Source organism: Paenibacillus terrae (assembly GCF_000943545.1).
Lineage (GTDB): Bacteria > Bacillota > Bacilli > Paenibacillales > Paenibacillaceae > Paenibacillus > Paenibacillus terrae_A.
This window is the reverse complement of sequence record NZ_JTHP01000044.1, coordinates 1-55,204: the sequence shown is the minus strand read 5'-3', so window position 1 is coordinate 55,204 and position 55,204 is coordinate 1. Positions and strand designations below refer to the sequence as shown.

The following is a 55,204-nucleotide window of genomic DNA, read 5'->3' as shown; positions in this document are numbered from 1 at the left end:
TTCCTCATTTTTTTGAGGAGTCTGTCTCTTTTTTTCGGTATAATTGAAGTATCTTATCCAAGGTTGGTGATCCCTGTGCTCCCGAAACAGCAGAGCTTTTTGTTGAGTCCGTATACAGAACTTTACGATGTACTCATCCCCAAAGATCATATGTTGCGGAGAATGGACGAACTGGTGGACTTTAGCTTTGTGTATGAGGAACTGCATGACAACTATTGTCATGACAACGGACGTACAGCTGTAGATCCGGTTCGGATGTTTAAATATTTGCTACTCAAGTCCATCTTTGACTTGTCTGACATCGACCTGGTTGAGCGCTCAAAAACGGATTTGTCATTCAAGTTTTTTCTGCATATGGCTCCAGAAGAAGCTGTCATTGATCCCAGTCTACTCACCAAGTTTCGCAAATTACGGCTCAAAGGTATGAAGTTGTTAGATTTGCTCATCGGCAAAACGGTGGAAATCGCCATCGAAAAAGGCGTTATTCACAGTAAATCTATTATTGTGGACGCAACTCATACCCAAGCCCGCTACACTCAAAAAACACCGCAAGCCGTGCTACGGGAACGTTCCAAGCGTCTCAGAAAGGCCATCTACACGCTGGATGAATCCATGAAAAGTAAGTTTCCCGCCAAACCCGCCACGGATGTCCTAGAAGATGAAATCCAGTATAGCCAGCAACTGGTCGCTGTGATTGAACAGGATGGGCGATTTACCGGACTGCCGAAGGTTACAGAACCGTTGAATTTATTGAAAGAAACCGTCACCGACGATGTGGAGCATCTGCAAACGTCTGCGGATCCCGATGCCAAAATGGGTCACAAAAGTGTGGACTTCTCGTTTTTTGGTTACAAAACCCACATCGCTATGAGTGAAGAGTGAATCATAACAGCGGCAACAATTACCACCGGGGAAAAACACGACGGCAAGCAACTCCAAACCTTGATTGAAAAAAGTAAGGCGGTAGGAATGAAAGTGGAAACGGTGATTGGAGATGCAGCCTATTCAGAAAAAGATAACCTCGCCTACAGTGCACAAGAAAACATCCAACTGGTCGCAAAACTACATCCTTTGATTACTCAGGGAAACCGAAAGAAGGAAGACGAATTTGAGTTCAAGATGCAGGGATGTATGTGTGCAAGGCTGGTGATCTGGCAACTCGCCGGGCGCGGCAGGGGAAAAAAGGCCGAGGAGAAAACCAAACCGACACCTATTACTTTGACGTAGAAACATGCAAGCGATGCCTTCTTCGGGAAGGCTGCTACAAGGACGGGGCAAAAAGCAAGACGTATTCTGTAAGTATAAAAAGCGACGAACATCTGGCTCAAGCCGTATTTCAGGAGAGTGAGGTCTTTAAGACCAAGGCCAAAGAGCGATACAAAATTGAAGCCAAGAACAGTGAACTCAAGCACAGACACGGGTATGATGTGGCATCCTCCTCGGGTCTGATTGGCATGGAAATGCAAGGAGCGATGGCGATTTTCGCGGTGAATCTGAAGCGGATCTTGAAGTTGATGAGCTAAAAAGAGGAGCACTCGTAGACATGAGGAAGCAAAAAAAGACGACATCTCATTCAAAAACAAAGGAATGAATGTCGTCTTTTTAATGGATTCTCTTTCAGCTATCTGTAAGAACCATGTTTTTCAGTGGCCTCTCCGTAGAGGAGGGCCTTTTTTTTGCAAGTTATCATTCACTGATAATCTTATACATTCAACCTTCAAGCCTAAAAAAGATCCAATTTAATCAGTCTGTGTTAGCTATATATATTTTGCTTCCTCCCTCACAATTGAATCGAAAAAAACCCGTAACATCAAGGTTTTGAGCCTCCATCAATACATATCAGGAAGATATAAAAGAGACTCAAATAAAGCATTAAGACGTTTAAGGTGTATGAAAAAATCGTAACCGTCAACCTATATAATATTGTCTGCTTTTCCTATTTGTTGGTTTACATTTTAGTTAGTGCCATTAATTCTCAGTAGATCCCAGTAATTCTTATGGACCTGGCATTGTGAAATACAAAAGATTTTTCTTCTTAATCCTCCCAGTTTTACAATAGTTAATCTTATAAGAATGATGGGTCTTAGACGCCTATTCACTGAGAATACGCGTCATGAATTAGTTTAGCTCTTCCAGATAGATAATCGTCCTAAAAGCCTTACATATCAAGGGTTTTGACCTCCCTCTTAATTAAAAGGGGAGAACTCAAAAGGAATGTTTTGAATCAACACGACGTTTTAGTGTATGATAAAAAGCGTTAACGTCCAACAGTCGAAGAGGGGAAGTTTAATGTCATTAATTGATAATTCACAACAGAAAATAATCATGCTAAATCAGAAGAAAGAAGAGATACTCGCTTTAAAACATGAATTGCCTGATGCCCCGTATCATATATTCAGTATCAACGCGATGATTCGCGATGCAGAATTACGTTATGAGAAGCTCAAGACCAGCTATTCGCCATTAAAATGTACCCAATGTCTAGGACCAATTAAGGAGAGCGACCATTCTGTGACCTTTGGACATCACAACATATGTTACCGGTGTCTCAAAACAATCTCCCAAGTGATGAATACTAAAGAAATGGAAGAGCGCAGATCCATGAAAGTTGGAACAGTAAAGACCGATTGCAACAAAATACTTCATTCTCTAAAAGACACCTCACTCATACGCAAGTCAGGTAAATGTTGGCTTGTTCATGAAGTACTGCTAGAACTCTTTTATGATGCCGGCCGCAGTAAAAACCATTTTGAATTAACATGGATCGAAGAGATGGAGAAACATCTGCAATTACTTCAAACACAGCATAGAATAATTAGTGATATAAAGGATTCTCTAGTTGGCGCTACTTGGCAGATGTTTAGCTTAGATGCACAAATAAGAGACTATGAGAACCGATTAAGTATAATTAAAGGCGGTACACATCCGTTTCGATGCAGTCAATGCAATGGATGGATTAAAGAGCCGGGGCTCCCTATATTATTGGGACACTTTACGTTATGCAAGAGATGTAAACATACAATTGAACAAGTAATCACAACTAGTGAAGCTGAGACTCGTCACGCCCTTACACCCGGTCAAATCAGGAAAGACATCCACCGAGATCAATTAGGTAGATATATGGAGATGGGCCTCCTGAGGCAATCAGGATCGATCTGGTTACTACATGAATCCGTCATTCAACATCACTACTTCAAAGAGGAAAAAACACCTCCTGTTGTGACAGCTATACCTCAATCATTACTTGATCGATCTGCCGCTGTATTCCATCAGAGTCAAGAAGAAAGAAAATAGTAGCTTTTTTCATATCATAGATTCATGTCATAAACGATTCCTATACTTAACCCTTAACTAGGTACCGTGTTTAACTTGAAGAACAAATACCTTCATACATGAGGGATGAAATATAGGCATTTATGTTACGACGTTCGCGGATACAAACTCTCATCTAATCATGAGAACTATAATCGATACCGGGTTCCAGCTCCTAAGATCCAAGTTGAATAGCGTAGGAATATTTGCGATGACAACCTAAGTCATAAAAGCAGCTCCCCCTTTATACCTGCAGGAGGAGCTGCTTTTATTTCCATCCATCCGTTAAAAAGTGAGTATTAGCTCAATAAGGGGTATGTTATAATTTATTTATCACCATTTTACTTAATCCATTATTCTGAAGCTCTTTTATTTCATCACCGTTTGTAAATTTCCTTGACTTGTGAAGAATGAACTGCCGCTGTTGTCGATTAATTTCAATTTCAATACGATGGTTGTAAATGACTGTTTTGTACACTTCACCTTCACGATTCCATTTAGTTAGGTCAAGTAGTCCATTAATGGCGCAGATCATAAGACCTGTGAACCCCTTACATACATCCTCGTCATCAAACAAACTAAATATCCGCCTAGTCCGAATAATACAATCAAAGTTTGTCTTTTCTTTAATAGCTGTAGTGAACTCATTTTGATATTGGCCAATCGTTTTTTTCTCCGTAAGCATAAGCTGATCAGTAAAATAATTATGAAGTGCATACATGGTAGCTAAATGAGGAACTCTTGTAATTATTTTTATGATCTGATTAATTTGTTCTCCAATCTCTACTGAGAGCAAATATAGATCAAGTCTTCCCTTAAGAGCATACATTCGTCTTTCGATTTTCGTCACCCAAAGAACTTCATAAATTTCTTCCTCAACATTTCTTTCTACGTCAAAGTTTTTAAGAGCAGATGATAAGGTTCGGACTGTTTGTTTAGACTTATAATATTTATATACATAAGACGTTTCAGAATCGCCTTCATCAGAACATTCTGAAAGAATGATCTCCTGTAATGCAGCAATTAAGAAGGTCATGGTTAGCGAATGAGAATAGGCACTAACTCGCTGCTTATTAAAAATCGTTAGCAATGTTTCAACTCTCTCTAGTTTCCGCTTAATAAAGATCAGCTCTGATTTTGTAATCTCTTTTCTACCATATGCCAACTGTGTAATCCTCTCCAGATTAACCTCGGCATATCCCTTCAAATCATCAATTAAGCCATCCTCATAAGGAAGTGGTTTCGTACCATTACCAATTAGGAGTTTTTGAGTGTGAGAAGAGTGGCAAATATGTGATATAGCCTTTCGCATATCTTCTAATCTCGTCGTTTTGTCCAATTGATGAACTTTCAGATAGAACGCATCCATCAAGTTGGACTCATACTCTATAGAACTGTCATCCACTCTAACCATATCAAGCACCTCTCGAAGGTGTTTCAATATATTTTCGAGTTCACTTCTACTATCCGATGTAGAAATATCCCGATTGACCAGATGAATAACATTGAAGTGTCCATAGTTCCAGCTATTAATGATATTGCTCGTATTTTTTGCCACTTCAATAGCAAAAGAATCATCTACTTCTTTTCGTACTTCAAACTTTAATTCCGTCAGGATTCTGCCGTAAGGAGTTTCTCTACCCTCTAGCCGCTGATCTTGGTTGACCATGGAAGGCACGGAGAGAACCGCTAGGAGATTTACCTTCTCTGGATTCTTTGGAGACTTCTCGTACCAATAAAGCAGATTCAAAAGCTTCAGTTTCTCATAATCTTGTTCTGGTCCAAACCTATCCAGATTAAAGTTCAAAGCCTCTTTCAGTTTTGATTTGATACTGCTTTTTTCACCAACGATTTTCTGCCTTACAACTTCATCATCTGCTAATTCCTCATTAGCTATCTCCTTATACAACATAGAATGGGTTAGTATTTGAGGCTTATCGCTTACCCCCATGTCAAATATGCTTCGCTTATGCTTGTTTCTCTGTTCTTCAGACAACCATTTTTTCCAGATGTAGTAGTCCACAGTGGTAAGCCCCAAATCTGTCACGAGCATATATGTGTGTTTGAAAGGTGCATACGCTGGATCATGTATGAAGCTAGGACTGTCTGGATCAAGCCCCGCTTCCTTCAGAAGTTCTTTTATCATTTTGTTTAGATGTCGCTCCATAGATTCTAACCCCGCTTCCTTTCATTTTGAGTTATAATTGCTTTCCTAAGTACCTATTATAGAGTCCAAATATAGCTCAGCTTGTGAGAAAATAATCTATAATTTCAAGCAGATCCGCAATAGGCAATCTAGTCGCCATTACCTAAATAGAGAGAATAATGGGTTTCATCCATCATTCTTATACATTTAAGTGACTTTCCTATGTATTATGGTCGTATTTTCGATCATAACCCATGGATTTATATGATTTATCATTTCTCGACAAGCTATCAGGCCTATAAACTCAATATCTAAGAGAGGAATCCCTCTCTACGTTCACCATTACCGTATAGGAGAGGGGAAGATGCGCCTCTTCATGATCCTGCTTTAAGGTAGGCAAAATGCAGAGAGTCACTCTTTAAGATGACTTTCTCAATTTAATACACGTGTGCTTTACTCGGAAAATATAACATTGCAACCATCCCTATCTAGGAGTGATTAATGTGATCACCACAAAGGGCCAAAAAATAGATGTTACAAAAGGGAGGATTTTGAGGAAATCGCGATTGGACTCACTTGGAAAACTATATCTCCGGATATAGATATCAATGCATCTGCTTTCCTTTTAAATTCTTTGGGCATTTGTAACACGAGACGAGGATATGATCTTTTATAACCAGCAAATAAGCAGGGAACATGCTGTAAGCCATTCTGGTCCCGCAGATGGATCTCTTGAGGTCATTCGGATTTCAGTAAAAAAGATCCCTTTCGATATTGAGAAGATCGCCTTCACACTTACCATTCATGAAGGTGAAACTACAGGACAATCCTTCTCCAATGTCAGTGATGCCTTATGTCGTATATATAATCCTGTGAGCGGAGATGAAGTTGCAAGTTTTAACTTTAGTGAAGAGCTCAATAAAGAGACGGCCATTGTCATAGGGGAACTTTACCTACATAAAGGAGAATGGAAATTTAACGCAGTGGGTAGTGGGTTCAACGGTGGTCTTACTGCACTAGTAAAAAATTTTGGTCTTGAAGTATCTGAAACGACACAAAACGAAATACCTGCTGAAGTCGATAGAGCCCCACTCACAATTCCTGAGGTGGTAACACCAATGAAACTTGAGCTTAAGAAAAAAGAGAGTATCAACATACATAAATCAGAGAAAGTTACAGCCACTCTAGAGTGGGAGACCATGAAGGATTTAGATCTGTATTGTTTTTATGTGACGAAAGACAATGAAGTAGGAAAAATTTATTACCGCAATCTCGGTTCCCCCCATAGTGCTCCGTATATTCAACTTGATGGTGATGCTTTGGCTCATGGCAAAGAAACAATCATTATTCATCAACCAGCAGCCTTACGTTTTGTTATATTTACCGCCTATAGTGCAGTCAGTAATGGTTTCGGCAGCTTTAAATCCATGAAAGTTCGTGCTGTTGTTGATAATCATCAAGGGCAGGTTATCGCAACTCCTCTTCATAAGAGAAACAGCTTTTCGTATTGGGTAGCTATTGCCCATATCGATTTTACTGGACCCAATGAGATGATAGTCAGCCACGTAGAGAAATATTCTCGCAGTATGGTAGAGCACAGTCCACTTCTCTATGATGATGGATCGTTCAAAATGGATGTCGGTTCGAAAGAATTTAAGTAAAACCTTAAGAGCTTGCACCTGTCAGATGTTCGAACGATAATCATTAAAGGAAATTTGATTAGCTTGCCGGATAAATGGCAGGCTTTTTAGTTTAATGTTTTAAGAATGAGCTGGTTTCTCCAAAGAAAGCATCCACCCTCTAAGCGCATTCCCCGATAATTTCTATTTCTTGATAAGATACTTTCTATTATGATAGGATAATTATATTATAATCCGACATCCAGACTCTGGCATGCGCCTGATGAGTCATATTTACTAAAGAAGCGCTATGACAAGCGATTGATCTACCTTAAGGCTAGAAATTTGCCTACAGTACGGTCACTCGTTCCAGAGGCGCTTCTTTTTTTGTTGGTGCTTGTAACTCCACTCAAAGAACAAAAAAGTGTTATAATAGGAGGTAAGTATTACATTATGAATCTTGAAAAAATCATTAAACCTAAGGATGTTTCACAATCTGTAGACGTTATTATTGATGAATTGACTCCTTGTTTAATTCATCGTGAATCTGGGGAAGAATATAAGACGACCTTTGAGCCGTTGCTGAAATCAGATTTGAAAATGCTAACCAAAAAAATGGGTTGGGTGAATTTTGACTGGAAACAGGAGTTTTCTGTTTCAGACCGACAAGTTTATAAACTTTTAATTAAGGGATCAACTGATATCCAAGGCTTAATTAGTTTCCAAATCGCAGAAGGATATATCGACGTTTTCCTTGTCGAAAGTGCACCTTGGAATGTGGGTTCCTCCGATAAAGTCTTTATTGGAGTAGGAGCACATTTATTTGCGATTGCTTGTAAATTTTCTTTTGACTATGGTTTTGATGGGGTGGTTTCCTTCACTTCCAAAACGAAACTAATCGAACATTATCAAGATAAGCTTGGAGCAATCATTATTGGTGGTCACCTTATGGCGATTGAAACTCCCAAAGCCAAAGAGTTAGTTGATATTTATTTCAATGAGGAGGAGTTTTCATGAACAAGAGTAAAAATGATATTGTCCATGTCTTTGAAGAATTATCTGAGGCCGGAAACGGTGTTCTTGCCATCCCTCCACAAAATGCTGAGGAGCGAGAAGAACGAGATCGTCTCATGCAGGAGTACCTGCGTAAAAAGAAAACAACTGTAGGGTTCAACGCTGGAACGATAAAGTAAATTAAATTGAATTAATTTAACAACTTCAGCAAAATTAAAGATAGTGAAAACGATAAAAGTTGCTATGGACGAATAGAGGAACAAAATGAAGGAGTTCATGTAATGGATGCGCGAATAGCCTATCGAATGATGGTTGAACTGAACGGGGTTAAGTATTTGTATGAATCAACCCTGAATGGTTGCTTCCTGTCAGTCTGTGAAAAAGTCGGACTTAATCCAGAAGGCCAAAATCGGATTGAAGTAATTGAAAAGGTTAAGTCTGCTTTACAAGTAACATTACAGGGGTAATATTCTAAATAAAGGTTTGGAAATTTTATTGCCAAACCTTTTTATCCTAATGATAAAGCCATCCCCCGAGAAAATAAAATGTTTTATTTTCATAAATCCTACGATCTACTCATTCATTAATTTTACTCCACTGCAAACGCTTAATGGAAATCATGTATAACGCATTTATTTCAAATGATTAATCAGTTGACACTGAATTCGCCTCATGGCAATTAATCGTTAGAAAAGAATGCGTTTTTTTGTGTTCTTAAATTTTAGGCTATTCGAATTAATGTGTTTAGTTTATCAAAACTAAGTTCCAATGGTGAATTATAAAAAAAGAGGATGGTATCAATGAAGAGGATTTTATTTTTCGTAAAAGATTGGTATGTATTCGGGAAAGACCAAGGGTTCATATTTGCAATTAAATATAAATTAGGAATTGCCAAAGAAGGTAAAGACTTTTATTGATGTTCAGTATGAAAGGAAATTTTCAACATGAAAATCCTAATACTCTTTTTAAGAAACTTTGTGGGGATAGAGGGGATACATAAACCTCTATCCAAATTAATGAAAACATAATTTAATAGGTTAATTGCATCTTGATAACCAAGTAAAGGAAGGATCATATGAACGTAGCTCTAGTCATTGAATCATCTAACCGAACTGGCACTGCCCCTGCTTATCAATTTTACGCAGGAAATAAGAATCGCTGGGTAAAAGCAGCTCTTGAGTACATGAAGGTGATCGAATTCCCTACAGAACATATTTATTTTTTAAGTTTTCATGAACTAAGAATTATTCCTCACGATACAGTCATACAAAATTATCCTATAAACGCTGCTCCTGAAAAAAAAGTTCAAAAACAATTTGCAGAGCGGATCATGGGATTTTTGAAAATTCAATACCCAACAGCAGAAGTCCATATCCATGCAGGGAAATCAATAACCGATTCTCTCACCCCTCTCCTAAAAAATGAAGGTATCCCTTATTCGATTTTTGCAGAAGGAAAACAACTTCTAAAAAAATCTGAATACTATAATGATTTAATTCTACAGGAATGTGCAATGAAGCGAATGCGTGAACTACAAAAGGAGAAAGCAAAGCTCATCGCAATTCCAGAATACTTTACTCCCCAAGAAGCTGAGCATATTGTTACAGAGTATGCAGCTGTCGCTCATAAATATGGAGTAGAGAAGCTTTTTTCAGAGATCCGATCGCTCCTGCGTCAATATAAGCAACAATTCAGGCATGCACAGGCAGTTAAGGAAAATTTCGAACAATCTATTAGTGAAGAAGAACGAAAGGATTTGCAAAGATATTGGGATAATTTGCGTAGTCTATCGGATCTATTTAATTCTCAGATGTCCGAGTTCCATTCTAAAAATGGTCGAGTAATGGCAAGTTTAACTACTTTGCTAATAAAGCAGGGTTACGTCAAAAATACATCAAACCGAATCAGCGAGACAATGTTTCGATTACAAATTGCCTTGATAAAGTCGTAATTATTAAGAGGCTTGCATATTTAAGGGAAAGGTATCTCTCATATAAGAAGTATAGAAGAAATAAAGCGCAACGAAAGGGTGATGCAAAATGCATCAATCCATAATAATAGGGTTTCTCCGATAAAGGTGCGAAGATCACAGGTGGTTAAATACCGACTTAGTACGTCCAATGTGGCGCGTGATCTGCTGACAACCCGTTCGGGAAGAGTAGCATCTAAAGAGATCCTTCTTTAGATAGGACAACAACAGAGTTCCGCCTTGTCCAAGTCAGTTGTTTGATTTGGAAGGTGGAATCCTATGAATACTTTTAACATTGTGAAGCAAATGGATTGTTTAGTAGGTATGAATGCCATGCAAGCAGAGTCAGTCGATCTGATAATAACCTCTCCTCCTTACAATTTGAATAAGTCATATGAGAAAAAGACGGCACTAGAGGCTTATCTATTCTGGCAGCGTGAAATCATACAGGCTTGCGAAAGAGTATTGAAACCCGGGGGAAGTATCGCTTATCAAGTAGGTAGCTATGTAGATGATGGGAAAGTATATCCTCTCGATTGCCTTCTATTCGCTACTTTTATTGAATTTGGATTCACCCCTAGAAACCGAATTGTATGGCACTTTGAAAGTGGCCTGCACTGCAAAAATCGACTGTCTGGCCGTCACGAGACTGTGCTTTGGTTTACCAAAGGTGATAACTACACATTCAACCTTGATTCAATACGTGTGCCCCAAAAATACCCTGGTAAAAAACATTACAAAGGGGACAAAAAGGGGGAACTTTCTGGTAATCCACTCGGTAAGAATCCAGGAGACGTATGGATCATTCCAAATGTAAAACATAATCATCCGGAAAAAACAAACCACGAATGTCAGTTTCCTCTCGACTTGATCCGCCCCATAATAAAGGCTCTAAGTCATCCAAATAACTTAGTACTGGACCCCTTTATGGGATCTGGAACAGTTGCAGTCGCAGCGACCCAGCTAAATCGAAAATATATAGGGTTTGAATTGCTTGAATCCTATATCAAGATCATTTATGAACGCCTCTCTCATGTTAGCAATTGAAAAAGTTCCTTTGTACTCATGATGAAATAGACCACATTATTCCTTCCATAAGACAGTGACCGTTGTCGTATCATGCAAGTGGTACGACAACGGTTTTTCCACTCTTGCCTTGTGCCCACCACGATGATAGGATAATAATACATCTTTAGATTAAAACGACGACTCCGGCATGCGCCATACGAGTCATTGATTCTTGTAAGAAGCACTCTTCTGAGTGAATGATCAGCCTTAGGCTCGAAATCCGCCTATATGTGATCTTTCATTGAGAAGGGTGCTTCTTTTTTTGCACCTTTCACAACCCAAAACCTGCAAAGGAGTGAAGTAATCAGCTCAGGTGTTATTTAATTTAATCAAAAGGAGATAGAATCGAATGAACGTGGAAGTAAAGCGAAAGCTTGTATGGGAGAAAAATATGTCCCAGAGTAATCTTACTTTTAAGGAGCTTATGGAAGGGTTAAATTTATCAGAACTCAACGAAATCGGTCTTTATAAAACCTTAGGAAATGATAGCTCGTACTTGTACATTCCTTACAATAATAATCCCGTCGATAAATGGCTTGGATACATGCTAGTTCACTTAGTCGATGGGATTGCATTTATACCTGTGAGTGAACAGATATCGCCCACAGGTTGTAATGAGTTTGAGCCATCTCTAATTCATCTTCTAACCTCTGAAATTGAGTCCATTCTACTTGACACGCTAAGTTATCTCAAGCACACGTTAAAACAAAACGAGTGAATCACAAAAAAGATTTTTTCAATTATAGGTAATTAATTAAATAACAACACTTACTAAACCAAACAACAATAATAGTTAAAAGGGAGGTCACCCTAAGGGATAGACTTCGCTTTTTTTATGGAGGCCCCAAAAAATGATTGATAACAGTCAATTAAATTTGAACACAACTTCTTGGATAGTTGAAACTCCTATAGGTAAAATCGAGGCACAGCCCGCATCTGATCACAATTATCCTGGTATCTATGTATCCGTTAATGGAACACAACTAGTATTAATAGAATATGATTCCATACATGAACAGCATGCTGTACGTGTATGGAATCACAACGATCCTGACATCGACCCAGAATATACCCAAACAATACCGAAGTTAGTTTGGATAAAAACCGATGATTTTCAGTTTGTAAGGAAAGATTCTGATACCTGCTTCACTGTCATCGATATTAGCGTACTTGATGAAGATGATTATTTCTTACGCTACGTACATGTAGATATTGAAGCACTATCAATAGATGAAATCCTTTCAACCATTCAAACCTATGGCTGGGACTTTACAAATGGTAAACTTGTTGTAATAGGTACAACTACTCCGGCATGTAATGCGGATATCCAAAATCAGCTAATTGCAGAATGTATCGCAGAGCAAACACTTCCAATAGATGCAGATGATACTGCTCGATTTAATTCCCTTAGGGAATTGAATACGTATCTTATTTCACATGGTATTCAGCAACCTATTGAGTAGTATCTTTCGTGAATAAATTTATTTTCCATATATATAATCAGAGACCAGTTCCATTTGAGCCGGTCTCTTTCTTTTCTTACCATATAAGGGGAGATCTCTAGCCCATTAAAAGAATGATCGTGATTGCAGCTACCCTTTATATAATTAAAATTTAATTACGAGGAGAAAACAGATGAAAATAATCAAGGAACTATACGAGACTGAGCTCTGCTTAGATTGTGGGGATCTTGTAATCAAGTTCGCCAAGACACATGGGCAAAATATAATGGAATCGCAAGAAAAATGTCGAAGAAAAACAAATGACGGGAATGATAGCCTTTCCTGCATGTGCTGTGACGATGAAATCGAAGTTTATGACTCTTATTATAAGCTAACTGTGAATGACGATGTTTTAGAATTGATCGCAGACCAAATGGAAAGGAACTTTAGTGGATGTTTATGGTGTCACGAAGTAAGTGATAAATATCTCCCACAAGAAATGTATCATTTAATGTTCCCTCACCTTCAGTGTCAGTGTGGACATGGTCGAGAAGACGATCGTGATAATATGAACCATGGCCGGTTCAATTTATATGATGATATATATACGAAGCGAGAAGTTGCGTGGGGTCATGATTATGAGGAATTCTGTACATTTAGCAAAAAATATGGAGAAACGATTGAAGTTGAGGCGATTAAGGATTTTAAGGCATATCTCAGCCAATACCCAATGCTTGCCTTAAAACATGATGTTGGACAAGCCATATATCGAACCTTGGATAAGCATTTTCAGGCGAAAGACTACTCGGTTATCACCCGTGGAATCGGTAGTTTATATCGCGGCCGCACTCGTAAGCGAGATACAAGTAAACCTCTATCCAAGGCCGATATGTGGGCTCCACCTGTAGGTTTGCCACAACATGGTCGGTATAACTGCATAGGCGTACCAGTACTTTATGCTTGCAACAAGCAGGATGCCATCCCATATGAAATACATCCTACACATGAAGACATCTTGGACATTGGTGTATTCCAGATTCTCAAAGATGAGCTCAAGCTGTTTAAAATCGGTTCATTTGATCCAACCTTCCAAGGATTCTTCAACGAAGAGAACGAAGAGACGAAAGCTCTCAAAGAAGCGTATTTTCTTCCAAATTTTATTGGAACGTGTTGCAGTTTAATTGGGTTTCATGGCGTACAATATGAGGGGGTTCACAGCAACATATATGGGAACGAAAGTGAAGTTGACGATAATACTTACACCAATTTCGCTTTATTTAATATTACCCCTGAAAAAGATATTGAAATAAACAACATACTGAGCTTCACTCCTCAAATTACAACCTCCCTAAAAGAGATTCCTAAAACGATTACGAGAAGTCCAAAATTGTACTTTTAATATGAGACTTATAGCCCTCGCGTTGCTTTTGAAAGAAAGCAGGGGGCTATCTAGGACATTATTTTTTTTATCCTTACCTGTCACTATTTCAAGTATTTACTGAGAATGTAGCGTTTTAGTGCATTAGTAGGTAAAATGAAAAAGTAAACAGTAATAATTTACTATAATTTAAGAGGTGAACTACCACGCATGGCAAAACTAAAAAGCATTAGACATATGCTCAGAAATGAAGTTCATTGGAATCCGTTCAGTGATAATTATGATAGAGAAAAGATAAAGCAAGATTTGAACAAGTACAAAGAAGCTGTGAAGACTAGTGATGGGGAGAGTGACCTAGACGATCAATATGCTTTAACTATCGCGGCAAAAGGCCCGCTATTTCATTCCATCTTCAAGCAGGTATACGACTATATGAGAGATGCCATCGAGGAAACGAAGGCTCACCCAGAGCATATCATGAAGTTTCTTGTCGCAATCGGGAATTCCGATACGATTCGATTAAATAAAGACATGGCTGAGTGTTTAAGCCAATCTGATCCTATTCGATTGGAAGATATGGAGAATATTCAAATTGACTCAGGGGAAGGCAGACCTAAACTCAATGCTGTAGGTGCTTTCGAAATGCAGGTGGATCTTCTTAACACCTTATTGAATTACTTACGATACTTTATGGATAAGAAAGGGCTTCACGATCACTACGACATGAACCAATTAGTGAATATCTCAAGTTATTTATACGCTTCTTCCAACATGTTTTTCACTGTAAAGGATTCGTATGACAGAATTACTTGGGAAGATGGGAGAATTAAAGAGTTTTCTGAAGACGAGCTTCATCTGATGTTCAAAAACGAGCAATATCTAAAGCTACAAAAGGTCGGACAATTTCGCGTTGAGAAGAATGTATTTGCGGCCACTGTGGAATCCTTTCGATTTACGGACAATTCTGTGCTACGAGGAACGCTGAATTCTATGAGAAAGAAAGCATATCTTAAAGAAGTATCTGTGGATCACCGAGGGTTCGTCTCGATACAAATTTCTAAGACTGATGATTTTCCACTAAACGAAGAAATGTTAATTGGTTTATCCGCAATTGTTTCCTTTTATCCACATATTGATTTAGAACCATTGAAAGGGTTGCAAAGACTGACAATCCGAGATGTGATCCTTCTATATAGTGCCTTGCTGACTTTGGCCAAGGCATTGAGAGATCATTTAAGCCAAATAGAGAAAGTTGACTATACGGAACTCAAAAGATTATTTATAAGAATCAAGAAAAAAGAGCTACTTTCCTATTTACAAAAGGTTACCACTTTTTCAAAATCACAAATCGAGTCGTTTCTTTCAATTATCGAAAACGATCTGTACAACATGAACAAAAAAAAGAGAATCAATCTTTGGGCAAGACCATTGGTAAAATCTAGGGAGGTTTATTTTCTACTTTTAGCTAGCCTTCAGGCACCCAATTACTTGCAACTCATAGACGAATGGTTGGAGTCGGCAAATTATTCACTGGATGCGAGGGGATTTGCGCTGGAAAAATTCTTGAAAGAAGAATTACAAAGTTATCTTAAGGACAAGGGTAAGTACGCAGTGATTCCTAATAAACAGAAATTCTATGCAAGTAAGAGAGAATTCGAAGAAATAGATCTTATTGTCTCAATGGAAAAAATGATTCTTATCGCGGAAGTTAAGAACATAAAATATCCAATGGAAGCGAGAGATTATCATAACGGCTATAAACGTTTAAAGCAAGGCGCAGAGCAAATTAAGCGGAAACGTGATTATTTGCTGCGGCATAGCTCGGTTTTCGATTCTGAACTCCGCGGCATCGAAGGGAAGAGCATTCACGCTGTGGTGATCTGCAACTATCCGCATTTTACCGGGATGGAGATTGATGGTGTATCGGTAATCGATTATATGGCGCTTCAGAGTTACTTTGATAAGGGAGAAATTAAAAAGATGAAAGTATTCTTCGAGGGTGAAAATCAGCAATCGAAAGTCTTGGAAAAGAATAGTATGTGGAATAATATGAATGAATTTTACGAACGATTCGAATCGTATTTAAAACTGCCCACCGTAGTCAAGAACCTTCTGGAATTGATCAGAATAAAGGAGAGTCGAATTACGCTCGAGGAGGCAACTGTTCAGATGTCAATGCAAGTTGCAGTAATTAATAACGCGCAATCTATAGACTAACAATAATCCACAAACCGGATATGATACGTCTAAAACAACGGTAGTCTAGGACTAAGTTTCGCGTCCAAGACTGCCGCTGTTTCTATTATTGGAATCAGTCTATTTTTTACTGGTTGTTACATGGATCGACCGCTTCATTGTTTATTAGGCATGAGTTCAAGACCTGGGTTATCTTCCCCCTATCATGACTATTGCATTTCTCTTTGCCATACCTCATTTTTTCAATAATCCAGCAAGCGACCCAACAGGTTAACCTTTCAAACCGTACACCAATGTCTGAGTCCTTGTGGATTGCTGATGGTCATACGCTCCTTCTTCGTGTTCCCAACCGTTCGACTTCGGCTAAATAGACTTTTCCTGCCGATGTTGATGGCGAGCTACCCGGTCCAGATAAGGGGATGCCTACATCCCAATAAAAGCACCGGCAGACCAAAACTCATGAAGTCCTGCCACCGCTGTTTAAAAATCAGAATTTGGTGGCGGTAAATGCTATAATCTTATTTATTGGTACAGATACAACGTGACTGAAAGGAGAAATTACCACGATGAGTGAAAAGAGATCATTGCAGGAAGCCTTTAACGCGACTTCTGTTCAGTTGGCTGGCCACGGCAAAAGACATATCGAAGTTTTGAAAAAGCTTTTGCCGAATTAGAGGGGACTCTTGGCAGCGACATGTATGGAGAGTACAAGGTGATCGGGAATTTCGAGACCGAAATGGCGGAAGTGCTGGGCAAGGAAGCAGCAGTATTTTTCCCAAGCGGCACGATGGCAATGCAAATTGCCCTCAGAATCTGGTGCGACCGCAAAGAAATGAAGACAGTAGCTTATCAGCCTTTGTGCCATCTGGAGATTCATGAGAAGGCGGACTTAAAGAGCTGCACCATATTGTCCCTGTAATGCTTACCGACAAAGACCGCTTAATTACATTAGATGATGTGAAAAATATGGGAACGGAAATAGTCTGCCTCTTGCTAGAATTGCCGCAGCGCGAAATCGGCGGCCAACTGCCAGAGTATTCGGAACTTGAAGCCATTTCAGCCTATTGCCAGGAGCATGGAATCATCATGCATCTAGACGGGGCGAGATTGTTCGAGGTATTACCTTATTACGGCAAAACAGCCGGTGAGATATGTGGATTGTTCGACAGTGTGTATATATCTTTCTATAAGGGCATTGGGGGGATTGTAGGCGCGATACTAGCATAGGGTATTACATTACCGTTAGAGCCGGTCTCGAGCATGTTCCAGGAGCAAGTTAAACAGGTTTTGATCGCAGTTTATGAGCAAGGGGAGCAAAGAAGTTTGTGGCCGAACATGGACGTCTATTACGAAAAAAAACCGATGATGTACTGTTTCTTTATGATGGTGACCAAGCAGGTAATGATGGTGCTCTATCCGCAGGACGGATACTGACTGAAAAGGGTATCAATACGTTAGTTGGAGAATTGCCAAGTGGACAAGATCCTGCTGAGATCATTCATTCTCAAGGGATAGATGCTTTCAAGAAATCTATCAAAATAAGTACATATAAACGATTGGAAATGCGAGATATTCTCTAAAATTATTTACTGGATGAGATAGAGGAATATATTCAGGAAATAAAAAATTTAGATAGTACGTCTATAGGTGATGGATCAGTTCTATGAAAGGTGTGAATCGCAATGGCAGCAGAAAAAAAGAATCCATCCAAAACTTATTCTGTTTCATCGCAGAATACAGTAGCCGAGTCAACTATCGCTCTCCGAAATGTAATCAAGCAAGAACACGACCTTGATGTGGATGTAAAGGTCAGGATTCATGGTTGGCCTATTACACTTCATCTTGCAAAACTGGCCATGAAGGACATGGTGGCGGGTACTGAAGGATGGAAAAGAAACTGTAGAGAGATTCCAGACTATCTGGATAACGGTAAAAATAAAGGGATTCTGAATGTTATTGGTGCAAAAGGAACAGGAGTGAACAAAGGACTGGAGCTGATTATCTTCAAATCAGAAGGGGAAAAGATCCAGCGCCCGCGTGCAATTCCTATGAATCTTGAAAAGTATAGTAAAGAAGCCTATGCGATCATGTCTATTCGTTCGATTATTCGGGAACTTTATGGTGTTGATGCTTCCATAGAGGTGCAGGCTAAAGTGAAAATACCGGAATACTACATGAGACCTTCAAGTAATCCGAACGTCACTATAGAAACTGCAAGGGAGATTTTGTCTTCGGTGGCAATTGGAACAAAGTGGGTGAAACACGAACTGACACGGCAACACACATCCTCCTGGGGTACTTATGATTTAGGTATATCAGGGAACAACGTGAATTTTAGTATTTCTATTGATCTACCGAATAAATCACAGGACTAGGCTTACACTTCCCATAGACATGAGCTGCTGATGGGTATATGGGATACCAAGTAATAAAAAATAAATAATCATGTGCATGGGGGCGGTAAGATATGACCCAATTCTCAGTAGGACTATTTGATCGCTTGTTCGGAAAGAAAACTACGCTTGAATTATCTGATGGTAATGGGGGTATTGTTAAGCGTACCGTAACGGAAAAGTGGTTAGAAACAATGCAGGAACAAGGAAAAATATCGGTTGTTAGAGAATCTGCTTTAGATTCAATAAGTACCGAAATGGCAGTGGGATTCGTCTTTAAGGCGGCTATGGATGATCTTCCTTTGAAGTGGGAAAATATCAAAAGCGAAATAATAGGATACGATGTAATTTTTAAGGATGTCCCTGAAGAATGGGCTCAGTTTGAGTTCATACTTGCTTCGATTGGGCTAGACTTATTAGCAGTATACAACCTTTATTCTAAAGAGCAAGCAATTGAAATACATGAGCAGGTATTAACGATGGTCGGTCAGATGGACGAGATCGGGGAGAACTCGTCAACAGCCGTACATGATTATTATTTAGTGGCATCGGATGCGGTGAGTAACGCAGAAAGCCCTTTGGAATATGTAGCTTCTTTTTTATGTCATAGACTTGATCTTGCAGAAGATATTGGACCAATCGCCTTAACAGGTATTATGGCTGGTATTACACAACTCGCGGGAAAATGGAGATGGATTAAACAAAACTTCACCGTGTCCGCTTAACTATAGGAGGAAGTCAAAATGAACGAGGAATTTAATAAAAAGATGGCTGAGTTACTGATTACTCCAAGAAAATTTGAACTAGGTCCTCCGATGTTCTGGTGCGACATTTGTAAAAAATTCAGACCCATTAATAGTCAACTTAAAATTGGAATACAAGTCTGTAAAGATTGTTCTACCATCATCTCGTTGGAGGAATGAAAGATTGGGGAAAATGAATCTACCAGAAATACATAAACGAACCTTTATAGTGGAAAAAGCCATAGGCGCTTTTGGAATGGAAATAGGCAAGCTGTACGAAGAAAATAAAACGACTTTATACAACATAAGTGAGCCTAGGAATAGATCTTTCTGTAGGATTTGAGAAAAATCGGCTCATAATGGACGAAAAATCGGGCTTTCCTGTCAATACATCACATACAGCCAATTCTCCATCCAGTGTTGTTCCAGGGCTCATTGCAGCTGCTGCGGCTGTTATAACTTCCCCAAAGCGGGATGTAATCTCATTTTTATGACGCGTATACATCCGGATCTGATCCATATGGGGTTGGACTGACCGCGTGGCTGAGAGAAACCGGAGAGTCTTCTTGTTTTTACGAACTCAGTGTCGGCGATCTGTACGGGATCATCTCCAAATCGAAGATTAAAGATGTGATTGAGCTGCTGGATCGGCTGATGAAGGAAGCCTGATAAGACCAGTACCTCCCCTGTATATATGTTCCTATCGACTTTTAACCATCAAATAAGGATGAGCCAATTTTGAAAGTATTCATCAAGGTTTCTCATCCAATAATAAGCTATAGCTTAGAACAGATTATGGTTTTTGAGATACATCAACTATTCCCCAGTTAAAACTCACCTCACAGTTGCTCATATTTTCGATTTCATCACATTTAATTTACAATAAAGCGGATTCCCTGATCTGTGTAGTAAATTAAATAAGGATGATCTCTGCTGTCATACTTGATGAAACCTAGAAATTCTAGCCATAGAGCATCTATAAAGGGATACAGCCAGTTAAAAAATAGTTCTGCTTCTCCTCTATCTTTATACACCGACCTTACAAATAAGAATAAACCTTCATCCGTCCAGTCTTTTTCAAAGATAGAAACCTTTATAGGAGCGCCGACAGGATCATTATATGTACTCAACATGCTTGCCCACCGTTTAGCTTTAAAGAGTGGATGCTCAGGCAAAATTGTAGGCTCTTGCGAACGAAGGGAGGCCATATACTCAAGAACTTCAATAATATTCTTTGGTGTGTCTACTTTTAATTTCAGACGTATATTCAGTTCAGAAAAATCCCCCATAAAAAATCACCTTACAGTCTAATATTTTTTTCAGAATTTGATTTGAAATACTCTTCTTGATATTTCATTCTCATATTTCTTTTATAATAAGAAGATCACGACTATTCAAATTTTAAAATTGCCGCAGAATCTTTTTTAATCTTTTGGATCATAAGCCATTGCATAAAGAACAGAGACTAAAGCACGTACAGCAATAGAGAATGTTAAGAAAATGCGCGATCACCTATCTATCCCAGAGATCCCTCTGTTAATTTAACATATTAGAAAGATAGTCTTCCCATTCCTCTGATGCACGACAAGAAAGGGAGGAAGATCGCATCTATGTCAAAAGTACGAGTTTCAATTACCCCGGCCAGAGTATCTGCGCTTTGATTGGATTTTATATATAGCAATTGAGCGATAGGGATGTCGGCCACCCCTATCGTTCACCTCTATGTTATATGAACTTGCTCTCCTGAAATGGGTGTGATAGGATGAAACTATTGATATTGACGATTTTGACTCCGGCATGCGCCATAAGAGTCAATCATGCAGATAAAAGCGCTCCTCCGAGTGAACGATTAGCCTTAGGGTCGAATTCCACCTTACGTGCGATCGTTTATTGGGAGGGACGTTTTTTTTTGTGCCAATTCACAACCCAATCAAATCTAAGCTAGACAAGGAGAAAGAATATGCCAGAATTTAAAATGATCAGTAGTGAAGGTATCCGCAGACTACACACGAAGGACCTGCTCATAGCAGTAAAAATCACATGTGATTACGATGGCGACCTATTCGCTGATGATCGCCGTCTAATTTCCTGCCTAAACTTCACTCGGGCGGATAACACCCGAAAGCTGCTGGAGTACGGCATCACCTCATACGTGAACCAGCGGAGCCAATGCTGGAACTACCGTTACACGGACCCGACTAAGAATCTCGAAAACTATTACGTAAATCCCTATCATTATCCGTGGGGTGAGGACCATAAGATCGCTTTTACGATCAATGAGTACCCCGAATCCGATCAGGATCACATGTTCACTTCACTTGCTGGCGTTATGGAGTTTGTACGTAATACGGTTGCAGGCTCACCATTTCAGCATGACATGGACGCGGACATTTATGTAAAACTTTTTGGTGCAGACGGGCTTATTGACTTCGCGTATGGGGATTGGAAAAACGAAGGCGAACCTGAGATATTTGCTCTCGTAAAGGAAGGCCTCAAGCCGAAGTATGGGGCCAAACATTATATGCAGAAACGTTATGATAAACTGCAGACAAAATTTGGTGGTTACACATTAATCCCTGCCCCCGCGCAAAGTCCCGGATTGTTCAAGGCTGGTGAAGTCATCGTACTTGAGACTGCCATTAATGGTCTTGACCAAGATGAGCTTTATCTCATCTGTGAAGTTGAAACATCTGGTGAAGAGCCGGAGTTTACGATTCAAGCCCTTAAAGACTATAAGGTCAGTGCGAAGGTGCTAAGCAACATGATAGCAGTTCCGAAGATTGGAGTAAAAAATTGAATACCATCTGACATCTAAAGCATCTCATTTTAAAAGAAAAGGAATGCCAAGTCATATGAGCATTCCTTTTCTCACTTAAGAAGGATACGTTATGACTTAACTAACTTTAGATTAAATAATGTAGCTAAACCTGAAGGAGGGTTATGTATTGAAAAATACAATTGTTAATATATTCGAATATCAAAAACTTATGGGCGCTGTCATTACAGGACATGAAGACGATGCAAGGGAGTTTTTTTCAGAGGCCACACTGGATATTGTGCTCTCCGTCAATGAATTAGGGTATGGAATAAACCCTAATCAACTGTCTAATATGCTTTCGATGTTCGATCCTTCTGAAACCTTATTTCCTTTCTCTTTCGCCATTAGAGATTATATGGTTGTAGGCTTTTTGCAAGAAGATTCGCATACGAAGTATCAGTATTTCACCAACATTCATCTCTTCGACAGCCTATTTGAATTGTTGAGTGAATTTCTAGTCGATCTTGAGGAACTAGGCTTCCCAACAGGTACTCATAGAACGGCAATCGGCCTTCGCATTTCGGTTATTGAAGACTCTCCAACATAACCTATGAACAATACGTATACTCTCTGTCAAAGAGCGTATCTTTTTTAACAGCCATAAATTTGAGTAGTGTAAGTGACGGATTTGTTGGGTTATAATGAATTTAAAAAATTGCACGATGGGGGGAGTATGGGATGTTGAGTAATATAGTAGGATTGGTTATTGCTGCTTGTATTTTTTATATAGCTAAAAATAAAATCAGCGCTCCAAAACGTTCCTGGTTCTTTTTTTTATCAACCTTTGTGGTTCTTGTTAATTTATCCGCATTAGCAATTCGATACTTATCATTAGTATAAAACTTGAAAGGTTGTATTATCCCTTTAAGTAGACACTCTTAAAAACCTGATGTGTTACCATCAGGAAATGAGTGAACTTAGAGGGGTATCCTAACCGATTGAAGCGTCAGTTCCATGCGAATTCTCCGAAGCAAAAGTTAGTCACCGATATTACGTATATCTCGGATAGAACCCGATTTTATTACCTGTCAGCCATCAGGATTTGTTTAACAATGAGATCGTTGCGTGGCAATGATCTGAGCGTAACGATGTGAAGTTGGTGCTGGATACAATTGAGCAGTGGACACGAAAAAGAGACGTGTCAGAAGCCGTGCTCTATTCAGATCAAGGCTTCCAATACACGTCTCGAAGCATTCGGCGTCAAAAGCAGCCTCTCTCGCAAAGCAAACTACCTAGATAACGTATGCATCGAATCCTTTTTTTCTCATCTTAAGACTGAGAAGTTGTACCTTCACCAGTGTAAGTCAGAAGCAGAGATTCATCAAGCCGAAGAGGAATACATCTACTTTTATAACTACCAAAAGTTTCAGGCAAAACGCAAACAGCGCGCACCGATTGAATATCGGTACGTGCTGGCTACATAACTTTTTTCATCTGTCTACTTGACAGAGGTATGACTAAGGGGACCGTTTACATTGGGTTTTGTTTACAAAGAACTGTTGCACAGCTCTTTTTTGATCGATTTCTATTTCTCACTAACCAATTGAACCACAAAACGACTTTTTCCACCGCAAGGCCAAGGCCATACAAGAGTGGGTGAAGTATATCCATGCAGAGAGGGACTATCGGTAATTATTACCCTATAGTCTCTCTTTCCTAATAGCTTGATGCTCTTTCTGAAGCTTTACATGTGGATGTTGCCTATGTTATGGCTTATTATAGATGTAGTAAAGATGAACCATCAAGGATCACAATCTTAGAGGTGTAAATAAAGCCGAAAGGAAGATGACCAAGTTTTTGCTGTGTTAGATTAGTGGTTCTTTTGAATTAATTATTTCCATAGACTATCGAACATCATTATGATATATTGTAAACTTTCCATTATAAAATTAGACTCTGGCACGCGCCGGCGGTCATTTAATCATAAGCGCTCCTTTGAGTGAATGTTCTACCTAAAGGTAGGAATGCATTTCTATGCGAACATTCATTGAGAGGAGCGCTTTTTTGCGTCTTCAAATTCAAATTCTAACATGAGAAGGAGAACATAAGTATGAATGAACAAACAGCGTTGCGAGCTCTAACCCAACTTACAGGCAGAAGTGAGGATCAATTTCTTTTGACTGCAGATCATGGAAATCTGGGCTTGGTATTTACAAAAGAAGGAGAGGATTTTTATGTTCAACTCGAAGCTGAGTTTGCCAAGAATCCCCCAGAAGAAATCGTTGCAGTACAAATTGTAGGTACTTTTGAGGGAATAACCGTGTACTGTGAACAACAGATTCAAGATGTCGATAATAAAAAGCAGCTCGTGGCGAAAGACGAACTGGGATTCTATCGATTGCTGGAATCGTCTGATGGGAAGCTTTTCGACATAGTAGTGGACAAAGTAAAAGCTGAAAGTCGGAAGGCTGCGTGGGACTATTTCAAACTAAAAGGATTGGTTTTTAGTTACCATCCGTTACAAATCCAAGATCCAATAACAAGCAAAATCGAAATCTTTAATCAGAAACTGATGGCGATGGATGCATCAAGTGAAGATTACAAGCTGGTCGATCTTCCTACGGAGTTGTTGCTTACTAAAGAAAAACTTGATGCCTGGAAAAAAGCCGCTGATGCTGGTGCTCTGATTGTAGGTGGGGTTGATTGCCGGTATTTAATCGTTGTGAAGGAAGTTAAACCGATTGAAGGCGGACTAGTAGATCAAACCTATGGCTTTCTGAATATCGATGATGCGGGATGGACACTTTGTGAGCCTTCATTCCCTTCGACCGACGAATTGATTGAATGGTTTGCATTTAATCTTGAGAATCCCATTGTCGAAGTGATCTCCAGTAATCTGGTAGAGTATCTCTTGAGCCCGGATGCAAAGATATTTGTAGAGCTTGCCTAGAAGACCCAGGTTTACTCAATGTCAGAAATAAATGAAATAAAAGGGCTCTTGGAGAAAATCCAGGAGTCTTTTTTATGTACACTTAAAATTCATTTTTAATTAGACTGCAATTAAGAAAACTTAATTTATCATCCACGTAATTAATCTGAAGAAGCGAGACCAAATATTTTTTTAAGTAACACCTTGCTTCTTTCTACCAGGAGAGACCAGCACTTTTCAACTCACTTCTAAAATGATAATATGACCTAAAGATATTATTCAATTTGTCCCAAGCACGCGCTATAGGGATAACGAGTGTTAGGAATACACTTTAACGAGAGTGGACCAATCTGCCATTTACGGTAGCATGCCTTTTTACGGGCTTATAGGTCTTTTGTCGTTAAGGTGTATTTTTTTGCGCCTTATCACAACCCAATACATCACAATAAAAGGAGAGATTTTAACAATGAAAAAGATTTCCCCAGCGACAATTACGAAAGCGCAAGCTGCTGCTTTAGAGGCAGTGAGAAGCAATCCAAACTATTTTAACGATGCAGAAATACTAAATGTACATTCTAAGAACTCAAATGGTTGGAACACTGAATACCAAGCCTTAAATGGGATGGAATACAGACAGCTTAAAAAAACACTGAAATACGGGTATACAACTCACGTTAAAGTAAAACGAATTGTAGTAACTCGTGGCGAAGGACCAAGCTCCGAGTGCCGCATACCCCACAATGCAACAAGCTGGGAGGATGCTGACAAGATTCTAAAACGAATGGCTTTGACAGCCCCAAATTTAGGATACGACAAAACAGATTTCGTAATTCTGTTCACCAATGGTGACGTATACAGCGGGACATATGGTTTAAAACGCGAGGATCGATTTTCAGCAAGTTTGTATGGACATGTTACTGACCATTGCGAATTTTACGGTGGTATTTGTAAGAGACTTCCTAATCATATCAAGGAAGATCAATACCAATCTCTCGTAGGAGAAAATGCTGTCGAATATCTTCTCTTGTTGGATAATGTCATTTATCCAAGCGCAAACCAGGAAGGCCTTGATCCTGAACTTATTCAATCTGTATTGGCTAAGCCAAATACCAGAGAAACTAAACGTTACTTAGGGACGCTTGAAACAAACTTCACGCTTCAAAAGGTAAAGAATGATTTCAACAACACCATGTTCTATGTGTATTCTAATGGGTCGAGACACAATTCTTTTAAGAGTCATGAGGCGCTGAATCGATGGATGGAAAAATTCGGATTAACATTAGGAGAAGAAATCCGAGACTACACTTACCGTATCAACGGAGCTTATCGAGTCACCATGATTCAGGACCGAGAAGGTTATTTACACCTGCCTCAAATCGCTATTCTAATGAATGGAGGAATGGTTCGAGCCTATAAGGATGTTACTCCTGATGTAACCAACATCTATGTTGTTACTAATTACAAAGAGGAGTTCCAGTTCGATTACAATAAACCAAGTGGTCAATGGTATCTACGAAAATTCTTTTGGGACAAATAATTGGACATACTGTGAATAATTTATCAGGTTAAACTAATTTACTATAGAAGAATAGACATAAAGAAAAGCTGATGAGCATTAATAATAAAGAGAAAAGCAGGGTTTCCCCTGCTGTATGTGACTTGCGTTTTTTCTAATTCTAAGTATTAAGAATATCAAATAAATCTTTGGAGGTTTTCAATTATGTCAGTTAAGATGATTAGCAATATTACTTTTAGCAAGGTTTTAAATTCACTTTTCTATAACTACCACCATCGTATAAAGCCATACATGGAGCAATTCCAGGACTACAACAAAATGAAAGGTTTAGTTGAAGAATTACGTTTAGCCAATAAAAAATCATACGCATTAAGATACAAATACAATGAGGAAGTTCAATATTTTGGACTTGTGTATGACTCGAATGAGAAATTCCCCAATAACACCTCTACATTAAAAGCGTTGCAAGCTATCAAATATAATATAGAACTGCCTGAAAACGAATTCGATTACACCTTTATAAATACAGCTATTGAGGTTTTGAAAAATGCCATAATTGAAGATTTAACAGAATGGCAGGAAGCTGAATGGGGCTAAAACAGAAGAATTTAGAATGTTTCCGATAGAAGAAAGAACTCATATGAAATGTAAATCATCGCTTCCAGCTTGAAATCAATTAAGATTTGCTCTGTGTACGAGAGTGGTACATTTCGTACTGTAGATCTTAAACTACAAAAAAGACTATCTGGCCAAATGAACTGTGACCCGTATAGATGGAAACTTTGAAAAAGGTGACCCTCTCGCGGGTCATTTGTGCTTTAATCAAACTATCGAAAACATCGGAGGAACATGTATGAGTAAATCGAGAGGATCGACCAAAATAATTACTGAGCGTGAGATCAAACAATTAGAATTAAAGCCCCATGTACAGAACGTTAACGAGAAAAGTATTACCTATTCAGCTACTTTTAAGCTGGCTGCCGTTCAAGACTACAAGAAAGGCCGAGCTCCGATGGATATTTTTCTGAGCGCAGGCGCAGGATTTGACTTAGATATCATCGGTCGCACTAAGCCGTTGGCGACAAACTTATGCCCTTCATGGGGAATCGGGACTTCTAGAGATGGAGAATGATTTTCTAAAAAAGCTAGAGGCGCTCGAAAAGCAGAAGATTTAGTGGAACTGTTAACTCCTTCCGAGCGCTTTCAAATAAAATATGTATTTGATGAACGTTTTCCAAGTCCAACTCTAGTGCAGCAGTTTTATTCTAGAAATTTCAAGTATCAGGTGCTAACAGGCTTTAATGTCGAAGAGGTTAAACTTCAGGATAAAGAAAAGGCTGCAGTAAAAGTAAATCTTAAATATAAGGATCAGCAAGTCATTCTTCAGTCTCTTACAATGATCAAGAAAGATGGGGAGTGGAAAGTATACATACCACCTCGGAGGAAACAGTAGAAGGGATTCAATAGTTTTACTAACTTATTTATATCCATGCATTCACTATATACTAAAGGAGAATTCTCTGAAACCGTATAGCTTAATTATTACAGATATAATATATTGGGTTTAATCGCTCTTCATAGTGAATGATCCACCTTTGGCCAAAGTTAGGTCTTATGTGCGATTGTTTATTGGGAAGAGCGTTTTTTGTATTTTCACAATCTATTAAATCAGAATGAGAGTCAAGGGTTCTATTAGGTGAAAGTAGTTCATATATTTTAAATTGGAGGTGTTCATTTAAGGCCCTTTAAAACTATTCCTCAACACCATCCGTTAATAATATTTTTTAAAACAATTACTTAAAACAATAAAAGATAAAACCTTTTGTTAATACCTTTTTATAGACTCATTTCCCTAATGAAAATGCTTGATAATACTGGTTTATTTCGACTGTTAAAATGTAGAAAAAGTAAGTAAGGTTCCAAATCCAGAGTCTTTTAACTTCTACGCACAGCCTATAAATCGAATTCCAGAGTCTTAAAAACCTTGCACACTAAAACTATTACGTAATCCCAATTGATATTTTATTTATGAACAGTGTTGAAAAACCTAATCACAAACTGAAAAACGTTATCCACAGATATTTTTAATGAATAACCTATTTTATGTAAGAATGGAACGATGACTATAGGGATTAAGAAGGTTATGGAACTAAGATAACTTTTTTAAAGATGGGGAACGAGAGAGGTAAATCATAAAAACACATGACAAATAGCAGTAGGTATCATAAACAAAAATACCTACTGCTATAATCTGTATGTAATTTGGAAAAGAAAATTTTTGGGCACAACAAATAAACCTTAGAGTTCCTTAAAAATTTCTAGAGTGCCCATTTCCTCTCTTCGGCTTTCCTCTTAGAAAGTAACTTTTCAATCTCTTGCTTAATTTCTAAGATAGGAGCTGGAAGAGACTTTATCCTATAATAATTTTGTATAAACCATTCAGGACTTTGACGAAACCTATTAAGCCAGCAAAGATTTATTCGGCAAAGTTTATCCCATATAATTTGATATTGGAGATTAGCAGCTTGAATCAGTTTTTGATTGACCTCAGATACTTGCTCATTGCTAAAGAGATTGGATTCCGCCAGTTGTTTCTTTTTGCTTATCCCTTCAAGATCCATCGAAAGTTGGACAGCATAATTAAGCTCAGCTGCTTCCATCACCGCACGGAAATAGGCGCTGATTTGGTCTAGCTCATTCTTTTCATCATTAACTACATATTCATCATCTTCTCTATAGATCATTTTAAAGAATCCCTGGGAACGCATTTTATTTTTTTGAATATTGTAGAGAGCAGTGTCAAAAATTTCAGTTGCATATTCGTATCCGAACTTAGCATAATAATCTTCCATAACTTTTGCTATTTGCCAAACTGCTTTGCGGGATAAAAATTCTAAGCAAAAACGGTGCTTTCTGAGCTGTTTTATAACCCAGAGTTCTGCTCCCTCGGAATAGACTTCACCCATCTCCAACCACTCAGGATAAACGTTTAACACTTGAAAGTTTTCATTATAAATTTTCATTTTCAGATACTTCGAGGCTTTCTCCAAAATGTGCAATGCTTCTTTTCGAGTACGGATGTTGAGCAGACCTAACGGACCATAGAGATCGCTAATATACCCCCAACGGAAGTTACCGGGGATATAAACCAGTTCCTTTCCAACGTAATGGAGAACAAAACGCTGGACATTTCGATCTTCACTTAAAAACGAATCGGATAAAAAAAAGATGAAGTTTTTCGCATAGAGACCGTTTTTCTCCGTTTCTTCTTTATCTCGTACAAAGACAAATTGTTTAAAGAATAGTCTTCCATTCTCATCATAATAGACAATTTCTTCATGAGTTAGTTTTTGTAGAAGAACAGAGATTCGATAGCTGGAGGTTCCCAAACGTTTCGCAAGCTCAACCTTTGTGAGGGGGACTTCGCCGCCATAAGCACAGACAGTACCAAGTAACAACTTAAGCTTAAAGAGTAGGCGAGTGTCATTATGTAATGTTCGAGCATCGAACAGCGCGGGGTGATGTTTCATGGGTTGCCACTCCTCCTTTTTTCCAACAAAAAGTGTACAGGAAATAAAGGGGTATGACTTTTACTTTTTGTGATGGCGTGATATACTAAAACCACATCTACAAAGAAGTAAAGCCAAGACCCCGACTCCTCATTATCTAATAAGTGCTGGTCGCCAAACTTACCACTTATTAGATATATAGTTGGGTTCTTTTTTTTGCACTTCATATGTTAGAAAACTTAATTCTATGAAACTTTTAACTACAAAAAAGATTATAACATTGCCGATACCGATTGAAAACAACACAAAAAGTACGAGATTAGCGTAAGAAAATCTAAAAGTAAGATGTGAATGGGGAATTCATGATAAGTACTTTAGTACGAACAAACGGTAATAAAAATGCTGAAACCTTACTTTGAGAGGGAAAATTTTCAATTCCTTAAGTTTTTTTTAAAATTTAAGATCGTTTTGAACGAATATTTCGTAATAAAACTGTAAAAGTACGAATATTTCGTAATAAAATAATTAAAGTACGTGGAAATGGTGAGAAAATTCGTGAATAACCTAAATTCATGAAAGAAAAGAGGTGAAATTTTTTTCAAACAGTACGAGAAAAACGTAATAATTATTTTCTTCTATTCAATTAGTACGAGAAAAACGTAATAAAAATAGTTAGTACGAGGAAAGAGTAATAAAAAATTAGATGGTACGAATAAAAAGTAATAATCCCGTCGCATTTTCTAAGTCCATTTAAATTTAAAATAGTTTTATGAATGGTTAAGGAATGCAAAAGTACATAAATATCGTAATATAAACTCTTCAACTACGTTTTAGAACGAAGATATCGTAATAAAATGGGATTTAGTACGAAGATATCGTAATAAAAATTAACGATAGCTATTATAAATTAAGGTAAGTGATTTATAATATATTTTCTTGCTTAGCTACACCGTTTTAGTCCAAAGGTACTCTTAAGCTAAAAGGAAGGACGAGTAGTCGTATTTTGAGGTTCAAAAGGTCCGACATTCAAAAAAAAACCGAACCAAGAAGAACAATTTCATTCCTCAATTAGCTCGGTTTGTATAGGAAGCGACAGTTGAATAGGTGTATCAACTTGATCAAAGAAGTCATGCATTTCAGTGTTCGTCAGTGGTATAAAGCAGATCTCGAATGAAGAAGGGCTGTGTCGTTTGTAATCAGCAATCAAGATATTAAGAGCTTTAAATTCTTCAAGCGCATCCTGTACCTTTCTCATATTCATTTCTATTTTTCGTTTATCCATTCGTACTTTTCGAGCAAAAAAGTTAAGTGGAAATACGTCTATAAACTTATTCCCTTGAACGTAGCGCTCTAACCGCTCTTTTTGCAACGCATGTACGAGTATCTTGGATATGTTCCCTTTGATTGAGTCCAGACTGTCTCTGTATATCTTTACAGTTTGCTGGTTGATGTACTGCTGGTGAAAATAGGTTCCAATGACAATCTCAGCATAACGCCTGCCATTTGGATTTGAATTAATGACTACGGAATCAAAGATAGACCAATCTGCGGACCCTGGTCGTGCTTTCTCCGACTGTTTTTTGATAACTGCTTGAAAACCAAACGATCTGATTTTTCGTAACCGTTTTTCAATCTCTACATAATTTTTTACCCCTTGAGATTTGTAAGCCCGTGAAACCAATTTGGAAATATCTACAGTAATCGTTCTATCGGTGTAAAAGGATTCATCTTTTTGGGATAGAACGTAGAAAATAATTTCTCGATCTGTTCCATCTAAGGATTTTGTGAGGCTTTTGTCAGCATAAAGCAAATCACCATCCTCAACTTTAATAATCGTCCTAAGAAACTCATTGTCACTAATCTCATAGTCGTCAAAATATGTTTCTTTCTTGGTTATTGCATTAATCTCTTTTTTAATTTTCAATGATGTAGATTTATCAGAGAAGACGACATTTTCGATTAGACCATGCGGCTGTACATCCACAGCGTTGAATAAATCATACTTCTCGATAATATCAGCAACAATAAAATTGAGGTCTGTCTCCAGAGCCTTTCGAATTTGGTTCGTTTTCTTTGAAGATAAATAACGGTAATCAGAGAGAAATGTCGAATTTGTAGATGACCATTCTTTGATTTGTTTCAAACGAAGCTTTGGTAAATCCTGAAGGTCCTTAACGCCTATTAAACGCTCTGACTCGGCAATGATATCTAATTCTGGTGTAGAGACTTTCATTTGTTCCAAAGCTAGCTTCCAAGATGATATCTCGATCGAGACAGGATTGTTCGGAACCTCAGCCAATTCCTCCTGAAACTTTTTAAGCCAATATTTCTTACTTTGCTGCCTTTTTCGATAATTTTTATCCCTTATTTCAACATGATCGGCTAAATGCTGCGTGTCGAATCCAAATGTCTCAATGAGGATGTTCCTGATATATTCAGACAACCAGGTTTCCTTAGAAACACCATCAGATTCCTTGAATAAATACGTAAACATATGATCTACAATAGTTTGAGGGATAGATTCTATTGTTTTGGATAAAGCGAATAAAGATAATTTTACCATATAATCCCCCTTTTCTAAAAAGGTTTTAGTCTAAATATATCATATTTATGCTTGCAGCCGTTAGTTGATTATTGGGAAAGAGCATTTTTAGTTTTAATAGATGAGTTTCAAAGGCAGCTTCAGTAAAAGGGTTATCTAAAAATCCCCTGTTGCTCTATATTTTTAGAATACCTTGTCCTTCCGACAATTCTTATGATAGGATAATAGTATTCGTTATTTATTTTTTGTGGCTCCGGCATGCGCTGTACGAGCCTTCTATTTTAAAAGCGCTTTTCCGAGTGAATGATCCGCCTGTGGCTAGAATTACGCCTTATGTGCGATTGTTTATTGGGAGGAGCGCTTTTTTGCGTCCATTCATAACCCATAAAATCAGAAAGAGAGGATTACTATGAAGTACAACCGGATAAAAATGAATAAATTTTACCACCAGTGTCCAAAGTACACTTTGATTGAGCAGAAGAATATTGTATGTCAGATCCATATCTCGTGAATTGCAGGTTGGATATTGATTTTAGGGAATTACTGACCAAAGTGTGGTCTCCTAGATGTTAATTGGTTCCCAATCATAAGCAGGATCTTAATCACCACTTTTACAGAGGTTTTAAGGTGCTTTTGTATTCTTTGATTCAGATAATTTAACTAAGGAGGATTTCCCATGATTCAACAATTAACAATAGACACTTTTTTGAATACAGAAGCTCCGATCAAACGATTAATTGATCGATGGTTGATGCTTGACTTTTTGGATGGACTAAAGGGCTCAACTGCCTTCATAGAGTACAAGGACGTATTCATGTCATTTCGTATTCCATTTAGGTTCGGAGATTTTCAATTCAGCATAAACAGTGGTACTTCCCCTGAAGGTGATTTTGTTCGGCTCTGTCAGATTCGGGATACGGATTCTGTTCTTACGATTAAGCATCGTCTAACAGGCCTTGTTGAATCTGAAGAGGGGTACCAAGCTATTTACACGAAGATGGACTTCCTACCTAAATCTAAACATATTGTGACCCGTGGATTAACTGGGACGGCTCATTTTCAACTCGGCGATTACAGTATGGTGCAGGCAACAGCAATCCCCACAATGACTGAGCACCCCTCACTTTGGACAGTGATTCGTGAAATGACAGGAAAATCGGTACATCTAATATTGACAACTCCTGACGACTGGTTGCAGGATATCACAAGCCTGCCAATTCATTTGGAGCACATTTCGTTGGAAGGGAACAATCTTTCCCTCATAGGCTCCCAAGGGACTCATTTTCAGATCAGTGGGGTCAGCGGGGTGCGAGTATATAAACGGTATCTTCTCTTTGATGTTTATAACTCAGCTCATGGATACAGCTATTCCTTTTATATGGCCAGTTCACTTGATCTGTATAAGAGATAGATATGAAGAAATCTTGTAAATAGACTTGTAGGGTTTGTTTAGAGACAAATGTAGTTTGTTGCGATTTTTTAAAATGCTTCATAGGTTTGCTTAACTAATTATCTATTAGAAAAGAGGTCATATAATGAGTATACGTTCAACTCTTTACTTTTCGGAGCTTTCACAAGAAAGTTGAAGGTGGAGATATCCCAAACCATGGAACTTCAAGATGGCCATGCATTGTTCTTGGAATAGAGAGTGGCTTGATGATGGATGGCATAGATTTCACTCGTATGTAAAAGCTAGTGATCAGTTTATACCTATATTAACTCTAATCTAATGTCCTCGCTAAAAAAAAGCATCTATAATTCCTTTGTGATAAAATAATGGAGAGAATCTAATAAAAATGTTTATTAATCTTAGAAAAGGAATTGAAGCAATGAATAATATCTATAGAACAGGGGAACAGTTAGAAATTGTTTCTGGTTCAATTTATGAAATCCGTACAATCAAAAAAATTGAATCAAACGGTACCATCATCCTTGAAGATAACTTCCTTTCGAGAAGAACCATTATTCCATCAGATCATTATACAACCAAGGGATATCATGTAGGACACTTAGGTTCAAAAAGCGGGAAGAATATTTCTTTTCGCCATGCTAAATTATAGGAGCAATTATATATGGATAAGAAACTACTCATTCAATTTGAAGTTAAGAAATCTGAGATTATTCATAAACAGACAGAACGAATGATGGGCTGCATACGTACATTATCTCAAATGGAGAGTAAAGGATATAATTCACTCCTTCTCTATATTGATGGCTATAACGATATACCAGACGAATTATATGAAATTCCTGAAGTAAGAATCTGGATGAAGAAGCTTTTCAGAATCGTCCCTCACTTCTTATATTATATTTTTCAAGAAGAAGAAGACTCCTATGGAAGGCTGTTGGCTTGCATCACGGATGTGGAATCAGCTTATCAGGGAGAATGGCTTCCCACTTCGAGCTACAATATTAGGAATGTACCCCGTTATACTTATAAAGTTAATATAAAAAACGAAGATTATTTTAGACTCGAAAAGGCGATGAGAAATCATATTTTAGAGTCTGGTAATCTCGACCATTTCAAATCCTTAGATTTATTTAACAAAGTCCTTGGTATAAAGGAACAAAACTAATTATTGCAACGTGTTTGCTTGCCGGCCAAAAGTAACTGTGCTATCATTTAGAAGTACTTTTACTGCATTCAAGGGCTCTCGCACGCGCCAAAGAGTCATACATTATAAGAAGCACGATTACGTGTCTAATTCACTTTTTCAGGGGCAATATTCCCTAAAGTGGCTAGCATGCAATCGTGCTTCTTTTTGCTATGCAGAATTTTTGTAACTAAAAGCTTTCAATTTTTGTACGACCCTCTGCACAGGGATAATCAACTACCCCTCGTGCAGAGAGAGGGTACAATACTGGAGGCATAAAATGAATAAGGATAAATTGTATAGGATCGAGCGGTTCTCAAAAGAGCAAATTCTTCAATTACATCAAAGTACTACTGATTATGCTTTGGCCATCAAAGGTTTACCTCAATACCATACAGAAGTTTTTGAGAAAAAAGGCTGGTTATTGCCATTTCTCCTGGGTTATGACGACTTATTGTGGGGAAGATGGAATTATTGGCTAGACATTCTCATGAATGGGACCATTGCAGGGAGCGAACCTATACCTAGGATTGAATGGGCTGAAAATGGGACATTCTTGGTGGAGCAAACCAAAAAAATGCTAATTCAATGCTTGGATCACCCTGAAGCCAACATAGATAATTTTGCTGATTGGTTGTTATGGGGACTAGCTGGAACCGATGAGCGATTGATTATTTCCGAGAAATTAAATGAGCACTATTATCAGTTTTTCGATTTGTTTCTTATCCTTGATAACCCTTTTGATTATTTATCCTATCTTCTATCCGAACATTCTGGACATGGTTACAAAAAAGGACTTGGTTACTATCCAACACCATTATCAGTTACCAAATTAATAGTTGAAATAGTTTATGCTGGGGATGATCTTGAAGTTATGAAGAGACAGACAGTTAGCGATCCATGTGTAGGCTGCGGAGCTATGTTACTTCCGGCTTCTAACTACTTTTTAAGAGGTTATGCACAAGATATTTCTGGGATTGCGGTGAAGCTGTGTATCATTCAAATGTATTTCTATGCACCTTGGTATGCTAAACCTGGAAAAGATATTGGAGGATTCGACCATTCAGAACCAGTGAACCTTGTAATCGAACCTTCTGATCCTAATAGCGATAACGGTCAGTATTCATTCGCATTTTGAGTACATCTTCATAGGTTCCCAAAGGAGGAAATACATTTGCGTATTAAGTTAGATCATAGCCAAGGTATAGATAACAAGTCAAAAAATAAAGAAGGACATCAATTACTAAAAAATCACATCGTTTTTTGTAGCGGAGGAAAAGCCAGCTTTGCAGTAGCCGACTTTGTTAAGAAAAAATATCCTGAGGACAATATTTTACTATATTTTACGGACACACTATGGGAAAACCATGATACGTACCGCTTCATCTCAGAAAGCTCGGATAAATTAAAACTCCCCTTGTTAATTCACTGTGCAGGTATTACGCCGATGCAACTGATGTTTGAAAAAAAATTGGTTTTTAACAATATGATTGGTGATTGTTCAAAAATTCTTAAGATGCGTGTAGCATCTGATTTCTTAAAAAAGCAAATTATACCGAAGATTGAGAAATGGAAAAATCATCAAATATTGAAACAAGAAGATTTCATTACAGATGCCACACTCTATTTTGGAATAGGCATTGAAGAACTGCACCGAGAAGAAGCAATTGTAAGGAACTGGAGGCCATTTCATGTTGAAATGCCCCTCATAAATAACTTCATTCCCATAAACAATATACTTAAGGAGCACAACATTATACAACCTGAGTTATATAAGCTTGGCTTTTCTCACAACAATTGTAACGGACGATGCGTTAAAGCTGGACAGGGACATTATAGAAACCTTAAAAAAACTATGCCCGATATATTTCAAAAACATATGGAAGAGGAGTACCACCTTTATATGTGTGTATCGGCATACAGGTATATTCTGGACAATAAAGTACCTGAAGAAGATCAGATTCCAGCACATATGCAGGAGAGTATGCTACAAGAATTAGATGATGCTTATCGTGACTACTTTTACGGTAAATGTGCAAAACCGAAACTTTATATTCACCCCGCAGCAAGCGCTTCAACGAGATACATGAAGATAAAGAAATATAGCTTCATGAAGCGCAAAGGGAAAAATCCAGAAGTAAAGCAATTAGAAGATGACGAAGGGAATTTGTATACAGACGTTCGTTATCCAAGTGAGCCATTCACGCTGCGTGAGTTCAATTTAATCGAGAATTCTAAACCTGAGCAGATCGATCTATTCGATATCGGTGGATGCGGCTGTTTTGTTCAATTTTGATTGAGCTGAAGAACCAATTTTTTTAATGGAGGTCATAAACTTGTTTACACGGATAACCTTTGACAATTTTGGTATTGTAGAGCATATGTTTATTAATGAAGAAGAAACGGATGCTCTTCAATCTTGGGAAAATATCTGGGGTAAGGGGATAGTTAAAATCATTAATATTGGCCGAGCAATTGATGCTCATGATTTTGGTGGATTTGTTCACTAGAATCACAATAAATAATTGAGGAACACCCCATGAATGACTTAAAGAACGAATGGCAGTCCTATCGTATTGAATCGCAGAAAGAAGGCGTCCCATTTTTAGATTATAAGAGTTGGCTAGAAATTCAAGTTCAAGTCTCTCGCGGAAATTTTTTTAAACCGTTAAGTGTAAATAAATTTATCTTTAAATACAAACATGAAGAACAGTTTAAAAAAGCAGATCTCAACGAGGTTACCCACTTTAACATAAAAGAACTACCTGAGGCTGAATTAGTACTACAGAATAGTTCAGAAGTCTAATTTTTACACTTTTGAGCCCATTAAAAGAGAACCAGAGCATATTCCATGCAATCGGTTCTTTTTTTGTCTCATAATTAATGATAGGGAGGATAACAATCTTGCAAGAGACATTTCATTTTGACCTCAAAAAAAACAGCATCACATCCACCCCGCAAAATAGAAAACGTCACACTAAAATCCACATGGAAAATCCACAAGTTCAATCCATTATCATATCATTTGGTGATCATGAGGATGATAACGGTGAGTTTGGACCTTGGATAAAAACAGGAAAAACAGACATCGATTGTCTCGCTCTTGCTGATCGACACTACTCGCGAGTCACGGTTGGTGCTTCTCAATTTACAAGACCCGGATTAAACCTTGTATTGCGAACACAAATGGGAGATGCAGCATGGGTATCATGGTATTCAAAAAAACGAGATGACCATTTTAAAGATGTTATCGAATGTACATTCTTCCGAAATGAATCAGCATATTTATCTTCAGATTTAGTCAAATGGGCTATTTACGCAAGTATTCACAAATGGGGAATTCCAAAGGAAAGTTTTATTACTTTCGTGAAAGATGAAGCAGTTAGATCAGGAAACCCTGATGCAAATTATCTGCTAGCTGGCTTCAAAAAAGTTGGGACAACAAAAGTGATGCTAGACTAAAAAGTGGACACTGGAATCGAGAATGCGAGAATAAAATCAAATTCTTTCGAGGTGCGTCCCTATGAGTAAAAACTACGACAAGACTTTTAAAGTTCAAACCGTTCAAATGATTCAAGAAGAAGGTAAACTTGTCTCTCAAGTGGCGAGAGAATTGGGCATCTCCGCGAACACGCTGTATCGTTGGGTAGCCGAACACAACCAAGATGGGAAACAGGCTTTCCCTGGCAGCGGGAACCTGAAGCCAGAGGAACAAGCCACAAGAGAACTCCACAAACGCATTCGTGATCTGGAAGAGGAGAACGATATTCTAAAAAAGGCGATACACTACTTTGCCAAAGACCGACACTGATCTTTTCTTTTATATATGATCACCGCTTCCAGTGTCGTGTTGCAAAGATGTGTGCAGTGTTTGCTGTTTCACGAAGCGACTATTACAAATGGGTAGGAATGTAGTTTAAATTACTCATATGATGAGAATGGGAAGTACTATATAGTTGAAATGGATGGTAATTTATCAGAATGCTGCTCCCTTGTGGAGGCCCAAAAAAAGTTTGCCACTTACAGAACGAGTGGTTCTTTAACTTGATTATAATTATAAATGTGGAGATCTTAAAAGCCTTAAAATTCTAGTAAGTTTCTTGTAATGTAAAAGCAATAAGGGCCTCGGATATGTTTCCGAGGTTTATTTTTTTGAAATCTGAAACCACTGTTCATAAATATTAATGTGTGATAATTGTCATTCTCGAACTTTATACCCCTATAATACGCTTATCTCCATCGCCTTTATCAAGGTGCAAACAAACGCTGGGTGTGGAGGAGAATTAAATGAAGAAGAAAGTAATGTTTGGACTAGCAATCGTTTTTGTTGTTATTATCACAGGGATATTCGTTTATCAACTAGACCAGAAAGCTAAAGTGCTAAACGAATTGCCCAATTACACTGATGATAAACAAAAGATTGTAGTGGATGGGTTTAAGTATGAAAATCAGCCTCATCTAGGTGATTCTAATGCGAAAGTAAAAGTTATTGAGTTTGGTGATTTTAAATGTCCTGCATGCAAAAAATGGACGCTTGAAAATTTTCAGAAGTTCAAACTTGAATTTATAGATACAGGTAAGGTTGAATTTTTCTTTATGAATTATGCTTTTATTGATCGTGATTCCTATTTAGCCGGAGCAGCTGGTGAATCTATCTATCACCAAAACAACGAAAAGTTCTGGGAATTCTATGAATTACTCTATAAAAACCAAGGGAAGGAAACAGAAATATGGGCTACCCCAACCTTTTTAACTCAGTTTGTCAAAGACAATATAAAGGATATCAATCAAAAACAATTTGAACTCGATGTGAAAAATCATACATATCTTCACTCAGTAAAAGAAGACTATAAAATAGGTGGATTTTATGGGGTCAATGGTACTCCAACCTTCATTGTAAATGGTAAAATTCTTCGGAGTTCTTCGTATGAGGATATAAAAGCATCCATACTAAAAGAGTTAAACTAAATAACGATTGATGTTCTGCACCTCTCTTTAGACATAGAGAGGTGCTTTTTTTGTCTAAGATTACTTCATTAATTATTACAATATTAAGATTCAAGTGAAATATTCCCATAAATCATCACTTATTCTTTAGAAAAAGCAGATAATATACCCCCACTACTATCTTTAATTACAAACTAATTATTCGATACCTACCCATCATACAGTTTGGATTTGTTGAAACCTCATTTAGAACTGTTTATATTTAAAAATGAAAAAAGTAAAAGGGGGGATTTGCCAATGCAAATGGATATCAAAGAGTATCTGAATGCTGGCTATCCAGCTTTATGGATTCAAGATTGGGAAGAGGACCGAGTTTGTAATGATTTGCGAAGGATTGCTGAAGAAGGGAAAAGGAAGGGCAATTCGAAAGCTTCTCTCAATTATTTTGAATGGAGCTGTACTAAAGGGTTCTTTAATCCATTTACCAATAAGATCATTGAGGATACAACTGACCCATCGAACGCCCTTCAGTTTGTTGGAGGCGAAAAAACACCTGATTTTGCAATCTTTGTTTTCAAAAATTTTCATCCATACCTTGAAAACCCAAATACAAAATATACAATCATTCAATTAATAAAAGATCTAATTCCTACTGGAAAGCTAAATGAACGACATCTTATTTTTGTAAGTTCACAAGTTAATTTACCTCTTGAACTGTCAAAGGATATCACTCATCTTCAATTTGATCTCCCCGAAGCTAGGGAACTTGGTAAAGTGCTGAATGGTATAATTTCTTCGGTTGTAATCGGTTCAATGCAACTAAGTCTTGACAAATTATCTAGAACAGAGAAAATGGCTGTCATTGATGATGGAATAAAAGAAATGAATATATCTGAAGAAGACCGGTACCGATTAATTCAGGCTGCTCAAGGTTTGACGCAAAGTGAAGCGGAAAATGCCTTTGCATTGACCTGGGTACGACACAAATCTTTCACCTCTGATGAAGCTGTAACCTCAGTACAAAAAATAAAAACACAATTCATCAATAGTTCAGGATTTTTGGAGTATATACCACCAAAAACCTCACTTGATGATATCGGTGGTTTAGAAGAACTTAAAAATTGGCTTATTACATATGAAAAAGCCTTTACAAAAGAAGCCATGGAATTTGGTTTACCTAGGCCAAAAGGGATCATTTGCACAGGACAACCCGGCACTGGTAAATCCGCAGCTGCACAAGCAGCTTCAGCCGCATGGAAGATTCCTCTTCTGCGATTTGATGTGGGCGCAATCTTTTCAAGTCTCCTAGGAGAAACTGAGCAAAAACTATGTAATGTACTTAAAACAGCGGAAGCACTTGCTCCTTGTATCCTTCAAATTGATGAGATTGAGAAACAATTAAGCGGGATATCTAGTGGGAGCAGTACGGATGGGGGAACGACATCTCGCGTTGGCGCGACTTTATTAACCTGGATGCAAGAAAAGACAAAGCCCGTATTTGTGTTTGGTACTGCAAATGACATATCCAAATTAGATCCTGCACTGATTCGAAAAGGGCGATTCAATGAAATTTTCTTTATTGATCTGCCAACGGATGAGGAAAGGGCAGAAATCTTTGCAATTCATATTCGCAAGCGCGGCCGAAACCCTGAGATGTTTGATTTAAATTCTCTTGTAGGACACAGTGAAGGCTATGGAGGCGCTGAAATCGAAAGTGCTATAGAAGATGCTCTTTGGGCAGCTTTCAATGAAGACAAAAGAGAAGTTCTTACAGGAGATATCATACATGCATTGCAACAAACAATTCCAGTATCTATTACAAAAAAAGAAACTATTGAACACATCCGAGAGTGGGCAAAAGGCCGTGCTCGTAACGCCAGTGCCTCGAAAAAGGTTGTGGAAATAAAATCGCTCTCCGAAAACTATAGAAAAATTTCACACTAGTATTTATGATGACTAGCATCCAAATTTCCAAGGAGGTTTTCAATATGTCTTTTGTAGGAACCAATGTAACATCCATTCGTGATGAGGAAGCATTAAAAGAAGCGTGTAAGATGCTGGCCCTTACATTACATGAGAATGGAAAAGCTCGGATTCACAATGGAACGATAGAAGCTGATTACGTAATCAAACTTGATGGTCCTTTTGATGTCGGGCTCATAAAAGAAGGGGAGACTTATTCGATTCAAGCGGACTGGTGGGCTGGTCATGTTGCAAAAGTAATTGGAGAAAAGGGTTCTACTTTACTTCAAGCCTATACAGCTGCAGCTACTGTTAATGTGGCGAGAGCACAAGGGAAGCAGATCGAAATGAAGCGAGTTGAAAATGGCGATATTAAATTGATACTCAGAGCGGGGGCTTAAACATTATGACAGATCAGAGAATTGAAGTTACTTGCCACAAAGATGGAACATTCACCATTGAAGCTTTTGATTTTCAGGGTACTAATTGCGATCAGGCAACGAAAGATTTTGAAAGGGTATTGGGGGCAGAGGGGTTAAACAAAATTAGAAAACCTGAGTTTCTTGCTGTCAATTTGCTTTCACAACAACAAATTAATAGAGTACATGGAGGTTAAAGAGTTATGCGTATTCATTCTTTTACCCCAAGCACGTATGTAAATGGGCCTGGAAAACGAGCTATGATTCATTTTCAAGGTTGTACGCTCAATTGTCCTGGATGTTTTAATACCTATACCCACTCTAATGATAATGGAAGAGAAATGAGTTTGGACGAAATCCTTTCTCTTCTTCCAAGTGACATTGATGGTGTGACTATTAGTGGTGGGGAGCCTTTTCTTCAACCTTCATCTCTGTTGCAACTTGTTCAAGCATTAAAACAAATGGATTTATCGATCGTGGTATTTACTGGTTTCTATCGCAAAGAAATTTCAAAAATAAATTATGGTCCTCATATTCTACATTATATCGATGCTTTGATTGATGGGCGATTTAATGAGGAACAAATAGCTACAACAGGGCTTCGGGGATCAAGCAATCAAACAATTCATCTTTTGACCAAACGACACATAGCTGCAGAGTTCGAAGAGCGCAACATAGAGGTAACCATTAATGCGGAAGGTAATCTCACTATGACAGGTTTTCCATCCACCGATTTACGTAGTGGAATGCAATTGATGGGCATTCAAGAGTGAGATGAGCAATAGAGGAGAGGTTCAATTTGTTGGACGATATGAGAAGTTTAATAATTATTGTGTTTGGTATGGCTCTTATCAGTATGATTATTTTTATTTCCCCAATTTTGGAAAAGGCACTAACTAAACCAGTTAATACAGTTGTATCAAACGAGCAAACTACTTTAGTAAAAAGAACTGATCATACCATAGAATCTTCAGCACAGAATATTAAGTCGGAAAATAATACGGAAGCCAATTCATCTCAATTGCCTAAATCAGTTCTCGATCCATTGTTTAAAATCATTAGAGTTCTTGGGCTTGTAACTTTGTTACTCAGCATTGTAGCTGTTTCTATCTGGTTTATGAAAACAGTCTGGCCAATTGTGAGGTTTAATGGGAACAACGTCGCTTCATCAAGTTCTTTCACCTATTCAAGCGATACGGATGAAGAACCAGAAACACCATCTATTGCTGATTCTCTTGAAAAATTGATTACTGTCTCACGACCAAACCCAGTTGAACCTACCCATGAAGTAAATCTGATAAAACCTACTAAATCCTACAATGAAGATGTGATCAAGCGAACCATTCGGCATAATGATCATAAGAAAAATAGGGAAGATGAGGAAACGACAGAGTTGGTTAATCGCGTAATCCACTTCTAAAAAATCAATGTCTCAATTTTATTAAATAAACATTGGTCTTATAAGTTATATCAGGAGGCAAATATGGATTTTGCACGTTTTTTTGGGCATACGATCAAACTGGTTGTACTGTATTTATTTATCACGCTTATTATTCCAACTGTACTCAATGGGGTCATATCACAACAACTAGAGAAAGATGGCAGTGTCCCAATCGTTAATGGTCAACATAGTGCTCAAAAAGTTTCGGCCGAATCAGAACAAAGTAATGTATCAAATCAAAAGATATTCAAAGCAATGCAATCACTTTTAGATTCCATGTTATATTTTTTGAAACCACTTCTTATCTTTGGAATACTTGCTAGCTTCACTTTGAGTTCTATAAGGTTTATGCTCTGGTTTTCTCATTATAGATTAGCGGATAGGGAGTCCAGGAGCATAGGAGGTAGAGTTCTAGTATTGGGGCGGTCTCCTTCCATTAATAGTCAAAACCATGATCGAAGCGAACAAAGACAACCTTCTGTAGCAGATGCTGTAGAAAATCTAATTCAGTCTCAATCAACCAGAGATCCAAGTACTAACGAAACCTATACCGAACAACCAGAGATCAATTTGAATAAGACTGAAATGATGAATGAGGAAAATTTTGTTCGGACAATTCGTGATTTTGAACCGGTGACTATCCCAGAAAATGATACGGAGAGAGAATCGTCTGCTTTTAAACGTGTAATTCGATCATAAGTACGACTGCATTGTACCCGTAAAGTTAGTGAATATGGTTGTTCATGTTATATTGAGAACACGTTTCCTAACTGTTATAATAAAATAAGTAATTTACGAAAGTTCGGGTTCTGGCAAGCGCCTAAGAACCAAAAGTAAAAAAGCGCTTCTCGAAGTGAAGGAATAGACTATGGCCACAAGCCTTTGTTTACATTCGTTCTCTGCGAGAAGCGTTTTTTGCGCTTCAAAAAAGGTTTTCGCTTAAGGAATTTTTTTAAAGAGAGTTTTATTTCATAACTGGGAGGAAGTACAGTGTATAAATGTACCTATTGTGGTGAAAGCTCCATTTTTGAGACTATTGATGTAGCAGGTTATCATGTTCCTGCATCTCATCACTCGTGTATCTGTGAGATTGAAGAAGAAAGAGAATTTGTATTGAGAGTGGAGGTAGAAGAAAATGAATGAAGAAACACTTCTACATGATGCTAAATTAACACCTGGTCTCGTAACCTGTCAGGCTCCAGGTTGTATTGATGGTTATAATGACGGAGAAAAATGTGATACATGTTGGGGTTCTGGATTAGTCTCTGAAGGGGAGCCAGGATCAGGAGAATATGAAGTGTCTGAAGCTGAAATGTAATTGGAAACTACTATAGTGGTTTCTCGAAATCATAGATTGTATTCGAATAGCTAAATTTAGTTCACCAAAATCTTTTAAAAGCTCCCCTAAGGGAGAGCCCTGCAAAACGAATACAGTATCTGTAAAATGGAGCCCAGTACCCTTTCGGTACTGGGCTTGTTGTATAATGGGAGAAAAGTAGTCTGTTGTTGCATGCCGGTAGACAATTAACTGCATCATTCCATGCGGAATTATATTATCTTGTTCCTGAAGATCACTTGTTGCGAAAGATTCATCGCATTGTAGATTTCAGCTTCATCCATGAGTTGGTCGAAAACAGCTATTGCAAATACTACGGTAGACCAGCAAATGAGTCGGAGTTGCTTTTTCGTCTGCTCTTTTTGCATATCCTTTACAATCTTTCGGATGAGCGCATTGTTCAGGAAGCTCAAGTGAATCTAGCATACAAGTGGTTTCTTGGTGTTAATCCGGAAGACCCGTTGCCGGATGCCTCTCAATTATCGCGTTTTCGGAATCATCGACTTGGCGCAAGCCAAGTGGAGGACGTGTTGAAGCAAGTGGTGAGTCAATGTGTGGAAAAGGGACTCATTGAAAGTAAAACCATTATTTTAGATGCAACTCATACCCAAACCGGAAGTCAAAAGCAGCGTCCTTTGGACGTATTGCGGGACGCAGCCAAACGTCTTCGGCGAACGGTTGTCAAGCGGCATCCGAAGCTGGAAAAGAAGCTTCAAGCCATACCTCATGTAAAAAGCGAGCAAGAAGATGTAGAGCAGATCATGCTACATTACTTGGCTATGTTGGGGGAAATGGTTGAGGAACTGCTACCTGATCATGAAGGGGCCATTAGCGACAAGCTTCAACTTGCTAAGCAAATCGTAGAAGATGAGCAGTTGCTATCCCCAAAAGGTATTCTTTCAGCTATCGATCCAGACGCCCGGTTCGTTTGGAAGAGCCAAACCAAATCCTTCTTTGGATACAAAGAGCATTTAGCTATGACGGAAGAAGAGTTAATTACAGCGGTTGAGGTCACGCCCGGCAGCAGCGATGATGGAAAACAATTGCTCGCTCTGTTGTCACAGACGCGATCAAACGGCATTATGGTAACGGAAATCATTGCAGATACCGCATACTCTGGTCAAGCTAATCTAGCGGATATGAAAAAAAGAAACGATTCAGCCCGTCGTTCCGTTAAACCCTATTGTCCATCATGGAGGTGAACGTCAAGAAGGTTTTGAATACAACAAAGATGCGGATTTTGTGATATGCCCTGCTGGTCAGCACAATACACGGAAAGCGATGCAAGGAAGTAAACAAAGTGGAAATAGCCGCTCACTTGTGTTTTACTTTGACGTTGAAAAGTGCAAGATTCGTCCGCTAAGCGAAGGGTGTTACAAACCAGAATAAAAGAGCAAGACATACTCGGTTCGCATCATTGCAGAGCATTTCAAGGAACAGATTGAGTTTGAGCTTAGCGATACGTTTAAAGAACGAAAGAAGCGCAGACCGATTATTGAACACAAAAATGCAGAGATGAAGAGGTTCCACGGTATGGCGATAGCCAAATACCGAGGTCTATTGCGCATACACGAATGGTGAAGCTAGTAGAGCAAAAGCAGCCCGCCCTCGGATGAGGAACGAGCTGCTTTTTTAGTTTTCACAATTACATTTCCAATTTTGAAGTTCTCTTTTAGTCAAAAGCAAGTCTTTTGCAGGGCTCTCCTAAGGGCGGGGGACTTTTTCCTATTTAACTTTCCGATTCATCATTCTGTTCGACAATACATTTTCTTATCAAGACTGTCTCTCGACTCTTGTTTATAAGTAGCTAATTATGATATAATTTAATAATATTTACGAAACTATTTAAGGTTCTGGCAGGCGCCTAAAGAACCATTTAACTAAAAGCGTTTCTCCGAGATTATGATCTACCTTAGGGTGAATTATGCCTATGTGTGATCATATTTCGGGAGAAGCGCTTTTTTGCGTTTCGTTCACAACCCATAATAATCAAGGAAATGAGGAGTTTGAGTGGCAATTAAAAGAGTTGGCAAAAACATTAATCTAGAAACACTGATACAACATGGCTTTAGTTTTGGTATGGCTGATTGGGTTCAATCGAAAGTAGGAAAACATTTTGAGGAATGCAATCGTTACGAGGTAACATGTGAAACAGACCAAATGGACATTCTTAGTGCTGTCTTATATTTTAACGAAAGCTGCTCGACATTAATTGGAATAGACGAAGTAGTTGTAGATTCAAAAAATCATAATCTTAAATTTGATTTTGAAACTACGCCTGTCTGGTCTAAATTGCAACAAGCGATAAAAGCTTATGAAATGGTTGTGAAATGTACCTGAGGGTTTACGATCCTTTCGCAAACCTATCCTTACTGCTAAATTTCCCGTAATAAATGTACGTTTTACGTTAATCCAATTCCAATCATAAAAGGAGAGTTTCAAAATGACGATATCTGATTTTATTTTTCCATCTTTACATCCAGTAACTAAGGACGATATTAGCCCTAATTCGGAGCATTTGGTTCTTGCTCAATCGTTAGGAGATGCATTAAATCTGCTGCTGGACATCATATGTAACAAGGCAAATTCTAAAGACCATGGTCAGAACTTCTACTATGTAGTCGGAGAAGATAATTTCTTGATTTTTGCAGAGAAAAATCTGGCTAAAAAAAAATTGCTAAATAATGAAGGAAAATATGTGATTGCAATTGAGCTTGGTGGTTACACCGAATATCGTGTTGAGGTATATAGAGGAGTAACGTATACATCAGATATTAATACTGCTACCACGTATTTCCATGGACAGTTGCCTGTTATTGGTGGGAACGAGTATCTGGTCCCGGTAACTCATGAAGAAGGTCACTGGCAGCCAAAAGTGAAAGTAGCAATATCTTAAAACCCTGTCTTAAATGAGGGTTTTTGCACCCAAATATCTGCCCCCTATAAGAGATACAATGGCTAGAAATTTGTTTTAAAGAAGGGGAATTTTAAAAAATGACGAATATTACTGCTGGTTGTATCATTGTGACTGAAAATGCATGTCGGTACCTAATTGTATCGACATCTGGCAATCCAATGATTTCTGAGCTTCAATATAAAATCATTGATATTGATCAGTGGGAGCTTAGTGAACCCACTTATGGGTCTATTCAAGAACTCATTCAATCTTTTGATGGTAATAATCACAAGGTTATCAAAACTATTATAAAGGAAGGCGAAGTTCTATCAAACATGTCTTGGATCAGTAACTTCCCTTCAAATTTCTCCGAAAAAGAATCTGGTCCATTTTTAATCGTAATCAAAAAAGGCAATACTTATGAATATCTAAGTGATTGCAATGGGGAAGAGGCATATACAGACGACATTGAAGAAGCAAAATTTTTTGATTCTCTAGATATCATCCCAAACCTGCGGTTAGATGAATCTATTCAAAGCGCAAACCATTTTCTTCTGGTTCGCAAAGTGAGTATTCAAGGTATGGGCTATGTATACAATTTCGCTACCAATGCAACTAAAACAATCTTAGAAGAGGTCATGGAATCTGTAACATGCACTGTTATAGGGTATTGTGATTCAGATATTGTTCCTGCTCTTAAGAAGAGTGGTTATTATGCTTTGGAAATTCATGAGCCCGTAGGAGACCCTGATCAGATCATTTCAGCAGACTGGTGATTTTTATTATAATAAACGTGTGATTACATTATTAATACTAACCTTATAAAAGTATTCATTTCTTATTGGTCACGGCACCCGCCTTAGTGGCTCTTTAAGACTAAAGCACTTCTTTCTAGTTTGTTTAACCAGCTCACGTTGGACTTCCTGCGTAAGGTTGAATCTAGTTTAGAAGTGCTTTTTTGCGCGCAATTATATCATCAACATATCCTAGGAGGAATTTTAGAAATGATCAAAAGCACATTGAATTTAAAATGGAAGCATCAATTGATAACTGGAGTTAATGTTTCTCCATCTACAATAAATTATACTTTTTCATTAACAGATCTTTTATGTAACATAAAGTGCATGCTCAATGAAACTATAGGAATTGAGGTTGAATTGTATGCGGATTTTGGTTCTAATAATGAGCTAGCATTATTTTTGGATACACCTTATCGTGCTGTGGAGAAAGATGGACAAGTACATTCGCTTTTTGAATTGGTAAGAGACTATTACGAGAATATTGATTTTGCGATCGAATTTGCAGTTGATATCATTGCAAACTTATATGGAACAAGCCGTTTACATGTAGAGACGGTTAATTTAATCCCTGATAAGACTGCAGTCAATATAACACTAACGGCTATACCCAAAGACCGTTATTTTATTATTATTCATCCATCAAATGGGCATTTTCAGCGTGTATTTCGACATCGTGCAAATGACAAAATGGAAAACGTAATTATCGAGCTTTGGGACGATAAACAAGAGCCAGTTGAAGTTTGGAGGCATGATTCATTGGAATTACCAAAGAGGGTATATGATTTCTTAATGAAACACTCAGGTAAAAATTCTTACAAAGAACATGCTGCTAATATAATAAACAATTATCTGAAAGGAAGAGACTATAAGTACTTTATGAATAATAATTCTAGCAGCGAACAATATCAGTATATTTATGTAGCTCCACCGTTACAAAAGCTTAAAAAGGGATATGAAGTAATTGATGAAATGAATGGGGATCTTATTATTATAAATGTGGATTCTATAGATAAAGAATACACAGAAATCTCTGAAGGAGAATATGTTGGTATTTTAGCGTTACTAAAGATAGGTCAAGGATCTCTCCCAAGTTTAAATTAAAGATCATCCATACGAATAAAATTCCGAGTAGAGGAATGTGCATAGAAGAATCGCTGAATCAATTGAAATAAATAAAGCATTACAGCGAATGTACTGATAAAGAATGAATTAGTCCTTTTCATCTCACATGGTGAGGTAGAAGGACTTTTTTATTTCTCCTAGCAGTGCTCTCCTCAAACCAAAATACACGGTTGATTTCAATCGAAAATCATAGGCACTCCGTGCCTAAGTGCTGGAGTTAACAAAGAAGAGAGAAGGCTTGATTTCTTTTAAACCTATCTATATCCTTCCCAATTATGAAAATATGGTATATCTTCATTACAATTAAGTTAGTTCAATTAACTTAACTTAATTGTAATGAAGATAATACGGTTGATTCCATTTAAGTTTTCAAATATGAGAATAATTAAAAGGGGATGGCATTTTCCAAAAGACAATACTTATGATATACTAAATCAAAATCTTATTGATCTGCCTCTGTCAAGCGACTTATGAGGATAACTCTATGGTAATCCTTTTCACACATTTTCGATTGAATTTGTGTTTCTATCTCGCTTGCAGCACTTTAAAAGTGTAGCTAATATAGCGCGACATTCCTTCTGTAAGGCATGTGGTGAATTATTAGGTGCACTTTTTTTGCGCTTTCACAACCCATCTGTCTACTAAATTAATTTGTGAGGAGAGTTTTATTGATGCAATCTAATACTGCAGCGCAAGTGACGAATGCAAAAGGGCTCGATCCAGAAATCTATGCTTGGATCAAAAGCATTTACGGTATTGAGCCTACTACGGGACCATCCATGTTTGTAATTCCTCCAGAACAACAAAGTCGCGAGGAGCTAATAAGAAATTCGTACCTATTCCATGAAGAAAAAATCCTACATTTGAAAAGTTCTAATTCACATGCTGATGATGTAGAAGTGTTAGCTGCCTTGCTTATTCAGATGGCTATCTCTAAAACCATGGATATGGATGAAGTAAGAGCCCTTGCTTTAGAAGCGATCGATGCTTACCATATGTTCAATATCCAGTCCTTTAAAAGACTAAAGTGGATATTGAAAATTGACGTAAATGATGGTCGAACTATAACAATCTATTTAGATGAAAAACCAACTGAAGTAAGTCTGTATGAGATCGTTGTGGAAGCATTATTCCCTCCGGAAGTTGACCTGCCTAAGGACTGTAATTTTTTCTGGACAGATCCAGATGATGATCGTTTTCGAAACATGAAAACAAGATCTTTCAAGTGTATGTTTAAGATTACCGAGGATAAGGTAACCAACCATGGTGCTGTATCCGTCTCAAGAGGATATCAAATATAAGATTCATGTTTTGGAAAAAACAACGTTACCGATAATCCCATTTCACCATCACCTTTTAAACAGGTTGACTTGGGAATCATCAAATGTCAGAAAGGAGAGCAGACAATACGTCTTTCCTTTCTGCTTAATTTAATCGAATGTTAATCGTTCCCTGTTTCGTTCCATAATGATAAACTACAATGGTGCCATCTGCGCCCCCATAATAATTTCAAAAGGTGATGAGAATGAACACTAAGCGGCTATTTTCAATTACAGAACCCTGCATTAACTGCCCCTTTCGGAAAGACAATGATCTCAATTTGAATACAGGGCGTTTAGAAGGCATCATTGAAGATCTTCATAACAACATCCCATTTCATTGCCACAAAACAATAGATTACACTCAGGAAAGTAAAGAACAGCAGATAGAAGACGCTCTATACTGTGGAGGATCTATGGTATATCTAAAGAAATGTGGAAATACAAATGTACCCATGCGCCTAGGTCAAATGTATGGTTTGCTTAAACTTGAAGAGCTCAGGGGTGAAGATCTTGTTATTGAACCTATGGGTTTAGATAAATACATTCCTCCATCCACAACTAATCATACTGAGCATTCAGACTAAACAACCATGACGAGCCGGTTAAATACTCGCTTATGGATACCCGTTCATTTGGTGGGTGACATTTCTAAATAAATACAATACAGTGTTTCTGGATATCCCCAGCAAGGACACAGGGGAGCGATAGACTACTAATACACCTTAACGAAAGTGAACTCATTGCCTTTAGGCAGCATGTCTTTAAGACTGTGGGTTCTTTTTCGCTAAGGTGTATTTTTTTGCGCCTTACACACAACCCAATATGGATACAGGAGGATTCACATGAAAGAATGCATTAAAAGGCTCTATAAAATTAAGAATCGTTTATATATTGAAGCAAAGTACTTAGCCAACTACGGTTTTACAATAGGACAAGCTATCAAATATGAAATTGATAATACAAATAAAAAAATTACGGTTGTACCAACACAAAATGCAAGAAAGCACGTTGCAAAAACCACACAAAAAACGGGACTCACCGTTCCTGTCATTGATATTAAAGTGGGCGCGAAACGTTCCTAAGTCAAAGAGTAAGGGGCTACCGCTCCTGACCTGTAAAGCTTAGGCCCTATCCTCACGGAGAGGGAACTATTGAACCGAAGAGTCAAATGATAGGGTAACGCCTTGAAGGGCTCTCCATGATACTCCGACCTGCGGCGAGTAAGTAAATACTCAACCGTAGGAAGCTCGGTGAAGACGGTTAAGGTCACCCCCTAACTAGCGAAAGCTAAAGGAAATGCGAACCAGAGGTGGTCGAGGGTGATATAGACCGGTGGTCGTAGATGTCCATGGTGAGAATGTGCAACATTGCGTATAAGAAGCAATGCACTGACGAACTTCCGAATGTACGGGTCCTGATAATGAAGAAGTCGAAAGGCTTCTGCTCCATATGGAGAGGTCTACGGGGGTGAGTAAGAATCTGCTTTATGAAAGTCCCTATAATGTTACAGGCATTATTGTGTAGACGGGCCTATAGGAAGCACCTAAAGACATTTAGCATGATAGGTTCAATGGAACGTTGGAAGCTGATGACGTGGAGATTTTACTGTCGATGAAGCGTTGGTAAGGAAAACTTACAGTGTGAGATTAGCACATAAAGGATAACTTACCTTCACATCAGTGAAAGTGGAGGCATCACCTACGACTCCCCGATAATAACGGGACGAGGAACAGCCTCTAGTCTTAGGAAGGACAAAGATTTGCCCTCAACTGAGTCAATTCGCAAGGTTCCAGTACGACTAAGAAAGCGAAATCTCCCTCAGGGAGTGATTAGCGACTTGCTGAAACGACGAAAACTTAGACACAACGAATACTACAGCCTACAAGTAACTTTTGATCAGCTGTACTCTTTGAGTCACCAGGGCAAGCATGTAAGAAACCTCATCGAGTTAATGAAAGATGAACGCAATATCCGACTAGCCTACAGAAATATCAAACATAACGGTGGGAGAAATACCCCCGGTGTGGACGGCCTTACTATGAAAGATATCGCCGAACTCCAACCCGCTGCAGTAGTTGAGAAGATCCAAACGATGTTTGAATTTTACACGCCACAACCCGTCCGTAGGAAAACGATAGACAAAGCCAACGGAAAGAAACGCCCTTTGGGGATACCCTGCATCTGGGATAGGTTATTCCAGCAATGCATTCTCCAAGTGCTAGAGCCGATCTGTGAAGCCAAATTTCACAATCACTCATACGGGTTCAGACCGAACAGGAGCACGCACCACGCTATTGCAAGGATGAAATCGCTCGTCAACATCGGTGGTCTCCACCACTGTGTAGACATCGATATCAAGGGCTTCTTCGATAACGTGAATCATGGCAAACTCCTAAAACAGATGTGGACCATTGGGATTCGCGACAAGAAACTTCTCTCCATTATTTCTGCACTTATCAAGGCAGAGATTCAAGGCGAGGGAGTCCCTTCAAAAGGAACTCCCCAAGGAGGAATTCTATCACCGCTACTCTCCAACATCGTGCTTAATGAGCTGGATTGGTGGATTAGTAACCAGTGGGAAACGTTTGAAACCAAACATCAGTACGCCGATCTGGCAAAGTACAGAGCAATGAAGAAGACCGGTCTAAAGGAAATCTACATTATTCGCTACGCCGATGATTTTAAGATCCTCTGCAGAACCAGAAACCACGCTCTTAGGGCCAAAACGGCAGTCGAACAATTCCTCAAGGAGAGACTTCATCTTGAATGCTCAGAGGAAAAGTCGAAGGTCATAAACCTTAAGAAGCAATGGTCTGACTTCCTTGGGTTCCAGCTAAAGGCCCAAAGAAGCGGTTCGAAGGAGATCAAGCATTGGACGAAAAAGCACGCAGGATATGACAAAGAAACGGGAAAACGGCTCTTCAAACATGTCGTTGCTCGTATCGAGAGGTCAGACAAATATGTCTGCATCTCCCGAATGTCACCTAAGGCTTTCACCAATGCCAAAAATAAGATCAAGGATGCCATCAGAGGCGTGCAGCGATCAACAAACCCAAGACAGGCACAGAGACTCAACGCCACTATCCTTGGGATTCAAAACTACTACAGGATCGCTACTCAGATTTCTTTACAACTTTCGGAGATTCACTTTCAATGTCGGAGAGCAATCTTCAATCGACTCAACAACAGTGTGGGAAAAGCATCATACACCCAGCTTTCCAAAGCCCTACAGGATAGATACAAGGACTATAACCCCGAGCTTAAAGCTCTAGGGCACGTAGTGCTGGTTCCGATCTACGCACAAAAGAACTGTCCTCCAATGAACCTTAACCAAGAAATCTGTAACTATACAGAAAAGGGTAGAAGGCTAATTCACAGGAAGCTGGTTCTCTCGGCTGCTCAGATCGTAACTTCCAAAACCGAATATCTCTCCGATAGAAGTATGGAGTACCACGATAACCGTATTTCGAGATTCATCTCCCAATACGGCAGGTGCTTTGTGACTGGAAAGGAACTTAGTCACTATGATTGGCACTGCCATCATATTGTCCCTTACCATATCTCGAAGGACGACAGTTACAACAACTTAGTCGTTCTCGACGCAGAGGTACACAGACTGGTTCACATGACAGACCCGGTTAAAATTCGCGTTTCTCTTGCCAACCTCTCGCTCAATGCGACAGGGTTACAACGGTTAGAGAATCTCCGTGAAAAAGCCGGCACTGGCCCCTTGAAAGAGGTACTCCTCACCGCTTAGGAAACTAGGAAACCACACTAATCATGAGGTTCCAAATTGTCTGAATAAGAGGGAACGCCGGATGCGGTGAAAAT

The 55,204-nt window shown here is 38.4% G+C and carries 53 protein-coding genes and 3 pseudogenes; 52 read left to right on the top strand and 4 right to left on the bottom strand.

Going from position 1 to position 55,204, the window contains the following annotated elements:
- The first annotated feature begins 75 nt into the window (after positions 1-75).
- Both QD47_RS19580 and QD47_RS19575 read left to right on the top strand, forming a co-directional pair.
- A pseudogene (locus QD47_RS19580) lies at positions 76-1,523 on the top strand (IS1182 family transposase).
- Positions 1,524-2,289: 766 nt separating this feature from the next.
- Complete coding sequence (locus QD47_RS19575) at positions 2,290-3,294, top strand: hypothetical protein (protein WP_044647713.1); 1,005 nt, start codon at positions 2,290-2,292, stop codon at positions 3,292-3,294.
- Positions 3,295-3,631: 337 nt separating this feature from the next.
- On the opposite strand, the gene QD47_RS19570 is transcribed toward QD47_RS19575, so the two are convergent.
- Positions 3,632-5,479: a hypothetical protein gene (locus QD47_RS19570; protein ID WP_044647712.1), complete on the bottom strand. Its 1,848-nt coding sequence runs from the start codon at positions 5,477-5,479 to the stop codon at positions 3,632-3,634.
- Between the two features lie 608 nt (positions 5,480-6,087).
- Here QD47_RS19570 and QD47_RS19565 point away from each other — a divergent pair.
- The 15 genes and pseudogenes from QD47_RS19565 (at position 6,088) to QD47_RS19500 (ending at position 19,460) form a co-directional block, all read left to right on the top strand.
- Entirely contained in the window at positions 6,088-7,119 is a 1,032-nt protein-coding gene (locus QD47_RS19565) for a TerD family protein (protein ID WP_459542285.1), read from the top strand.
- A 411-nt stretch (positions 7,120-7,530) separates the two neighbouring features.
- Positions 7,531-8,094: a hypothetical protein gene (locus tag QD47_RS19560; protein ID WP_044647711.1), complete on the top strand. Its 564-nt coding sequence runs from the start codon at positions 7,531-7,533 to the stop codon at positions 8,092-8,094.
- Positions 8,091-8,270 (top strand): hypothetical protein, encoded by a 180-nt coding sequence (locus tag QD47_RS19555; RefSeq protein ID WP_044647710.1) that lies wholly within the window; start codon positions 8,091-8,093, stop codon positions 8,268-8,270. Before QD47_RS19560 ends, QD47_RS19555 begins: the two co-directional genes overlap by 4 nt.
- 102 nt (positions 8,271-8,372) lie before the next feature.
- Complete coding sequence (locus tag QD47_RS19550; protein ID WP_044647709.1) at positions 8,373-8,558, top strand: hypothetical protein; 186 nt, start codon at positions 8,373-8,375, stop codon at positions 8,556-8,558.
- A gap of 608 nt (positions 8,559-9,166) precedes the next feature.
- Entirely contained in the window at positions 9,167-10,042 is an 876-nt protein-coding gene (locus QD47_RS19545) for a hypothetical protein (protein WP_044647708.1), read from the top strand.
- A gap of 297 nt (positions 10,043-10,339) precedes the next feature.
- Positions 10,340-11,107, top strand: a complete 768-nt coding sequence (locus QD47_RS19540) for a DNA-methyltransferase (RefSeq protein ID WP_044647707.1) — start codon at positions 10,340-10,342, stop codon at positions 11,105-11,107.
- A 370-nt stretch (positions 11,108-11,477) separates the two neighbouring features.
- Positions 11,478-11,846 carry a hypothetical protein gene (locus tag QD47_RS19535; RefSeq protein WP_044647706.1) on the top strand — a complete coding sequence of 123 codons (369 nt, stop codon included), beginning with the start codon at positions 11,478-11,480 and terminating at the stop codon, positions 11,844-11,846.
- 133 nt (positions 11,847-11,979) lie between these two features.
- On the top strand, positions 11,980-12,591 hold the full coding sequence (locus tag QD47_RS19530; RefSeq protein WP_044647705.1) for a hypothetical protein: 612 nt from the start codon (positions 11,980-11,982) through the stop codon (positions 12,589-12,591).
- Positions 12,592-12,763: 172 nt separating this feature from the next.
- On the top strand, positions 12,764-13,969 hold the full coding sequence (locus tag QD47_RS19525; protein WP_044647704.1) for a hypothetical protein: 1,206 nt from the start codon (positions 12,764-12,766) through the stop codon (positions 13,967-13,969).
- 189 nt (positions 13,970-14,158) lie between these two features.
- Positions 14,159-16,165 carry an NERD domain-containing protein gene (locus tag QD47_RS19520; RefSeq protein WP_044647703.1) on the top strand — a complete coding sequence of 669 codons (2,007 nt, stop codon included), beginning with the start codon at positions 14,159-14,161 and terminating at the stop codon, positions 16,163-16,165.
- Positions 16,166-16,710: 545 nt separating this feature from the next.
- A pseudogene (locus tag QD47_RS30995) lies at positions 16,711-17,368 on the top strand (threonine aldolase family protein); the annotation flags it as partial.
- Positions 17,369-17,469: 101 nt separating this feature from the next.
- Positions 17,470-17,724: a toprim domain-containing protein gene (locus QD47_RS30125; RefSeq protein WP_052646813.1), complete on the top strand. Its 255-nt coding sequence runs from the start codon at positions 17,470-17,472 to the stop codon at positions 17,722-17,724.
- 102 nt (positions 17,725-17,826) lie between these two features.
- Positions 17,827-18,519, top strand: a complete 693-nt coding sequence (locus tag QD47_RS19510; RefSeq protein WP_044647702.1) for a hypothetical protein — start codon at positions 17,827-17,829, stop codon at positions 18,517-18,519.
- A gap of 92 nt (positions 18,520-18,611) precedes the next feature.
- Complete coding sequence (locus QD47_RS19505; protein WP_044647701.1) at positions 18,612-19,262, top strand: hypothetical protein; 651 nt, start codon at positions 18,612-18,614, stop codon at positions 19,260-19,262.
- Positions 19,263-19,280: 18 nt separating this feature from the next.
- On the top strand, positions 19,281-19,460 hold the full coding sequence (locus tag QD47_RS19500; RefSeq protein ID WP_044647700.1) for a hypothetical protein: 180 nt from the start codon (positions 19,281-19,283) through the stop codon (positions 19,458-19,460).
- Positions 19,461-20,152: 692 nt separating this feature from the next.
- On the opposite strand, the gene QD47_RS32595 is transcribed toward QD47_RS19500, so the two are convergent.
- Positions 20,153-20,569: a hypothetical protein gene (locus tag QD47_RS32595; RefSeq protein WP_044647699.1), complete on the bottom strand. Its 417-nt coding sequence runs from the start codon at positions 20,567-20,569 to the stop codon at positions 20,153-20,155.
- 671 nt (positions 20,570-21,240) lie between these two features.
- Here QD47_RS32595 and QD47_RS19490 point away from each other — a divergent pair.
- The 9 genes from QD47_RS19490 (at position 21,241) to QD47_RS19455 (ending at position 27,936) form a co-directional block, all read left to right on the top strand.
- Positions 21,241-22,077 (top strand): hypothetical protein, encoded by an 837-nt coding sequence (locus QD47_RS19490; RefSeq protein WP_044647698.1) that lies wholly within the window; start codon positions 21,241-21,243, stop codon positions 22,075-22,077.
- A gap of 148 nt (positions 22,078-22,225) precedes the next feature.
- Positions 22,226-22,645, top strand: a complete 420-nt coding sequence (locus tag QD47_RS19485; protein ID WP_044647697.1) for a hypothetical protein — start codon at positions 22,226-22,228, stop codon at positions 22,643-22,645.
- A 131-nt stretch (positions 22,646-22,776) separates the two neighbouring features.
- Positions 22,777-22,938 carry a hypothetical protein gene (locus QD47_RS32185; RefSeq protein WP_161797187.1) on the top strand — a complete coding sequence of 54 codons (162 nt, stop codon included), beginning with the start codon at positions 22,777-22,779 and terminating at the stop codon, positions 22,936-22,938.
- A 272-nt stretch (positions 22,939-23,210) separates the two neighbouring features.
- Complete coding sequence (locus tag QD47_RS30120) at positions 23,211-23,522, top strand: IS3 family transposase (RefSeq protein WP_052646812.1); 312 nt, start codon at positions 23,211-23,213, stop codon at positions 23,520-23,522.
- Positions 23,523-24,148: 626 nt separating this feature from the next.
- Positions 24,149-24,988, top strand: coding sequence for a hypothetical protein (locus QD47_RS19475; RefSeq protein ID WP_044647696.1), 840 nt, complete (start codon positions 24,149-24,151; stop codon positions 24,986-24,988).
- Positions 24,989-25,433: 445 nt separating this feature from the next.
- Positions 25,434-26,504, top strand: a complete 1,071-nt coding sequence (locus QD47_RS19470) for a hypothetical protein (RefSeq protein WP_044647695.1) — start codon at positions 25,434-25,436, stop codon at positions 26,502-26,504.
- Positions 26,505-26,687: 183 nt separating this feature from the next.
- Entirely contained in the window at positions 26,688-27,080 is a 393-nt protein-coding gene (locus tag QD47_RS19465; protein WP_044647694.1) for a hypothetical protein, read from the top strand.
- A gap of 256 nt (positions 27,081-27,336) precedes the next feature.
- Positions 27,337-27,615, top strand: a complete 279-nt coding sequence (locus QD47_RS19460) for a hypothetical protein (protein ID WP_052646811.1) — start codon at positions 27,337-27,339, stop codon at positions 27,613-27,615.
- A gap of 42 nt (positions 27,616-27,657) precedes the next feature.
- Positions 27,658-27,936 (top strand): DUF4878 domain-containing protein, encoded by a 279-nt coding sequence (locus QD47_RS19455; protein ID WP_044647693.1) that lies wholly within the window; start codon positions 27,658-27,660, stop codon positions 27,934-27,936.
- An 865-nt stretch (positions 27,937-28,801) separates the two neighbouring features.
- On the opposite strand, the gene QD47_RS19450 is transcribed toward QD47_RS19455, so the two are convergent.
- Positions 28,802-30,013: a hypothetical protein gene (locus QD47_RS19450; RefSeq protein WP_044647692.1), complete on the bottom strand. Its 1,212-nt coding sequence runs from the start codon at positions 30,011-30,013 to the stop codon at positions 28,802-28,804.
- 1,036 nt (positions 30,014-31,049) lie between these two features.
- A complete protein-coding gene (locus QD47_RS19445) occupies positions 31,050-32,555 on the bottom strand; it encodes a hypothetical protein (RefSeq protein ID WP_044647691.1) in 1,506 nt (501 codons plus the stop codon).
- Between the two features lie 655 nt (positions 32,556-33,210).
- Between QD47_RS19445 and QD47_RS19440 the strand changes: the two genes are divergently transcribed.
- The 26 genes and pseudogenes from QD47_RS19440 to ltrA all read left to right on the top strand — a co-directional run bounded on the left by QD47_RS19440 (position 33,211) and on the right by ltrA (position 55,130).
- Positions 33,211-33,945: a hypothetical protein gene (locus tag QD47_RS19440; protein WP_044647690.1), complete on the top strand. Its 735-nt coding sequence runs from the start codon at positions 33,211-33,213 to the stop codon at positions 33,943-33,945.
- A gap of 385 nt (positions 33,946-34,330) precedes the next feature.
- The gene (locus QD47_RS19435; protein ID WP_044647689.1) at positions 34,331-34,594 is read left to right on the top strand and encodes a hypothetical protein; all 264 of its coding nucleotides are present in this window, start codon (positions 34,331-34,333) and stop codon (positions 34,592-34,594) included.
- Between the two features lie 12 nt (positions 34,595-34,606).
- Complete coding sequence (locus tag QD47_RS19430) at positions 34,607-35,110, top strand: hypothetical protein (RefSeq protein ID WP_044647688.1); 504 nt, start codon at positions 34,607-34,609, stop codon at positions 35,108-35,110.
- A 298-nt stretch (positions 35,111-35,408) separates the two neighbouring features.
- Entirely contained in the window at positions 35,409-36,266 is an 858-nt protein-coding gene (locus QD47_RS19425) for an N-6 DNA methylase (RefSeq protein ID WP_052646810.1), read from the top strand.
- 36 nt (positions 36,267-36,302) lie between these two features.
- Positions 36,303-37,424, top strand: coding sequence for a phosphoadenosine phosphosulfate reductase domain-containing protein (locus tag QD47_RS19420; RefSeq protein ID WP_052646809.1), 1,122 nt, complete (start codon positions 36,303-36,305; stop codon positions 37,422-37,424).
- 40 nt (positions 37,425-37,464) lie between these two features.
- Positions 37,465-37,638, top strand: coding sequence for a hypothetical protein (locus QD47_RS32180; protein ID WP_161797186.1), 174 nt, complete (start codon positions 37,465-37,467; stop codon positions 37,636-37,638).
- 29 nt (positions 37,639-37,667) lie between these two features.
- Positions 37,668-37,934: a hypothetical protein gene (locus QD47_RS19415; RefSeq protein ID WP_044647687.1), complete on the top strand. Its 267-nt coding sequence runs from the start codon at positions 37,668-37,670 to the stop codon at positions 37,932-37,934.
- 98 nt (positions 37,935-38,032) lie between these two features.
- A complete protein-coding gene (locus QD47_RS19410) occupies positions 38,033-38,590 on the top strand; it encodes a hypothetical protein (protein WP_082067241.1) in 558 nt (185 codons plus the stop codon).
- A gap of 61 nt (positions 38,591-38,651) precedes the next feature.
- The gene (locus QD47_RS19405) at positions 38,652-38,939 is read left to right on the top strand and encodes an IS3 family transposase (protein WP_044647686.1); all 288 of its coding nucleotides are present in this window, start codon (positions 38,652-38,654) and stop codon (positions 38,937-38,939) included.
- A gap of 476 nt (positions 38,940-39,415) precedes the next feature.
- Positions 39,416-40,096 carry a DsbA family protein gene (locus QD47_RS19400; protein WP_052646808.1) on the top strand — a complete coding sequence of 227 codons (681 nt, stop codon included), beginning with the start codon at positions 39,416-39,418 and terminating at the stop codon, positions 40,094-40,096.
- A gap of 276 nt (positions 40,097-40,372) precedes the next feature.
- On the top strand, positions 40,373-42,019 hold the full coding sequence (locus QD47_RS19395) for an AAA family ATPase (RefSeq protein WP_044647685.1): 1,647 nt from the start codon (positions 40,373-40,375) through the stop codon (positions 42,017-42,019).
- 44 nt (positions 42,020-42,063) lie between these two features.
- Positions 42,064-42,438 carry a DUF1257 domain-containing protein gene (locus tag QD47_RS19390; protein WP_044647684.1) on the top strand — a complete coding sequence of 125 codons (375 nt, stop codon included), beginning with the start codon at positions 42,064-42,066 and terminating at the stop codon, positions 42,436-42,438.
- Between the two features lie 5 nt (positions 42,439-42,443).
- On the top strand, positions 42,444-42,653 hold the full coding sequence (locus QD47_RS19385) for a DUF2997 domain-containing protein (protein WP_044647683.1): 210 nt from the start codon (positions 42,444-42,446) through the stop codon (positions 42,651-42,653).
- Positions 42,654-42,659: 6 nt separating this feature from the next.
- Complete coding sequence (locus QD47_RS19380; protein ID WP_044647682.1) at positions 42,660-43,229, top strand: 4Fe-4S single cluster domain-containing protein; 570 nt, start codon at positions 42,660-42,662, stop codon at positions 43,227-43,229.
- Between the two features lie 26 nt (positions 43,230-43,255).
- Positions 43,256-43,876: a hypothetical protein gene (locus QD47_RS19375; protein ID WP_044647681.1), complete on the top strand. Its 621-nt coding sequence runs from the start codon at positions 43,256-43,258 to the stop codon at positions 43,874-43,876.
- 63 nt (positions 43,877-43,939) lie between these two features.
- Positions 43,940-44,596, top strand: coding sequence for a hypothetical protein (locus QD47_RS19370; protein ID WP_044647680.1), 657 nt, complete (start codon positions 43,940-43,942; stop codon positions 44,594-44,596).
- A gap of 436 nt (positions 44,597-45,032) precedes the next feature.
- On the top strand, positions 45,033-45,215 hold the full coding sequence (locus tag QD47_RS19365) for a hypothetical protein (protein WP_044647679.1): 183 nt from the start codon (positions 45,033-45,035) through the stop codon (positions 45,213-45,215).
- A 185-nt stretch (positions 45,216-45,400) separates the two neighbouring features.
- Positions 45,401-46,802 (top strand): annotated as a pseudogene (locus QD47_RS19360) (IS1182 family transposase); the annotation flags it as partial.
- A 441-nt stretch (positions 46,803-47,243) separates the two neighbouring features.
- Entirely contained in the window at positions 47,244-47,573 is a 330-nt protein-coding gene (locus QD47_RS19355) for a hypothetical protein (protein WP_044647678.1), read from the top strand.
- Positions 47,574-47,676: 103 nt separating this feature from the next.
- On the top strand, positions 47,677-48,129 hold the full coding sequence (locus QD47_RS19350; protein WP_044647677.1) for a hypothetical protein: 453 nt from the start codon (positions 47,677-47,679) through the stop codon (positions 48,127-48,129).
- A gap of 98 nt (positions 48,130-48,227) precedes the next feature.
- Positions 48,228-48,905 (top strand): hypothetical protein, encoded by a 678-nt coding sequence (locus tag QD47_RS19345; RefSeq protein WP_044647676.1) that lies wholly within the window; start codon positions 48,228-48,230, stop codon positions 48,903-48,905.
- 228 nt (positions 48,906-49,133) lie between these two features.
- Positions 49,134-50,030: a hypothetical protein gene (locus QD47_RS19340; protein WP_044647675.1), complete on the top strand. Its 897-nt coding sequence runs from the start codon at positions 49,134-49,136 to the stop codon at positions 50,028-50,030.
- 692 nt (positions 50,031-50,722) lie between these two features.
- Positions 50,723-51,352: a hypothetical protein gene (locus tag QD47_RS19335; protein WP_044647674.1), complete on the top strand. Its 630-nt coding sequence runs from the start codon at positions 50,723-50,725 to the stop codon at positions 51,350-51,352.
- A gap of 224 nt (positions 51,353-51,576) precedes the next feature.
- Complete coding sequence (locus QD47_RS19330; RefSeq protein WP_052646807.1) at positions 51,577-51,957, top strand: hypothetical protein; 381 nt, start codon at positions 51,577-51,579, stop codon at positions 51,955-51,957.
- 258 nt (positions 51,958-52,215) lie between these two features.
- The gene (locus QD47_RS19325) at positions 52,216-52,455 is read left to right on the top strand and encodes a hypothetical protein (protein WP_044647673.1); all 240 of its coding nucleotides are present in this window, start codon (positions 52,216-52,218) and stop codon (positions 52,453-52,455) included.
- Positions 52,456-53,213: 758 nt separating this feature from the next.
- Positions 53,214-55,130, top strand: coding sequence for a group II intron reverse transcriptase/maturase (ltrA, locus tag QD47_RS19320; protein WP_459542284.1), 1,917 nt, complete (start codon positions 53,214-53,216; stop codon positions 55,128-55,130).
- Positions 55,131-55,204: the final 74 nt, after the last annotated feature.

What these genes read in the sequence shown, in the direction of transcription:
- QD47_RS19575 (WP_044647713.1), top strand. Translation starts at nt 2,290, where the DNA reads ATGTCATTAATTGATAATTCACAACAGAAAATAATCATGCTAAATCAG.
- QD47_RS19570 (WP_044647712.1), bottom strand. Translation starts at nt 5,479, where the DNA reads ATGGAGCGACATCTAAACAAAATGATAAAAGAACTTCTGAAGGAAGCG.
- QD47_RS19560 (WP_044647711.1), top strand. Translation starts at nt 7,531, where the DNA reads ATGAATCTTGAAAAAATCATTAAACCTAAGGATGTTTCACAATCTGTA.
- QD47_RS19555 (WP_044647710.1), top strand. Translation starts at nt 8,091, where the DNA reads ATGAACAAGAGTAAAAATGATATTGTCCATGTCTTTGAAGAATTATCT.
- QD47_RS19550 (WP_044647709.1), top strand. Translation starts at nt 8,373, where the DNA reads ATGGATGCGCGAATAGCCTATCGAATGATGGTTGAACTGAACGGGGTT.
- QD47_RS19545 (WP_044647708.1), top strand. Translation starts at nt 9,167, where the DNA reads ATGAACGTAGCTCTAGTCATTGAATCATCTAACCGAACTGGCACTGCC.
- QD47_RS19540 (WP_044647707.1), top strand. Translation starts at nt 10,340, where the DNA reads ATGAATACTTTTAACATTGTGAAGCAAATGGATTGTTTAGTAGGTATG.
- QD47_RS19535 (WP_044647706.1), top strand. Translation starts at nt 11,478, where the DNA reads ATGAACGTGGAAGTAAAGCGAAAGCTTGTATGGGAGAAAAATATGTCC.
- QD47_RS19530 (WP_044647705.1), top strand. Translation starts at nt 11,980, where the DNA reads ATGATTGATAACAGTCAATTAAATTTGAACACAACTTCTTGGATAGTT.
- QD47_RS19525 (WP_044647704.1), top strand. Translation starts at nt 12,764, where the DNA reads ATGAAAATAATCAAGGAACTATACGAGACTGAGCTCTGCTTAGATTGT.
- QD47_RS19520 (WP_044647703.1), top strand. Translation starts at nt 14,159, where the DNA reads ATGGCAAAACTAAAAAGCATTAGACATATGCTCAGAAATGAAGTTCAT.
- QD47_RS19510 (WP_044647702.1), top strand. Translation starts at nt 17,827, where the DNA reads ATGGCAGCAGAAAAAAAGAATCCATCCAAAACTTATTCTGTTTCATCG.
- QD47_RS19505 (WP_044647701.1), top strand. Translation starts at nt 18,612, where the DNA reads ATGACCCAATTCTCAGTAGGACTATTTGATCGCTTGTTCGGAAAGAAA.
- QD47_RS19500 (WP_044647700.1), top strand. Translation starts at nt 19,281, where the DNA reads ATGAACGAGGAATTTAATAAAAAGATGGCTGAGTTACTGATTACTCCA.
- QD47_RS32595 (WP_044647699.1), bottom strand. Translation starts at nt 20,569, where the DNA reads ATGGGGGATTTTTCTGAACTGAATATACGTCTGAAATTAAAAGTAGAC.
- QD47_RS19490 (WP_044647698.1), top strand. Translation starts at nt 21,241, where the DNA reads ATGCCAGAATTTAAAATGATCAGTAGTGAAGGTATCCGCAGACTACAC.
- QD47_RS32185 (WP_161797187.1), top strand. Translation starts at nt 22,777, where the DNA reads ATGTTGAGTAATATAGTAGGATTGGTTATTGCTGCTTGTATTTTTTAT.
- QD47_RS19475 (WP_044647696.1), top strand. Translation starts at nt 24,149, where the DNA reads ATGAATGAACAAACAGCGTTGCGAGCTCTAACCCAACTTACAGGCAGA.
- QD47_RS19470 (WP_044647695.1), top strand. Translation starts at nt 25,434, where the DNA reads ATGAAAAAGATTTCCCCAGCGACAATTACGAAAGCGCAAGCTGCTGCT.
- QD47_RS19465 (WP_044647694.1), top strand. Translation starts at nt 26,688, where the DNA reads ATGTCAGTTAAGATGATTAGCAATATTACTTTTAGCAAGGTTTTAAAT.
- QD47_RS19460 (WP_052646811.1), top strand. Translation starts at nt 27,337, where the DNA reads ATGAGTAAATCGAGAGGATCGACCAAAATAATTACTGAGCGTGAGATC.
- QD47_RS19450 (WP_044647692.1), bottom strand. Translation starts at nt 30,013, where the DNA reads ATGAAACATCACCCCGCGCTGTTCGATGCTCGAACATTACATAATGAC.
- QD47_RS19445 (WP_044647691.1), bottom strand. Translation starts at nt 32,555, where the DNA reads ATGGTAAAATTATCTTTATTCGCTTTATCCAAAACAATAGAATCTATC.
- QD47_RS19440 (WP_044647690.1), top strand. Translation starts at nt 33,211, where the DNA reads ATGATTCAACAATTAACAATAGACACTTTTTTGAATACAGAAGCTCCG.
- QD47_RS19435 (WP_044647689.1), top strand. Translation starts at nt 34,331, where the DNA reads ATGTTTATTAATCTTAGAAAAGGAATTGAAGCAATGAATAATATCTAT.
- QD47_RS19430 (WP_044647688.1), top strand. Translation starts at nt 34,607, where the DNA reads ATGGATAAGAAACTACTCATTCAATTTGAAGTTAAGAAATCTGAGATT.
- QD47_RS19425 (WP_052646810.1), top strand. Translation starts at nt 35,409, where the DNA reads ATGAATAAGGATAAATTGTATAGGATCGAGCGGTTCTCAAAAGAGCAA.
- QD47_RS19415 (WP_044647687.1), top strand. Translation starts at nt 37,668, where the DNA reads ATGAATGACTTAAAGAACGAATGGCAGTCCTATCGTATTGAATCGCAG.
- QD47_RS19405 (WP_044647686.1), top strand. Translation starts at nt 38,652, where the DNA reads ATGAGTAAAAACTACGACAAGACTTTTAAAGTTCAAACCGTTCAAATG.
- QD47_RS19400 (WP_052646808.1), top strand. Translation starts at nt 39,416, where the DNA reads ATGAAGAAGAAAGTAATGTTTGGACTAGCAATCGTTTTTGTTGTTATT.
- QD47_RS19395 (WP_044647685.1), top strand. Translation starts at nt 40,373, where the DNA reads ATGCAAATGGATATCAAAGAGTATCTGAATGCTGGCTATCCAGCTTTA.
- QD47_RS19390 (WP_044647684.1), top strand. Translation starts at nt 42,064, where the DNA reads ATGTCTTTTGTAGGAACCAATGTAACATCCATTCGTGATGAGGAAGCA.
- QD47_RS19385 (WP_044647683.1), top strand. Translation starts at nt 42,444, where the DNA reads ATGACAGATCAGAGAATTGAAGTTACTTGCCACAAAGATGGAACATTC.
- QD47_RS19380 (WP_044647682.1), top strand. Translation starts at nt 42,660, where the DNA reads ATGCGTATTCATTCTTTTACCCCAAGCACGTATGTAAATGGGCCTGGA.
- QD47_RS19370 (WP_044647680.1), top strand. Translation starts at nt 43,940, where the DNA reads ATGGATTTTGCACGTTTTTTTGGGCATACGATCAAACTGGTTGTACTG.
- QD47_RS19365 (WP_044647679.1), top strand. Translation starts at nt 45,033, where the DNA reads ATGAATGAAGAAACACTTCTACATGATGCTAAATTAACACCTGGTCTC.
- QD47_RS19350 (WP_044647677.1), top strand. Translation starts at nt 47,677, where the DNA reads ATGACGATATCTGATTTTATTTTTCCATCTTTACATCCAGTAACTAAG.
- QD47_RS19345 (WP_044647676.1), top strand. Translation starts at nt 48,228, where the DNA reads ATGACGAATATTACTGCTGGTTGTATCATTGTGACTGAAAATGCATGT.
- QD47_RS19340 (WP_044647675.1), top strand. Translation starts at nt 49,134, where the DNA reads ATGATCAAAAGCACATTGAATTTAAAATGGAAGCATCAATTGATAACT.
- QD47_RS19335 (WP_044647674.1), top strand. Translation starts at nt 50,723, where the DNA reads ATGCAATCTAATACTGCAGCGCAAGTGACGAATGCAAAAGGGCTCGAT.
- QD47_RS19330 (WP_052646807.1), top strand. Translation starts at nt 51,577, where the DNA reads ATGAACACTAAGCGGCTATTTTCAATTACAGAACCCTGCATTAACTGC.
- QD47_RS19325 (WP_044647673.1), top strand. Translation starts at nt 52,216, where the DNA reads ATGAAAGAATGCATTAAAAGGCTCTATAAAATTAAGAATCGTTTATAT.